Below are 55,606 nucleotides of genomic sequence, written 5' to 3' on the forward strand. Positions count from 1 at the left end.
CGCCGCAAGGAAGGACAGCGTCAGCCCCGCTTCACCCACCCCATGGTGATGATCAGCGACCGGCCCGCCGAGATCGAGGACCGAGCCGTCCCCGGACACTGGGAAGGAGACCTGATCATCGGCGGCGACCAGAAATCCGCGATCGGCACCCTGGTCGAACGCACCACCCGGTACGTCCTGCTCGTCCACCTCGGCCGCAGACGCACCGCCGAACACGTCGCCGAGGCCCTCATCGCCACCATGAACACCCTGCCCGGCCCACCTCAAACGCTCCCTCACCTGGGACCAAGGCTCGGAGATGGGCCTGCACCACGAGTTCACCATGGCCGCCGACATGCCCGTCTACTTCTGCGACCCCCACTCACCCTGGCAGCGCGGCAGCAACGAAAACACCAACGGCCTGCTGCGCCAGTACTTCCCCAAAGGCAGCAACCTGGCCGTCCACACCCCCGATGACCTCGCGGCAGTCGCCGCCGAACTCAACGGCCGCCCACGCAAAACGCTCGGCTGGGACACCCCAGCCGAGCGTCTCGCTAAGCTCCTGACCGAAGCCAGCTGACAAGCCGTGTTGCAACGACCCCTGGAATCCGCCCTCTCCTCCGGCGGGCCTTTCGCTGTGCGGTCCGGCGCGGGGAGAAGATAGGGTAAACTCTTACATGGTTGTGTCAGGACGCCTGGCACGCGTTTCGCGTTTTGGGCCCAGGTGTCGTACACTCCTTAGTCGGCTCACTATGACTATCACGCGTCGGTGACCGTTGCCGGTCGCCGCTCTCTCCGAAGCGTGAGGTCGCGGCTGCTAGTGACCCGAGCCTCAGACGATCGATCAGTGAAACGCGAGGAATTTTGGCCAAGAAAGACGGCGCCATCGAGATCGAGGGCACTGTGGTCGAGTCGCTCCCGAACGCGATGTTCCGGGTGCAGCTCGACAACGGCCATAAGGTCCTGGCCCACATCAGCGGCCGGATGCGGATGCACTACATCCGGATCCTGCCTGACGACCGGGTAGTCGTTGAACTGAGCCCCTACGACCTGAGTCGTGGGCGGATCGTCTACCGATACAAGTAAGACGTCTGAGGAATCAAGGACAATGAAGGTAAAGCCGAGCGTCAAGAAGATCTGCGACAAGTGCAAGGTGATCCGCCGGCACGGTCGCGTCATGGTGATCTGCGACAACCTGCGCCACAAGCAGCGCCAGGGCTAGTCGCCGCAAGGCTTCTCCGAGTCCGCCCCGACATCAGGGAGCGGGCTCGACGCATGAGGAGCCTGAGTCAGTAATCGCGTTGCACACCTGAACAGGCGGGCCTTTTCAGAAGGCCCGAACCATTCGGGAGACCCCCGGTCGGAGGCCGGGGCCCTCACCCCGGGCATTGGGGAGGGGTAGTGCGGCGCAAGACCTCCGCCACAAAGAAGGAGAATGCCCGACCATGGCTCGCCTGGTTGGCGTCGACCTCCCCCGCGAGAAGCGGCTGGAGATCGCTCTCACCTACATCTACGGAATCGGCCGCACCCGCGCCCAGGAGATCCTCCAGGCCACCGGTGTCAGCGGCGACCTCCGCGTGCACCAGCTCAGCGACACCGAGCTCGTCCCGATGCGTGACTACATCGAGGCGAACTTCAAGATCGAGGGTGACCTGCGCCGCGAGGTCCAGGCCGACATTCGTCGCAAGATCGAAATCGGTTGTTACCAGGGCATCCGGCACCGCAAGGGCCTGCCCGTCCACGGTCAGCGCACGCAGACCAACGCGCGCACCCGCAAGGGCAAGAAGAAGACCGTGGCCGGTAAGAAGAAGCCCGGTAAGAAGTAGTCCACAGCCGCGGACCGAAGACCTCAGGAGTAATGGCAAGCAATGCCTCCTAAGAGCCGTCAGGGCGCCCCGAAGAAGGTGCGCCGCAAGGAGAAGAAGAACGTCGCTCACGGGCACGCCCACATCAAGAGCACGTTCAACAACACGATCGTCTCGATCACCGACCCGAACGGGAACGTGATCTCCTGGGCCAGCGCCGGCCACGTGGGTTTCAAGGGCTCCCGTAAGTCCACCCCGTTCGCCGCGCAGATGGCCGCGGAAAACGCCGCACGCCGCGCCATGGAGCACGGCATGCGCAAGGTCGACGTCTTCGTCAAGGGTCCCGGCTCCGGCCGTGAGACCGCGATCCGCTCGCTGCAGGCCACCGGCCTCGAAGTGGGCTCGATCCAGGACGTCACCCCGGTTCCGCACAACGGCTGCCGCCCGCCGAAGCGCCGCCGCGTCTGAATTAGCCCAGGAGATACAGAGAAATGGCTCGTTACACGGGCGCGGACTGCAAGCTCTGCCGTCGCGAGAAGACCAAGCTCTTCCTCAAGGGCAGCAAGTGCGAATCCGCCAAGTGCCCCATCGAGATCCGTCCTTACCCGCCGGGTGAGCACGGCCGCGGACGCCCCAAGGAGTCCGAGTACCAGCTTCAGCTTCGCGAGAAGCAGAAGACCCGCCGCATCTACGGCGTCCTCGAGAAGCAGTTCCACAACTACTACGAGGAGGCCGCGAGCAAGACCGGCAAGTCGGGTGAGGTGCTGCTCCAGATCCTGGAGAGCCGGCTCGACAACGTGGTCTACCGCGCCGGTTTCGCTCAGTCGCGCGACGCCGCCCGCCAGCAGGTCCGTCACGGGCACTTCCTGGTGAACGGCAAGAAGGTCGACATCCCGTCCTACCGCGTGCGCGAGCACGACATCATCGAGGTCCGCGAGACCAAGCGCAACCTGATGCCCTACGAGGTCGCCAGGGCGACCGCGGGTGAGCGCACTGTTCCCGCGTGGCTCGGCGTCGTGCCGGACAAGCTCCGCGTCCTGGTTCACCAGCTGCCGGTTCGCCAGCAGATCGACACCCAGGTCCAGGAGCAGCTCATCGTCGAGTACTACTCGAAGTGAGCCTTGGCTGAGGTGCGGATTTCCGCACCTCAGCTACGCTGTTTATCGGAGTGGCGTCATATAGCGGGCGTCACACGAAACAAGGGGAGACCCGCACATGCTGATCGCTCAGCGCCCGACTCTTCTCGAAGAGTCGATCGACGACACCCGGTCCCGGTTCGTCATCGAGCCGCTGGAGCCGGGCTTCGGCTACACCATCGGCAACTCGCTCCGTCGCACGCTGCTGTCGTCCATCCCGGGCGCGGCCGTGACGAGCATCCGGATCGAGGGCGTCCTGCACGAGTTCTCGACCGTTCCCGGGGTCAAGGAAGATGTCACCGACATCATCCTCAACCTCAAGGAGCTGGTCGTCTCCTCCGAGCACGACGAGCCGGTCGTGATGTACCTGCGCAAGCAGGGCCCGGGTGAGGTCACCGCCGCCGACATCGCGCCGCCGGCCGGTGTCGAGGTGCACAACCCCGAGCTCCGCATCGCCACGCTCAACGGCAAGGCGAAGCTGGAGATGGAGCTGACCGTCGAGCGCGGTCGCGGCTACGTCTCCGCCGCCCAGAACAAGCAGCCGGGCCAGGAGATCGGGCGCATCCCGATCGACTCGATCTACTCCCCGGTGCTCAAGGTCACCTACAAGGTCGAGGCGACCCGAGTCGAGCAGCGCACCGACTTCGACCGCCTGATCCTCGACGTCGAGACCAAGCCGGCCATGAAGCCCCGCGACGCGGTGGCCTCCGCCGGTAAGACCCTCGTCGAGCTCTTCGGCCTGGCCCGCGAGCTCAACGTCGAGGCCGAGGGCATCGACATCGGCCCGTCGCCGACCGACGCCGCCCTGGCCGCCGACCTGGCGCTGCCGATCGAGGAGCTCAACCTCACGGTTCGCTCCTACAACTGCCTCAAGCGCGAGGGCATCCACACCGTGGGCGAGCTCGTCGCCCGCAGCGAGCAGGACCTGCTGGACATCCGCAACTTCGGCGCCAAGTCGATCGAAGAGGTCAAGCAGAAGCTGCACGAGATGTCGCTGGCGCTCAAGGACTCCCCGCCCGGGTTCGACCCGAGCGCGGTGGCCGGTGGCGGTTACGACGACGACGACAGCGCGTACGTCGAGACCGAGCAGTACTGATCCCGCTTTTCGAGGGCCCCGCGCAGTGTCATGGCGCGGGGCCACAGTAACGGATCGCACACAAAGCGACAGCGATCCGGCCCGACTCCGGTACCTGGTACGGCCGGGGCGGGTTAATCCAAGAGGAGAAAGACCATGCCCAAGCCCACCAAGGGTGCACGTCTTGGCGGCAGCCCGGCGCACGAGCGGCTGATCCTGGCCAACCTGGCCACCGATCTGTTCCGCCACGGCAAGATCCGCACGACGGTCACGAAGGCCAAGCGCCTGCGTCCGCTGGCGGAGCGCCTGATCACCAAGGCGAAGAAGGGCGACATCCACAACCGTCGCCAGGTCCTGACCGTCGTCAAGGACAAGGGCGTCGTTCACCACCTCTTCACCGAGATCGCGACGACGTTCGCCGAGCGTCCCGGTGGCTACACCCGGATCACCAAGGTCGGTCCGCGTAAGGGCGACAACGCCCCGATGGCGGTCATCGAGCTGGTGACCGAGCCGCTGAACGCCGTCACGACCCGCCGCACCGAGGCCCCGGCCGCCGCCACGGCCCCGGCGCCCGCCGCGGAGGAGACCGAGGCCCCCAAGGCCGAGGAGGCCGCTGAGGCTCCCGAGGCCGCCGCCGAGGAGGCCCCCGCTGCGGAGGCCGCCGCCGAGGAGGCTCCGGCCGCCGAGGCCGAGGCGAAGAAGGACGAGGCCTGATCTCTCAGGCCGCATGAGACGGGCCCGGACCCCTGCGGGGGTGCGGGCCCGTTTTTCAGTTGAAGGAGGATCATCGTGGTACGGCTCCGCCTCGACCTCGCGTACGACGGGACCGATTTCTCCGGCTGGGCCAGGCAGCCGGGGCGCCGTACGGTCCAGGGCGAGATCGAGCAGGCGCTGGGCCGGATCCTGCGCCTCGAAGGGCCCGCCATGCTGACCGTGGCCGGCCGTACCGACGCGGGGGTGCACGCGCGCGGCCAGGTGGCCCACGTGGACGTGCCGGACGGGTCCCTGGCCGAGCTCGACGGCAACCGCGGGCCGCTGGGCGTCGATGAGCGGCTCTCTGCGCTCGTCCGGCGGCTGGGTGGGGTCTTGCCCCCGGATGTACGTGTTTCTCGCGTCTCCGTGGCTCCTGAGGGCTTTGACGCGCGTTTCTCGGCGATGTTCCGGCGGTACGCGTACCGGGTGAGCGATGCGGTGGGCGGCGTCGACCCGCTGCGGCGTCGTGAGGTGGTCTGGCACAACCGGTCCCTGGACGTCGGCGCCCTGAACGCGGCGGCGGCGCGGCTGCTCGGGGAGCACGACTTCGCGGCGTTCTGCAAGAAGCGCGAAGGGGCCACCACGATCAGGGAACTGCAGCGGCTGGAGTGGGCACGCGAGCCGGACGGGGTGCTGGTGGCGACCGTCGTGGCGGACGCGTTCTGCCACTCGATGGTGCGGGCGCTGGTCGGGTCGCTGCTGGCGGCGGGCGACGGCAGCCGTCCCGTGGAGTGGCCGGGCGAGGTGCTGACGCGGGCCGTACGCGACTCTGGGGTGCACGTCGCGCCCGCGCACGGATTGTGCCTGGAGGAGGTCGGCTATCCGGGGGAGGCGCAGCTCGCCGCGCGGGCCTCGGCCACGCGGCGAGTACGGACTGCGTCTGATCGCCGAGCCGCTCCGCCGGTAGGCTCAACCCTTGGTGACCCGGCGTTCCAGGACGAGTGAGGTCTGGTCGCGCAGCGCCCCGCTGACCTTGGGGAGCGTCTTGTCCTTCGGGTCGGGCGTGTGGCCGTCGGCGTACGTGGCGTAGCTGAAGACCATGTAGCGCCCCCACACCAGACCGGACGCGTAGCCGCCGGCGATGTGCACGCGCTCGCCGCCCGAGCCCGCGGCACCGGGGAGCGGGCGGAACCAGATATTGCGTGACAGGTTCTTGGCCTTGTCGGCGGCGGCGGCCGCGTCCTTGTCGGGGAGGACCGCTATGCCCGTGGTGACGGCGTAGCGGCGCTTGCTGTCGACGTACGTGGCCCTGAGCACGCGGCCGCACTTCCGCTCGCGCAGCGCGTCGGCGAAGGCACCCACGGCGGCCTTGTCGCAGCTCGTCTCCATGTCGGCCTTGATCCTGGTGAACGTCGTGCCCGCCGCGCTCACCTTCTTCTTCGGGAACGCCTCGGACAGCGACAGCTTCTGCGGGTCGGTCTGCTCGGAGTTGAGGATCGACGTGCCGCCCGGCGCGTCCGAGGGCTGGGCGTCTGACGGCTCGGCGGACGGCGGCTGCTCGGAGCTCGCCTGCCCCGACGCGCTGGGCCGGGCGGCGGTCGTGGTGGGGGCGGGGGGGCTCACCGCCTGGTAGGCGAAGAAGCCGCCGGTGGCCACCCCGGCCAGGGCGAGGGCACCCAACGTGACGAACAGGGCACGCCTGCTCTTTCCGGGCGGTGCCGGCGGCGGGGGCGGGGTCTGGAACGGGGGCTGTTTGAACGCTCCGCTCGGGAACGCGGGGCCGCCGCCCGGGGGGAGGGGCTTCTGGCCCCAGGTGTCCCTGGGGAACGGCAGGTCGGGCAGCTTGGTCTCGGTCGGGGGAGTGGGCGGCCAGACGGGTACGTCGCCGGGCTCCGCCGGGTGGACCGGCACGTTGGCGGGGTCGGAGAGCGAGACGGGCGGGTGGTCGCGCCTGGCGGCCTTGGGGTCGAAGTAGTGGGCCGGTTGCTTGGTGCCGTGGGGTGGTTCCGCGGCGCCCTCCTGGTCGGGCGGCCGGGTCTCCTCCTGCGGCGGGGCGACGGGGGCCGACAGTGGAACGCTCCTCTGCCTGGCTGGAGGGGCGCTCGCCTGCTTGGACGGAGGGGCGTCGTCCGCCTCGGCGGGGTGCTGCGCGTCCTCCTGCTGCCGCGGTGCGCCGGCTCCCGCCTGGGCTCGTTGGGACGCTTCCCTACGCGCTGCCTCCGGGTCGAAGTAGTGGGCCGGGCGGGTGAAGCCCTCCGGGTTGGTGGCGTTCGGGTCGAAGGGGGTGCTCGGCTCGTCGTTGTCGGGCTCGGCCACCAGCTCGCCCGTGGCGGCGGGCCAGGGCGGCACGGCGTGCGGGTCGCTGAGGGGCGCGGGCCACGCCGGCATGCCCGCCGCGGCGGCGGTGAACGCCGGCGGGGGCTCCCAGGGCGGCGCGCCGGGCACGACGGGGCCGGCCGGCGGAAGGGGCGGCCGGGCCGGGCGAGTCGGGTCGGAGAGCGGGATGTACGGCCGTAGCTCGCCCGGCCGGGTGGGCTCTACGTCGTCGTCGGCGAACCAGTCGTACTCCGCGGCGTCGTCTCCCGCGACCTCCCACGGCTGCGTGCCGGGCGGCTCGTCGGGGTCGGGCAGGTTCGGTGGCGGGCCCTGGAAGACGGGGATGGCAGGGTGCTCGCCGGCGCCTGCGGCTCCGCCTGAGGGGGCGGACTCCGATCGGCCGGGTGACGCGTGCGCCGCGTCGTGGGCGGACGCGGACGCCGCGTCATCGCCGGAGCCACGCACCCCGCCATCGCCGGAGCCACGTCCTGCGCTTTCGGCGGAGCCACGTGCCGCATGGTCGGCGGGGTCGCGCATCCCGCCATCGGCGGAGCCACGTGCCGCGCTGCCGGCGGAGCCGCGTACGGCGCCGTCGGCGGGGCCACGTGGCACGCCGTCGGTGGGGCCGTGTACGGCGCCCTCGGCGGCATCACGTGTCATGCCCTCGGCGGAGTCGTGTGCTGCCTCGTCGGCAGGCGTGAACGCCGATGGCATGTCTCGCCCGCCGATCTGCCCGAAGCTCGGCGGTGGCGTCGCCGGTGCGGACGAGCCGTCGGCTTCCCTGCGATCGGGCTCGGACCCGGGTTCCTGGCCACGCATAAGGGGGAGCCTAGCGAGAGCAGCGAGATCGTTATGTCGGTATGAGCGTTCCCAGAGGGATCCGGCATCCCGTTTGGCTGCCTAACGCGCACGAAGCCCGTTTCGCTACTGGGGGGCGCCGGTCAGTGAGCGGTTGTCCAGAGCCTTGAAGACCGTCGCCTTGGTGATGTCGTTGATCGCGGAGAAGAGCTGCTTGGAGCCCTTCTTGTCCGGCTTCGTGCCGTCCTTGTTCTGGAACCAGACCATGATCGCGTAGTGGCCGTGCGTCCAGATCTTGGCCCCGCCTGCGCCCGAACCGAGCTGTTTGGTGACACTGTCCTTGCCTGCCAGCGGCTTCACGTAGTTGCTCGTGCTGCCGACCTTGGCCACCTTGCTGGCGGACTTGCTGCTCTTGAGGTTGGCCACGCCGATCGTGCCGATCACCTTGCCGGCCTTGTCGCGGAAGCTCGCGCGTACGAGCTGGGTGCAACTGCCGGCCTTGAGGGCCTTCTTCAGCGCGTCGCCCAGGGCGCCGTCACTGCACTTCTTGTCCTTGCTGGTGATCGTCATCTCGTACGACCGGCCAGAGACAGTGATCTTCTTCTGCTTGCCGAAGATCTCTTTCACCGTGATCGGCTCGGGGTCCGAGGAGCGCTCGGCCGCGAAGCCGTACTTGCCGGGCGGGGCCGACGGGAGCGGCGCCGAGGTCCGGGCCGGTACGGAGGCCTGGGTGGTGGCGGGGTCGTCGGCGTTGAACATCAGCGCGAGGCCGCCGCCGAGCAGGCCGAGCACCGCGATGCCGCCGAGGGCGAACCAGAGCGGGGCGCGCGAGCGCGGACCCTCGTCGTACGGGCTCCAGCCGACACGGCTCTGCGGTGCCCTCTCGGACTTGCCCTTCGACGCCTTGTCGGCTTTATCAGGCTTGTCAGCTTTGTCTGGCTTGCCCGGCACGTCAGGCTGGTCGAAGTCGTCGGCGGCGCGCCCCCTGCGGGAGCGGCGGGAACCTCTCGGAGCGTCGGCGTCGGCGGCCCCAGGAGCGTCAGGACCGTCAGGCGCGCCAGGACCACCGGGCGCGCCGGGACCACCCGGGCCACCGGGACCACCGGGACCACCCGGACCACCGGGACCGCCTGGACCGTCGGGACCACCGGGGAAGCCCGGACCGCCAGGACCTCCGGGGAAGCCCGGGAAGCCCGGACCGTCGGGGCCGCCGGGGAAGCCGGGACCGCCCTGAGCAGGGGGGCCACCCGGATCGCCCGGCGCGCGGCGACGGCCCTGACCACCCTGACCGTTGCCCGCAGGCTGGAACATGCTCCCCATCCCGTAGGGGGCGCCGTTTTCACGTCCTTCGGGAAAACCCATGCGGCGACATTACCGTGATGTTCGTCATCGGGTTCCGAAGTCCTGGGTCCACCATGGCCCGTCCGGGCCTGATGCGACGCCCACGCCGATGGCTTTCAGGTCGCAGTCGAGGATGTTCTTGCGGTGGTCGGGGCTGCCGAGCCAGCCGCTCACCGCCTCTTCGGGTGTGCTGTATCCGGCGCCGATGTTCTCGGCGGCGCCCCAGTGGTACCCGGCGCGCTCCATCCGGTCCCACGGTGACGAGCCGTCGGGAGAGTTGTGGGAGAGCTGCCTGGTGGTCGCCATCTCCAGCGAGTGCGTACGCGCGGAGCGGGTGAGCCCTCCGTCCACCCTGAGGGCCCCGCAGCCGTGCCTGGACCTGGCCGAGTTGGTGAGCGAGACGACCCTGGCCGCCAGGCCGGGCATGGCCTGCACGCCGGTGCTGCCGTCGCTGAGCAATGCCGGATTGTCCTGGCTGTTGAACCCGGGGATCTGGCCCTCGGGCGTCTTGGTGGACCTGGGGGTGGTCCTGCTGCGCGGCACGGTCTTGGTGGTGAGCTTCCTGGGGATCATCTCGGCGTGCTGCTGCGCCTTCTTGGCCGAGGTCGGCGCGGGATTGGCAGTGGCGGCGGCCGGCGGGGCGCTCTCGTTCAGGTAGACGTGGCGGGCCGGATCGGTGTCGTCGCTCAGCCGGCCGATCAGTACGCCCGTGAACAGCACGGCCATGAGGCAGGCGAGCAACCCCAGGTGATTCCGGCGCCGAGCGCCCTGCTGGGTTTGCCGGGGGTGAGAGTTCTGCCACATACCGCCGCTAACGATAGGGATGTCTGGTCCTGGGAAAGAAGAGGTCCCAGGGAAACGAAACCGAACCGTTCTGCGATCAGGTAGACTCACACACCGGGTTACCGTCATTTTGACCTGCGCGCCTATGGGCGGGTAGCTTAGGTTCGTTGTGTGCATAGGTCCGTGAGACCAATGCGCGGCGCGTCCGGCGTCATCTCCCGTGTTGAGGAGACGGAAGGTCCGGGCCGTCGTGTGCCCGCACCGACCGACCAATGTTAGCTGTCACTTCCGACAGCGCCGAAGACGCGAGCATAAAGAAGGCTACGACCGTGCGCACGTACTCACCGAAGCCCGCCGACGTCCAGCGTCAGTGGTACGTCATCGACGCGACCGATGTCGTGCTGGGCCGGCTGGCCAGCCACGTCGCGACCCTGCTCCGCGGCAAGCACAAGCCGATCTTCGCTCCGCACGTCGACACCGGTGACTTCGTCATCGTGATCAACGCGGACAAGGTCGCGCTCAGCGGCAACAAGCTTGAGCAGAAGAAGGCGTACCGCCACTCGGGCTACCCGGGCGGTCTGCGTTCCGTCACGTACGGCGAGCTCATGGAGAAGCGGCCGGACAAGGCCGTCGAGAAGGCCGTCAAGGGCATGCTTCCCAAGAACTCCCTCGGCCGGAAGATGGCGAAGAAGCTGAAGGTCTACGCGGGTTCCGAGCACCCGCACCAGGCCCAGCAGCCGGTGCAGTTCCAGATCACCCAGATCGCCCAGTAGTAGTTCGAAAGATTTAGAGGAGAACCGTGGCTGAGCCCACTGGTGTCGAGACGGCCGTCGTCGAGGCCGAGCTGGAGGAACTCTCCGGCGAGGACTTCCCGTCCGAGTACACCACCGAGTCCGCCGCCAGCGCCGACGCGCCCGTCCGCAAGCCCGTCACCACGGGCAACTCGTACGGCACCGGCCGCCGCAAGGAGGCGATCGCCCGCGTGCGCATCGTCCCCGGCACCGGCAAGTGGACGATCAACGGTCGTTCGCTGGACGTCTACTTCCCCAACAAGGTCCACCAGCAGATCGTCAACGAGCCCTTCGTGGTGCTCGGCGCCGAGGAGGCGTTCGACGTCATCGCGCGCATCGACGGCGGCGGCGTGACCGGCCAGGCCGGTGCGCTGCGCATGGGTCTGTCCCGCGCCCTGGCGATCCTGGACGTCGAGGTCAACCGCCCGCCGCTGAAGAAGGCCGGCTTCCTCACCCGTGACGCCCGCGCCACGGAGCGGAAGAAGTACGGCCTCAAGAAGGCCCGCAAGGCTCCGCAGTACAGCAAGCGCTAAATTGGCGCGCCTCTTCGGCACCGACGGGGTCCGTGGGGTCGCCGGCCGCGACCTCACGGCGCAGCTCGCCATGGACCTCGCGGTCGCGGCGGCTCACGTCCTCGGCGATGCAGGCGCGTTCGCAGCCACCGGGCGCCGACCGGTGGCTGTCGTAGGCCGGGACCCGCGTGCCTCGGGAGAATTTCTCGAGGCCGCCGTGGTCGCCGGCCTTGCGGCGTCTGGTGTGGACGTGCTGCGCCTCGGCGTGCTGCCCACCCCTGCCGTCGCCCACCTCACCGCAGCGCTCGGCGCCGATCTCGGCGTCATGCTGTCGGCCTCGCACAATCCGGCGCCTGACAACGGCATCAAGTTCCTGGCGCGTGGCGGCTTCAAGCTGTCCGACGCGGTCGAGGACGAGATCGAGCGGCGCCTGGGCGATGAGTGGACCTTTCCCGTCGGCTCCGGCGTGGGCCGGGTGCGGGACGCGTACGGTGAGGCCAACCGGTACATCTCTCACGTGCTGACCACGATGAACGCGGCCCTCGACGGGCTCGACATCGTGGTCGACTGCGCCCATGGGGCCGCCCACATGGTGGCTCCCGAGGCGCTGGTCCGCGCGGGCGCCAGGGTCGAGGCCATCGGCGCGAGGCCCGACGGCCTCAACATCAACGCCGGCCACGGCTCCACCCATCTGGAGAAGCTCCAGCAGGTGGTCGTGTCGCGCGGGGCCGACCTCGGCGTGGCCTACGACGGCGACGCCGACCGCTGCCTGGCGATCGACCACACGGGCGCGATCATCGACGGTGACCGCATCATGGCCATCCTCGCCGCCGCCATGCACGGCGAGGGCCTGCTGGCCAAGGACACCGTGGTGGCGACCGTGATGTCCAACCTGGGCTTCAAGCTGGCCATGCGCGATGCGGGCATCACCGTGGTGGAGACCGCGGTGGGCGACCGTTACGTGCTGGAGCGCATGAAGTCCGACGGCTTCAACCTCGGCGGCGAGCAGTCGGGCCACGTCATCATGCTCGACCACGCGACCACCGGCGACGGCCTGCTCACCTCGCTCCACCTGCTGGGCGTGATGGCCAAGTCGGGCCTGCCGCTGAAGGAGCTGGCCGCGGTGATGACGCCGCTGCCGCAGATCCTGATCAACGTCAAGGGCGTGGACAAGGGTAAGGCCTCGGCGTCCGAGCTGCTGGCCGCCGTCGCGGAGGCGGAGGCCGAGCTGGGCGAGACGGGCCGGGTCCTGATCAGGCCGAGCGGCACGGAGCCGATGATCCGCGTCATGGTGGAGGCCGCGTCGGAGGAGCACGCCACCCAGGTGGCGGATCGCCTCGCCGACGTCGTACGCAAGGTCTGCGCCTGAGCGTCTCTTCGTGACGGCCCGCGGGATGATCCCGCGGGCCGTTCGCCTATTCGTCCCCGGTGAGCGAGAAGACCCGCAGCCGCCGGCCCGCCCAGAACACGCCGACGACCGTGACGACGATGAGGGCGGGTACGGCGAAGCTCAGCGCGACGTCCGCCCGGAGGAAGCCCGAGTCGGAGATCTGGTCGGCGATCGACTCCGCCCACCGCTGGATCGAGAACTTGTGGGCGCCCGGCATGAAGCCGCCCACCACGCTCTCCCAGACGAGGGCGTAGATGATGCCGATCGTGACGGCGTGCCGGGTGACGACGCCCAGCAGGAGGAAGACGGCCGCGTAGGCGACGCCAGCCACCAGGGCTCCCAGCGCGAAACCCGGGGCGATGCCGTCCTCGTTGCCGATCAGCAGCCAGGCCGCGAAGTAGGTCGGCACGGCGCCGAACAGGGCCATCAGCGAGACCGCCACCAGGAACTTGGTCTGGGCGATGACCGGGCGGGAGATCGGCTTGGACATCAGGTGGATGATCGTGCCGTCGTCGATCTCCGGGGCGATGACGCCCGTGCCGGTGATCACGCCCAGCAGGGGCAGCATGGTGCCGATGGCGAAGTTCTGCATCAGGTCGACGGCCATCTTCTGGTCGTTTCCGCCGAGCACACGGAACAGCACGGCCAGGCCGATCAGCGCCAAGGGCAGCAGGAGCAGCAGGATGATCCGGCGGCGACCGAGCAACGCCCGGTAGGTGATACCGGCGACAACTGGGTTCATCAGGTGCTCCTGGTGATCAGGTAGGCGAAGACGCTCTCCAGGTCCTCGTCCGCGGGGGAGACCTGGTGCAGGTGTACGCCCTCCGCCTGCGCCACCCGGGGGAGCAGCCAGGCGAAGCGGCGGAACTCGGTGGCCTGGACCTCGAGACCGTCGGGACGCAGGGTGATGCCGCCCGTCGACTGGTCGCGCATGAGGGCGGCGGCGAGCTTCCTGTCGTCGCTCGAACGGATCATGAACAGGTGGGGCCTGTCGGTCATCAGCCGCCTGATCTCGCGGAAGTTGCCCGAAGCCGCGTGCCGCCCCGCCACCAGGACCTCGATGTGCTGCGCGACCCGTTCGACCTCCTCCAGGATGTGGGAGCTGAACAGGATCGTCTTGCCCGCCGTGCCCATGGCGCGGATCAGGTCCATGAGGTGGAGGCGCTGGCGGGGGTCCATGCCGTTGAACGGCTCGTCGAGCAGGAGCACCGGCGGGTCGTGAACGAGCGCGGCGGCCACCTTGACGCGCTGGCGCATGCCCTTCGAGTACGTCTCCACGCGGCGGTCCTTGGGCTCCTCCATCTCGACCGTGGCCAGGGCCTTGCGAGCGGCCTCGACCGGGTCGCTCAGCCCGTGGAGGCGGGCGGCGGAGAGGACGAACTGCCAACCGGTGAGGAAGCCATACACGCCCTCCCGCTCCGGGACCAGGCCGATGTTCCGGTAGATGTGGTGGTTTTTCCAGACCTGATGCCCGTCCAGCGTGACCGAGCCGCCGGACGGGGCCAGGAAGCCGGCCATCATGTGGAGGAGCGTGGACTTGCCCGCCCCGTTGGGGCCGAGCAGGCCCGTGACGCCGGGGCCGATCGTCATGGTGACGTCGTTGACCGCCACCACGTTGCCGTACCAGCGGGAAACCTGAGACAGCTCGATCTTCACCGCGAGGCCGCCTTCCTGTAGCGCAGCGCGAGAGCGGCCAGGGCGAGAGCCACCAGCACCACGAGGATCGCCGCCGAGGCCGGGCCACTCGGGTAGGCGGCGCTCTCGATGGAGTGCGGCGGAGTGTGGAACAGCCAGGACTGTACGGAGTCCACCAACCAGAACGGGTTGGCCAGCCAGGCCCAGGCGGCCGCGGACCTGTAGCCAGAGGAAGCGAGCGTCCCGTAGATCATCGGCACGGACGCCGTCGACAGCAGGTAGACGACGATCACCGAGGCCACCCCGAGCCCGCGCCGCGGCGTGAACGAGGCCAGCGCCAGCCCGAACGCCGACAGCAGCAGCGCCAGCACCAGCGCCATGACCACCGCGCCCAGGAACTCGCCGGTGGCCGGCGGCCCCGGCATGTCCACCACCAGCTCGCCGACGTAGACCAACGTCAGGGGCACCGCCACCAGCAGGAAGAGCGCCAGGGTCATCGCCGCCACCTTGGCGCCCACGTACTCGGCGATCGAGACCGGACGCGAGAGGTAGAGCGGCAGCACGCGGTGGCGCAGGTCGGGCGCGACCACGGTGGGCGCCTGGGAGGCCAGGAAGACCGCCACCACGGCCTGCATGAGGACGGCGAAGCCGCTGTAGGGGAGGATGCGCTGCTGGGCCAGGGCCATCGTCGCGATGGCCACGACGGCCGGCAGCAGCATGATGACGAAGAGGGAGAACGGCATGATCTTGCTGCGGGCCGTGCGCCCGAGGCCGAAGATGCCGCGCAGGCTGTGCACGGTGAGCGCCCTGGTCACGTAGGCGCGGCCGAGCCGGGGACCGTCGTAGTGGCGGTAGCCGATGTCGTAGATCTCAGACACCCGCGACCTCCTCCCTGAAGACGTCCTCGATGCGGTGGCGTCCCTGTTCGAGGCGGATGAGGCAGAGGTCCAGCTCGACGGCGGCGTCCCTGATCGCGTCGAACGTCTCCTGGCCGAGCACCTTGACGACCAGCAGGCGGCCCTGGCGCGAGACGGTCTGCCCGACCTCGGTGAGGCGGGCGGCCAGCGGCTCCAGCCCGTCCTCGACCTCGACCGTGACGGTCTGCGTGGCCTGGGTGAACTCGCCGATCGCGGACGAGCGCAGCAGCCGCCCGGCGTCGATGACGATCACGTGGTCGCAGATCCGTTCCAGCTCGCCCAGCAGGTGGGAGGTGACCAGCACGCTGATGCCGAACTCGGTGCCGATGCGCCTGATCAGCGTCAGCATCTCGTCGCGGCCGCGGGGGTCGAGGCCGTTGGTGGGCTCGTCGAGGAAGATCAGCTTGGGGTCGTGCACCAGAGCCTGGGCCAGCTTGACGCGCTGCTTCATGCCCGTGGAGTAGCCCCCGACGGCGCGGTAGCGCTCTTCTGCCAGGCCGACGTGGCGGAGCACGTCGGCCGCGCGCTCGCGGGCGGCCGTGCGCGGCAGGCCGGACATCTGTGCGAGGTGGACGACCAGTTCGGTGGCGGAGACGTCGGGCGGGAGACACTCATGCTCGGGCATGTAGCCGACGAGCCTGCGGATCTCGGCGCCCTGGGCGGTCACGTCCAGATCGAGCACCTTGGCGCTGCCCCCGGTGGGCGGCAGCAGGCCGAGCAGGATCTTGATCAGTGTCGACTTGCCCGCGCCGTTCGCCCCCACCAGACCGGTGACCCCGGGCCCGACGGTGACCGTGAGCTGATCGACCGCGGTGACGGTGGGGAAGCGTTTGGTAAGCCCCTCGGTGGCGAGGATGTGCATGTGCCCGACCGTACCGCCGGGCCGGGGCCGCCGCCTCGTTCAGACGGATGAACGCCGTCCTACTTGAGGCCAGAATTTCCGCTGCACCAGCAGCGTGCCGGTGCCCGCGATGACCATGCCGAGGATGTTGACCGCGAGCTGCGACACCGAACCGGAGACCTCCTTCCAGTCGCCCAGCGCCAGCGCGACGGCCACGTAGCCGGCCGCGGGCACCGTGGTGACCGAGATGAAGACGCCGACCAGGGCCGACGACTTGCCCGCCGTGATCGACAGCACTCCGGCCGCGCCGGCCAGCAGCGCCACGATGAACGACCACCGGTCCGGCTTGACGATGAACTGGACCTCCTCGTTCCGTACGAGGTGGCCGAGGTCGATCCAGCCGAGCCAGTTCGAGACCAGCGCGCAGGCGAACGTGATCGCGATCGCCACCGTGAACCCGACGACCAGCGTCCTGAACGAGGTGACGACCAGGTGCCACCTGCGGTGCAGCAGGCCGAAGCAGATGGCCGCGACCGCGCCGAACTCCGGCCCGAGCACCATCGCGCCGACGATCAGAATAGGCGAGTCCTGCAGCACGCCGATGCCCGCGAGCTGGGTGGCGATGGCCAGGAACGTGAGGTACGCCCACGTGATGCGCGAGTCGGCGTGTACCTTGTGCGCCAGCTCCTCCCACACCACGGCGTCGTCGGGATCGCCGGGCGCCTCGTCCACCGCGTGGTCCGCCGCTCTGGACAGCGAGAAGTCGACCTGCTCGATGGCGATGGAGCCCTCGGTCTCGACCCACTTGAGTCTGCCCAGCACCTCGTTCGCCGACTCGCGCGCGGCGTCGCACAGGATCACGTCACCGGCCGGCTCGCGGGCCGCGCCGGGCAGGACGACGATGTTGGTGACGCCTGGGCAGTCCTCCAACACCGCCGTCGCCTCTTCTGTGCGGGTGGCGGGGCTGATCAGTCGGAGATGCAACACAGACCACATTGTGGTCCATGCGGCGTTGACACCGGTCAGGTCTGGCGGAGGCGTACCCGTCTGACCGAGTGGTCGGCGCCTTTCTGGAGCACGAGGTCGGCGCGGCCCCGGGTGGGGGCGATGTTCTCGACCAGGTTGCGCTCGTTGATGTCGCGCCAGACGTTGACCGCGAAGTCGGTGGCCTCCTCGTACGAAAGCTCCGCGATGTACCGGAAGTACGACTTGGGGTCCTCGAAGGCGGTGCGGCGGAGCTTGTGGAAGCGGTCGACGTACCAGGTGCGTACGTCCTCGACCTTGGCGTCCACGTAGATCGAGAAGTCGAAGTAGTCGTTGACCGCGAGGGAGGTGGGCGGGGCGGGTTGGAGGACGTTGAGCCCCTCGATGATCAAGATATCCGGATTTTTCACGGCTTGGGTGGCGCCGGGCACGATGTCGTACTCCAGGTGGCTGTAGACCGGCGCGCGGACCTCCGCCGACCCCGCCTTCACCTCGGCCACGAACCTGACCAGCGCCCTGCGGTCATAGCTCTCCGGGAAGCCCTTGCGGTGCATGATGCCCTTGGACTCCAGCACCGCGTTCGGATAGAGGAAGCTGTCGGTGGTGACCAGCTCCACGTGCGGGTGCTCGGGCCAGCGGGCCAGCAGCGTGTGCAGCAGCCGCGCCGTCGTCGACTTGCCCACCGCGACGCTGCCCGCGATGCCGAGGACGTACGGCACGCGCTGCTCGGGATGCCCGAGAAACGCGCTCAGCACGCTGCTGCGCTGCTTGGACCCGGTGAAGTGCAGGTTGAGCAGCCGGGTGAGGGGGAGGTAGATGTCGGTGACCTCGGTGAGATCGATGGGATCATCGAGGCCGCGAAGCTCTTCCAGCTCATCTGCGGTGAGAGTCAAGGGCGTGTTCTTGCGGAGCTCGCTCCACTGCTCCCTGCTCAGTTCCACGTAGCCGTTGTTCACCTAGGCAGCGTAGCGATGAGGGACAAACGGGATCATGGTCGGGGCGGCCCCCGCGTGATCCACAGCCTGTGGATAAAGACGTGGGATTACCGAGACTCTGTTCGGGGAAGGAAGAGTGGCTTCGGCGAATGACGTATATGAGGATGCGCCGGCGGCTACTGTTCGAGGCTGGGAGGTCTCATGGACCGTCGTCGCTTCATCGCCAATGTGATCGCCGTCGCCGGGCCTTTCGCCGGGGTGGCCTGCGCGGGAGCGAAGGGCGGCGTCAAGCCGGTGCCGGGGTACGGACGGCTGAGGCCCGTGGCAGACCTACGTGACGGGAAGGTGCGGCTGCACCTGCCCGACGGGTTCAAGTACCGCTCGTTCAGCGCCGCCGGCGAGAGGTTCAGCGACGGCTCGGCCGTGCCGGGCAGGCACGACGGCATGGCGGCGTTCTCCGGGCCTGACGGCAGCGCCATCCTCATCCGCAACCACGAGGTCAACGGCCCCGTCGGCGCGTTCGGCGACAAGGCCAAGGCGTACGACCCGATGGCCGGGGGCGGCACCTCGACGCTGCGCGTCAGCCGTTTCGGCGAGGTGATCCAGAGCGCTCCCTCGCTGAACGGCACCATGATGAACTGCTCGGGCGGCCCCATGGCGTGGCGGGCCTGGGTGAGCTGCGAGGAGACGGTCAACGGCCCCGACGTGGCCGACGACTTCTCCGGCGGCGACAACGCCAAGCTCACGCGGAAGCACGGCTACATCTTCGAGGTGCCGGTCGGCCGCGCCGCGACCGCCAAGCCGATCAAGGCAGCCGGCCGGTTCGCGCACGAGTCCGTGGCGTTCGACCCCTCGACGGGCGCGCTCTACATGACCGAGGACAACTTCTCCTTCGCCTCCGGGTTCTACCGTTACCTGCCGCCGAAGCACCCCGTGCAGGCCGGGCGGCTGCTCGACGGCGGCAGGCTGCAGATGCTGGCCGTCAAGGGCGCCAAGCGCAAGGACCTGTCCGTGGGCCAGCGGGCGGGGACGACGTACGAGACCGTCTGGGTGGACATCGACGAACCCGACCCGGCCTTCACCGGCAGGCCGGCCTACGACGAGGCCGTACAGGCCGTGGGCCGGCAGGGGCGCGAGCAGGGTGCGGCCATCTTCTCCAGGCTGGAGGGGGCCGTCTTCCACCAGGGCGTCGTCTACTTCGTCTCCACCCAGGGCGGTGACACCGCGCCGGGCGACACGCCGCCGTCCGGATTCGGGAAGGGGCGGGGGCAGGTCTGGGCGTACGAGACGTGGAGCGGGCGGCTGAAACTCGTCTACGAGTCGCCGCGCTCGGCCACGCTCGACCTGCCGGACAACGTGACCGCCAGCAAGCGGGGCACGCTCGTGCTGTGCGAGGACGGCGACGGCGACAACTACCTGCGCGGGCTCACGAAGTCGGCGGAGATCTTCGACTTCTGCCGCCTGGAGCCGATCTCCGGCGATCCCGGGGCGGAGTTCGCGGGCTCGACGTTCGGGCCCGACGGCCACACGCTGTACGTCAACGTGCAGGCCAAGCAGGGCAGGTCGTTCGCCATCTGGGGTCCGTGGGAGCGCGGCCTGTTCTGAGTACGCTGGGGTGATGATCCTGGGCATCGGTGTGGACGTCGTGGACATCGCCCGCTTCGAGGCGACGCTGGAGCGCACGCCGAAGCTCAGGGAGCGGCTGTTCACCGAGGGCGAGCGGGACCTGCCGGTGCAGTCGCTGGCCGCCAGGTTCGCCGCCAAGGAGGCCGTGGCCAAGGCGCTCGGCGCGCCGGCGGGGCTGGACCACCGGGAGGCCGAGGTGCGCCGCGGCGAGAACGGCAGGCCGGAGCTGCGGATCACCGGCCGTGCCGCGGAGGTCGCCTACGACCTCAGGGTGAAACGGTGGCACATCTCGCTCAGCCACGACGCGGGCGTGGCCGTGGCCTATGTGATCGCGGAGGGATAGCTTCGGATCATGAAGACCGCCTACACCGCCGACCAGATCCGGGGCGCCGAGCACGAGCTGATGGCGCGGCTGCCCGAGGGCACGCTCATGCAGCGGGCCGCCGCCGGGCTCGCCGCCGTCTGCGCCGACCTCTTGGGCAGGGTGTACGGCAAACGCGTCGTGCTCCTCGTCGGCAGCGGCGACAACGGCGGTGACGCGCTCTACGCGGGCGAGCGCCTGGCCAGGCGCGGTGCCTGGGTGGGGGCGATCCTCGCCGGGTCCAAGACGCACGAGGCCGGGCTGGCCGCGTTCCGCCAGGCCGGTGGACGGGTCGTCGAGCGGGGCTCGCTGGAAGGGGCGGACCTGATCGTCGACGGGCTCGTCGGGATCGGGGTCTCGGGGGCGCTGCGGGAGCCGTACAAGGAGCTGGTGGAGGAGGCGAACGCGGCCCGCGGCCCGATCGTGGCGGTGGACGTGCCCAGCGGCTTGGACGCGAGCAGCGGGCGGGTGGAGGGCGCGGCGGTGCGGGCCCGGGTGACCGTGACCATGGGGGCGTACAAGTCGGGCCTGCTCGTCGATCCGGGCGCTGACTACGCGGGGCGGGTCGAGCTGGTGGACATCGGGCTCGGGGCGTACCTGCCCGATCCCGACGTCGCGGCGCTGGCCCCCGCCGACGTGAACGTTCTGCTGCCGCGGCCGGGCAACGAGTCGGACAAGTACCGCAGGGGCGTGCTGGGCGTCGCGGCGGGCAGCGACCTGTTCACCGGCGCCGCCGTGCTGGCCGTGGGGGGCGCGCTGCGGGCCGGGGCGGGCATGGTGCGGTACGTCGGGCCGAGCGAGCCGGTCACGCAGGTGCGTTCGCACTGGCCCGAGGCGGTGATCACCGAGCTGGACCGGCCTTCGATCGACGACGTGGGGCGGGTGCAGGCCTGGGTGCTCGGCCCCGGGCTGGGCACCGGGGAGTGGGCGCACGAGCTGGCCGCCGCCGTGCTCGCCTCCGACGTGCCCGTGCTGATCGACGCCGACGGGCTGACTCTGGTGTCCCGGGACCGGGCCCTGCTGCGGCGGTCCGCACCTGTCCTGATCACGCCGCACGCCGGGGAGCTGGCCCGGCTGCTCCGCGCCGACCGCGACGCCATCGAGTCGGCCCGGCTGGAGCACGTTCGGCGGGCCGCCGGCGAGCTCGGGGTGACCGTGCTGCTCAAGGGGTCCACGACGGTGGTGGCCGAGGACTCCCGGCCGGTGCGGGTGAACCCCACAGGGACGTCCTGGCTGGCCACCGGGGGGACCGGGGACGTGCTGTCGGGGGTGGCGGGGGCGCTGCTCGCCCAGGGGTTGAGCTGTTACGACGCGGGGTCGTGCGGGGCGTTCCTGCACGGGCTCGCGGGCCGCCTCGCCGCCGACGGCGCCCCGCTGACCGCCGCCGACGTGGCCTCCGCCGTTCCCGCGGCTATTCGCGCGGTGAGCGCTGCCGGCGCGTGAACACGGCCCGCCCACTGGACGGCCGGGCGTCGCGCACCATTGCGCCGGGTTCCGTCATGCGGCGTTCCACCGACGCGGCGCGTCGAGGGGATGGGCTCGGTCCGCGTCGCGTCGGGTCCCGTCGTGCGGCGTCTCGCCCACGCGGCACGCCGGAGGGGCCGGAGAAAGGAAGTCGTCCGTCAAGGGGTGCGTCAGGGGCGCGAATCGCGCTCGACCACGTGTGTGAGCTGCCACACTAGAAGGATGTACTCCCCGATGGCCACCCCCGCCGAGGCGCGGGTCGACCTGGACGCGATCAGGCACAACGTGGCCCTGCTCAGAGCACGGGCCGGCGGCGCGGAGTTGATGGGCGCCGTCAAGGCCGACGCGTACGGGCACGGCCTGGTGCCGGCGTCCGAGGCCGTGCTCGAGGGAGGGGCGAGCCGGCTGGGCACCGCGTTCGTCAGGGAGGCGCTCGCGCTGAGAGAGGGCGGCGTGACCGCGCCGATCCTGGCGTGGCTCATCACGCCGGGCGAGCCGCTGGACGAGGCGCTCGGCCACGACATCGAGCTGTCGGCCTCCGACGAGAGCCTGCTCGATGAGATCGCCGCGGCGGCCCGGCGCACGGGACGCGTCGCCCGGCTGCACCTGGAGGCCGACACCGGCATGAGCAGGGGCGGCGCCCCGCTGGCCGGCTGGCCGGGGCTGCTGGACCGGGCGATGCGGCTGCGGGCCGAGGGCGTCATCGAGATCGTCGGGCTCTGGTCCCACTTCGCCTGCGCCGACATCCCCGGCCACCCGTCGATCGGGCAGCAGCTGGAGGCGTACAGGACGGCGCTGAAGCTGGCCGAGCAGGCGGGCGCCGCGGGTTCCCACGTGATCAGGCACCTCGCCAACTCCGCCGCCACCGTGACCCTCCCCGAGGCGCACTACGACCTGGTCAGGCCGGGCATCGCGATGTACGGCCTGAGCCCCATCCCCGAGCTGGGCGACTTCGGCCTCCGGCAGGCGATGACGCTCGTCGCGCGGATCGGGCTGGTCAAGCGGGTGCCGGAGGGTTCGGGGGTCTCATACGCTCACCTCTACGTCACCGAGCGCGAGACCACGCTCGGCCTCGTGCCGCTCGGATACGCGGACGGCATTCTCCGGCACGCGACGGGGCGGGCCGAGGTGCTGGCGGGCGGCCGGCGCAGGTTGATCGCCGGCCGGGTCTGCATGGACCAGTTCATGATCGACATGGGTGACGACCCGCTGTCGGCAGGCGACGAGGTCGTGCTGTTCGGGCCAGGCGACGGGGGCGAGCCGACCGCTCAGGAGTGGGCGGATACTCTCGGCACGATCACGCATGAGATCGTGACGAGGATCGGCTCGCGCGTGCCGCGGGTCTACGAGCACAGGCGTTCGGAGTGACGACAGGCACTTCCCGGCGGGCATGAGCGGAGAAGGATCGGGGACATGACGACGACGACAACACGGCGCAGGGTGGGAATCGCCGGCGCGCTCGTCGGTGCGGCTTCGGCCGGGGTCGCGGCGGCGGCGCTGGCCAAGCGTTACGCGGTCGGCCGGATCAGGCTGCGCCCCGACACCGAGGCGAGCGAGCCGTTCGGTGAGCTGCGGGGCAGGGAGCGCACGCTCATCACCTCCGACGGCAAGGCGCTCCACGTGGAGATCGACGGGCCCGAGGATGCGGCGGTGACCGTCGTGCTCTGCCACGGCTACTGCCTCAGCCTGGAGTCCTGGCACTACCAGCGCAAGGACCTGCGGGAAAACTACCGCGTCGTGCTGTGGGACCAGCGCTCCCACGGGCGCTCGCAGCGCGCGGGCGCCGACGACAGCACGATCGATCGGCTCGGCGCGGATCTGGCCGAGGTGATCGAGCGGTTCGTGCCGGGCCCGTGCGTGCTGGTCGGCCACTCGATGGGCGGCATGACGATCATGGCGCTGGCGGACCGCCACCCCGAGCTGTTCGAGGAGAAGATCCGCGGCGTGGCGCTCATCTCGACCTCGGCGGGCAAGCTGGCCGAGCTCACGCTGGGCCTGCCCGCGATGCTGTCCAAGGCGGTACACAAGATCGCGCCCACCACGGTCTCGATGCTGGGCAAGCGCGGCGCGCTGGTCGACCGCACCCGCAGCGTGGGCAGCGACATCGCGTTCCTGATCACCCGCTACATGGGCTTCGGCGACTCCAAGAACGTCAGCCCGACCGTGGTCGACTTCGCCGAGTCCATGATCAGGGCGACCCCGACCGAGGTGGTCGCCGACTTCTATCCCGCGCTGATGAACCACGACAAGCTCTCCGCGCTCCACGTCCTCGACCCGGTGCCCACCGCGATCCTGGTGGGCGACCGCGACTGGCTGACCCCGCCCGACCACAGCAGGGCCATCGCGGCCGCGCTGCCGAAGGCGCAGCTCACCGAGGTGCCCGACACGTCGCATCTGATCCAGCTGGAGCGGCCGGGCGTGGTCAACGACGCGCTGCGCGACCTGGTGAAGAGGGTGGAACTGCAGTGAGGCTCCCGACCACAGAGGACATGCGTGCGTACGGCGCCCGGCTGGCCGCGCGGCTGCGCGCGGGAGACCTGGTCATCCTGTCGGGCCCGCTCGGTGCGGGCAAGACCACGCTCGTGCAGGGCATCGCCGAAGGGCTCAAGGTACGCGGCCCGATCACGTCGCCCACGTTCGTGATCGCCAGGGTGCATCCTTCGCTGTGCCAGGGGCCGCCGCTCGTGCACGCGGACGCGTACCGGCTGGGCGGCGACCTCGAGGTGGACGACCTCGACCTGGACGCCTCCCTCGACGAGTCCGTCACCGTCGTCGAGTGGGGCGAGGGGCTGGTCGAGGGCCTGGCCGAGGACCGGCTGGAGATCCACATCGACCGCGAGGCAGGCGAGGAGGTCCGCATCGTGACCCTGCGCGGTGTGGGCTCCAGGTGGGCCGACACGCCGTCTGAGCCGCCGGAAGAGTAAAATTCCCGTCAACTCTCGGCGATCCTGGCACCCTTGACGTACCAGGCTGGCGACATAAAACATGATCGTTGGTCAGGGATTGGCCCAGAATTTCTGGGTATCAGGAGGGCGACATCCATAGTTCTGGTGGATGCTGGTAGCAGGACGGCAAAGTGGGGTGCGGCCGGTGCTCGGGATCAGGCGATTCGCGTACGCGGGAGCCATCGTCATGGTCGGTCTGACCGGCTGCGCGGCCTCCGCCGAGACCAATCCGACAAGCACGCCCACCCCCACGGCCAGCGGGACAGGCACGCCGACCGGCACCGTGACGAGCAGCCCCAGCCCGACCGCCACCGTCACCAGGCAGACCATCTCGGTCCAGCTCAACCCCGACCGCGTCACCGCCGGCGAGACGTCCAAGGTCTGGATCCTGGCCAACTGCCCCGTCCCGACCGGCGGCCCCGCGCACACCGGCACCGCGACGTCCAAGGCGTTCATCAACGGCGTCGTGCTCAACCCGGTCCCCGCGGCGTCGGCCACCCCCACCGCCACGGGCGCGTCCTCCGGCGGCTCGCCCTGGGTCCGTGGCGAGGCGCAGGTCTCGGGAACGGTCCGGCGCGGCTCCTACCGGGTCGACGTCAAGTGCGACGGCACCAACGACATGGGCCGGGCCACGCTCAGGGTCGGCGCGGCCGAGCCCGAGTCGTCCACCGTGCCGAGCAAGGCGCCCAAGGCGGGCGGCGGCGGCACGTACGGCATGGACCTCAGCGACGACTCCTCGGTCCCGATCGGGCCGGCGGGCGTGCTCATCGGCCTGGCGCTGGCCGTGGGCATCGGCGTGGCGGTCAAGCGTCGCAGCCGGGCGTAGCCGATGGCCCGCCCTGGACGGGTGGTGCTCGCGGGTGCCGTCACGGGCCTGGTGCTGGTCGCGTTCGGCAAGAGCATGCAGACGAACACCACCCCTGCCGCCGCTGTCGTACCCGAGAGCATCGACATCCCCGCGATCGACCTCGAGGCGCCGCTGATGAAGCTCGGCCTGTCCAAGGACGGCGAGGTCGAGCTGCCGCCGTACGAGAAGCCGAAGGTGGCCGGGTGGTACTCCGGCAGCGCCGTGCCCGGCGAGAAGGGCGCCTCGGTGATCATCGGGCACGTCGACACCAAGACGGCTCCCGCCGTGTTCTACCGGCTCAGGCAGCTACGCAAGGGCGAGACCGTCAAGGTCGAGCGCAGTGACGGCAAGGTCGTGAGCTTCAAGGTCGAAGCGATCGAGCAGGTGCACAAGGACAGCTTCCCCACCAGGCGCGTGTACGTCGAGGACGGGCTCAAGCTGGTCACCTGCGGCGGCAAGTTCGACTATGCCAAGGGCGAGTATCTGGACAACATCATCGTGTACGCCTCCCGCGCCTGAAAAACACTTGTGCCTGCCGAGACCATGGAGGCATGAGCGCAGACACGAACCCGCCCGCGGCCGGCGTACGGGTGCCCTGGCACGAGGTGCACCCGCTGGTGCGCGCGGCCGTGGAGGAGTTCCTCGGAGGGCGCGTGGCCGAGGCGGTCACCCAGTCGGGAGGCTTCTCCCCGGCGGCCGCGGTACGGCTCCGCACGGAGGACGGCAGGCGCGCCTTCGTCAAGGCCGTCGGCCCGGAGCCGAACCCCGACTCCGTCCGCCTCTACCGCGCAGAGCTCGAGATCGCCGCCGCCCTGCCGGAGTCCGCGCCCGCGCCGAGGCTGCTGACCGGTTTTGAGCTGGAGGGCTGGGTCGTGCTGGTCTTCGAGGACGTCGAGGGTACGCATCCCGCGCTGCCGTGGCGTCGTGACCAGCTCGACCGGGTGCTGGAGGCCATCGACGAGATGTCGGCCGTGCTCACCCCCTCGCCGATCGACGTGCCGCCTATCGGCAAGCTTTTCGGCTCGTCGTTCAGCGGATGGCACCGCCTCATGGAGGAGGACACCGACGGGCTCGATCCATGGGTGGTGCGCCACCTCGACGAGCTCGCCGAGCTGGAGTCCGGCTGGGTCGCCGCGGCGGCAGGTGACACGCTGGTCCACGCCGACCTGCGGGCGGACAACATCCTGCTCGCTGCGGACCGCGTCTACTTCGTGGACTGGCCGTGGGCCTGCCTCGGGGCACCGTGGGTCGACCTGGTGGCCATGCTGCCGTCGGTCGGCATGCAGGGTGGGCCCATGCCGCACGAGCTGTTCACCGACCCCGATCCGGCGGTGACCGCCGTGATCGCCGCGTTCGCCGGCTACCTCGTTCGGCACGGCCGCCTGCCCGATCCGCCAGGGCTTCCGACGGTCAGGGCGTTCCAGCGTGCTCAGGGAGTGGTCGCGCTCGACTGGCTGAAACTCCGTACGGGCTGGGTCTGACCCGTTCGGCGGGTAGGCTAGACAGCCGTGCTGGTCCTGGCCTTTGATACCGCGACACCCGCCGTCACCGCCGCGCTCCACGACGGCGATCGAGTGCTCTCCGAGCACACGACGATCGACGCCCGGCGACACGGCGAGCTGCTCGTGCCCACCGTCGAGCGCGTCGTGCGCGAGGCGGGCGCGGCGCTGCGTGACGTGACCGCCATCGTGGCCGGCAGCGGCCCCGGCCCCTACACCGGGCTGCGCGTCGGACTGATGACCGCGCAGGGGCTCGCCACCACGCTGGGCGTTCCCGCTTACGGCATCTGCACGCTCGACGCGGTCGCGTACGGCAGCGGGCTGTCCGAGCCGTTCCTGGTGGCCACCGACGCTCGGCGCAAGGAGGTGTTCTGGGCACGATACGCGGACATGCGCACCAGACTCGACGGGCCCTTCGTCGACCGGCCCGCCGACGTGCCGGTGGAGGGGCTGCCGGTGGTGGGCGCGGGCGCCGCGCTCTACGCCGAGGTCCTCGGGAAGAACGACGCCCCGCCATACCCCTACGCGGGAGCCCTGGCCGCGCTGGCGGCCGAGCGCCTCGCTGAGGGCACGCCGCTCGGCCCGCCGCGCCCGATCTATCTGCGCAGGCCCGACGCCGTGGTGCCCGGGGCGCCCAAGAGGGTGACGGCGTGAGAATCAGGCAGATGACCGAGGCGGACCTGCCGGCGGTCATGGCGATCGAACGGGCCACGTTCCCGCTCGACGCGTGGAGCGAGGGCATGATGCGCGGCGAGCTGGCCGACGTGCCGCGCTCGCGCCACTACGTGGTGGTGCTCGTGGACGGCGAGATCGTCGCGTACGCCGGGCTCGCCGCCGCGGCCGACCAGGCCGACGTGCAGACCATCGCGGTGCTGGAGCAGCACCGCGGCACGGGCATCGGCGGCGCGATGCTGACCGAGCTGCTGGCCGAGGCGGGCCGCAGGGGGGCCCGCGAGGTCTTCCTGGAGGTACGCGCCGACAACCCGCAGGCGCAGGCGGTCTACCGGCATTACGGGTTCGAGGAGATCGGCACCCGCCGCCGCTACTACGACGACGGCACCGACGCGATCATGATGAGAAGGAAGCTTGGTGACTGACGCACCCCTGGTCCTGGGCATCGAGACCTCCTGCGACGAGACCGGCATCGGCATCGTCAGAGGCCACACCCTGCTGGCCAACACCATCGCCTCCAGCATGGAGGAGCACGCCCGCTTCGGCGGCGTGGTGCCCGAGGTGGCCTCGCGCGCCCACCTGGAGGCCATGACGCCGACCGTCGAGGCCGCGCTGGCCGCGGCGGGCCTGAGGTTCTCCGACATCGACGCCATCGCCGTCACCGCCGGCCCAGGGCTGGCGGGCGCACTGCTGGTGGGGGTGGCCGCGGCCAAGTCGTACGCGCTCGGCCTCGGCGTCCCGCTCTACGGCGTCAACCACCTGGCCGCCCACGTCGCTGTCGACCAGCTCGAGCACGGGCCGCTGCCCAAGCCGTGCATCGCCCTGCTGGTGTCGGGCGGCCACTCGTCGCTGCTGCTCGTGCCCGACGTGGCCCAGGACGTGATCTCGCTCGGCTCGACGGTCGACGACGCGGCCGGTGAGGCGTTCGACAAGGTGGCCCGAGTGCTGGGGCTGCCGTTCCCCGGCGGCCCGCACATCGACAGGTCCGCCCGCGACGGCTCGGGCACAGCCATCACGTTCCCGCGCGGCAAGATCGACGACGGCACGCTCGACTTCTCCTTCTCCGGCCTGAAGACGGCCGTGGCCCGCTGGGTCGAGGCCCGGGAGGCGTCAGGGCAGTCCGTCCACGTGCCCGACGTGGCCGCCTCGTTCCAGGAGGCCGTGGTCGACGTGCTGACCCGCAAGGCGCTGCAGGCGTGCCGGAAGTACGACGTGCACGACCTGCTGATCGGGGGCGGCGTGGCGGCCAACTCGCGGCTGCGCGCGCTGGCCCAGGAGCGGTGCGACGCGGCCGGCGCACGTCTGCGGGTGCCCCGTCCGGGGCTGTGCACCGACAACGGCGCCATGGTCGCCGCCCTGGGCTCCAACCTGGTCGCGGCCGGGATCTCGCCTTCGACCCTGGAGATCCCCGCCGACTCGTCGCTGCCGATCACGACGGTCCACGTCTGAGTCCCTTCCGCGCACTCGGACTCGGGTAGGCGGGGGTCCGGGCGAGCTCGCGCTGGGCGCTGCCGCTGTCCAGCCGGAGCTGGGTGCGGGACGGCCGGTGCCCTCGCTCGAGCGCGGCCACGGCGGCGGAGACCGCCTCGTGCAGCCCCCGCAGTAGGCAGAGCGCCGGCGCCATTATCCGAACGCGCCGGTGGAGCGTCGGCGTTGTTCTCCGGGTGCTCCGCTGGCGCGTCAGCGTCGTTCTGCGGGCACGCCGGCGGAGCGCCGACACCGTTGCCGAGGGCGGCAGCGGCGGGCGCGTAGCGGGGGCGCCCCACGAGGCGGAGCGCCGCGCGCCCCGCCTCGTCTCAGTGTGCCTGCCTCAGTCCTTGGACCGGCTTGGGCGTAGGAGGGCCTCGGCCAGGGCCAGCATGGTCTCCTCCAGGGCGCCCAGGCGCTTGGTGAGGTCGTCGGTCGCCGGCTGGACGATGCCGGTGACCGTCTCGGCGAGCTGGTCGCGGTCGGGGCGGGAGGTGACGAGCTCCGTGAGGGCGTCCGTGGCGGCGGCGAGGCGCTCCGCCTGGTCTCCCGCGTGCGTCTGGAGCAGCTCGCCCTGACTGGCCAGGGTGGCCGGAAGCTGTCCCACGCGCTCGCTGACGGCCTCGATGCGGTCGTCGAAGGTCTCCAGATGCGCGCCGGTCTGCTCGGCACGGGCGGCCAGGCCGTTCATGCGGGTGTCGATGCCGTCGAATCGGCTGCTCAGGTGCTCCTCGGCCTCGATCAGGCGCTCGTCGATGGCGTCGATCTGGGTGTCGAGCTTGTTGAAGCGGCCCTCGTTGCGGGTGGCCGTCTCGTTGAGCCGCTGGTCGGCCGTCACCAGACGGTCGTCGAGCGCGGTGAAGCGGGCGTCGATGCGTACGTCGAGGGCGTCGAACCTGTCGTCGTGGCGGCCCAGATGGCCGTCCACCGTGCCCAGCCGCTTGTCGACCCCGCCGAGCTGGCTGTCCACGGACGTGAGCCGTTTGTCGACCCCGACCATCCTGCCGTCGATCCCGTCGAGCCTCGTGTCGATGTCGGCCAGGCACTCGTCGGCGGACTCCAACCGGCTGTCGAACCCGGTGAGCCTGGAGTCGAGGCCCATGAGCTTGCCCTCCACCCGGTCGAGCCGGGAGTCCACGCCGCTGAGCCTGGCGCTCAGGCGCTGCTCGCTCTCGCCCAGCTGGACCGCGAGATGCTGGTCGGCCTCGTCGAGCCTGGTGGCGAGGCGCAGCTCGACGTCGGACAGGATGCTGGAGAGGTGGTCGTCGGACTCCTTGAGGCGGCCGGCGAGCCGCTCGTCCGCCTCGACCAGGCTGGTGGCGAAGCGCTGGTCGGTCTCGTCCATCCGGGCGGTGAGCTGCTGGTCGGTCTGGTCGAGCCGGGCAGTGAGCTGCTGGTTGGTCTGGTCGAGTCGGGCTGTCAGGTGCTGGTCCGTCTCGTCGAGTCTCGTGCTCAGGCGCCGATCGGTTTCGTCCAGGCGCGTGGTGAGATGCTCGTCCTGCTCGTTCAGCCGGACCGTCAGCTGCTCGGACAGATCGCCGACCACGACCTCGACCCGGTCAGTACGGGTGGTCAGCTCGGCCATCGACTTGTCGAGCCTGGTGAAGCGGCTGGCGGCGGCCTCCATGTTGGAATTGAGGGTGGCCAGCTTGGTGGCGAAGTCGGACATCCCCCTCGTAATGCCATCGGTGGTGTCGAGCACCGATTGCAGGCGGTTGAGGGCTTCCTCCACGCTGTCGCCCACCGTGCCCAGATCGGCCCGGAGGTTCGGCAGCTCGGCCACGGGGGCGACGTGGGCGTCCACGTGGCCCACCTTCTCCCCGACGGCGTCCACGTGGTCGCGCACCGCCTCCACGTGCTGGGCCAGCCCCTCCGCCCACATCGGCGGCTTGGCGGCGAGGTCGTCGAGCCGCCCGCTGACCGCATGCAGCGTGCCGCTGAGGCCGCCGAGCTCGCGCTCGCGCACCTCCCGCAGCAGCCACTCCATGCCTTCGAGTCGCTGGCGGATCTCGTCCAGCACTGCCCCCTGTGTGCGCTGCTCGTACACGTGATCCTGCGCGGCACGCGCGAGCAGATCCCGCATCCTCTCCGAGATGCCGGATTGGCCTCCTGCCTGGAGAAGGGTGGTGTGGTTGGAATGGTCCACCGAAAGCTCCTTTGGCTCGCCGACGGTCTGCCGCGCAGCGGTGGGGATAGGTCCGATTTGCAGATGGAAGCGAGAACACGGGTAACCGCATCAGGGGGAGAACTCCCGCCCGCCCACCTTAGTCCTTCGATCAAGGTCAGGAAGCGGCGAATTGAAAGATCGTGGGTAACGGAAAAATGTACGGTTTATGCAGGTGGGGTGGCATTGCAGATGATGACTGATGGCTTATCAATGATCCTGGTAAGGATGATTACCGCGGACTTTTCGCCATTCAGCCGTAGGTCCGATCTGAGGCGTTCGATGTCGACGGCGGAGCCACGCTTCTTTATGGTGACATTCCCGATTTGCCGCTCGCGGAGCAGCGCTCGCAGCTTTTTCAGTGAGAACGGGATGATGTCCGAGATTTCATATCTGGCCGCCCATGGGGTGTCGATCGGTTCGTCCCCGGTGATGTAGGCGATCAACGGGTCGAGCAGGCGTCCGCCCAAGATTTCGGACACCTCGCCCACGAGGTGCGCCCGGATGGCCGCGCCGTCCGGCTCGTAGACGTACCTGCCGGCCGGGCCGACCTGGGCCTCGACTCCTGTGGCCGTCAGCGTGTGCCCGCCGGGCAGCAGGGTGGCGCGCCGCATCGCCTCCTGGAGGCCGGTCCAGAGCGCGGCCTCCTTGACCTCGCCCTTGTACGACACCCACTCGGCCTCGGCGCCGTCCGGGATGAACTCGTACGGGATGCCCGGGGCGACCTTGACGCACGCGAGGGAGGCCCTGGAGACCAGGTCGAGCACCACCGGCCAGGGCGGGGAGTAGGCCATGGGGTCGAATGTCCTGCCCCTGCTAGTCCGCCTGGCCGGGTCGGCGAAGAGCACGTCGTACTCCTCCGGCCTGACCTCGGCCGCGTCCGCCACGGACACCGTCACCCTGTCGCCCAGCCCGAGCGCCTCGGCGTTGGCCCTGGCCACGGCGGCGGTCAGCGGGTCGGTGTCCACGGCGGTCACGGCGCAGCCGGCGCGGGCCAGCGCGAGGAAGTCGCCGCCGATGCCGCAACAGGCGTCTACGACGCTGGGCGTACCCGGCAGTGACCCGGTCAGGGACCCGGTCAGGCGGCGGGCGCGGTGCTCGGCGACCTCCGCCCGGGTGGACTGCTCCAGGCCGTGCGGCGTGAAGTACATCCGCGCGGCGTCCTCGCCGAACTTGGCCCTGGCGCGCTCCCTCAGCCCGGCCTGGGTCAGCGCGGCGGAGGTGAGGGCGGCGTCGTACGTCTTGCGAAGCTTTGTGGCGGCGGCGACCGGATCGGCTCCCGTCAGCTCCCCGGCCTCCGCGAGGGCCCGCTGTCCGCGCGGGGTCAGCAGCTCGGTGAAGGCGTCGAGGTCCACATCACCCGACGTTAGTGCCATGCCCGAGCAGGTTGGCCCGCGGGCGTACTGTGGGAAAGAGCAGTTGGGGTGCTGATCGCTCTCAGCAGACGCGTTCGTGTTGACTGTCAAGCCCCTCTTGCATATGTTTCCTGTTGGCACTCTCCCCTTGAGAGTGCCAACGTGCGACGAGGCAGGTCTGACACCCGCGACGGCAGGCCCAGCTGGTCGCCTCTTCTAGATCATTCAAATCTGAAGGGGAGGTCCGATCGTGACGACCGCCACTAAGGTTCCCGTTAAGCCGCTCGGCGACCGCATCGTGGTCCAGCCGCTTGAGGCTGAGCAGACCACCGCTTCCGGCCTGGTCATCCCGGACACCGCCAAGGAGAAGCCGCAAGAGGGCAAGGTCCTCGCGGTGGGCCCGGGCAACTGGGATGAGGACGGCGACAAGCGGATTCCGCTCGACGTCTCTGAGGGCGACATCGTCCTCTACAGCAAGTACGGCGGCACCGAGGTCAAGTACGGCGGCGAGGAGTACCTCGTGCTCTCCGCCCGCGACGTTCTCGCGATCATCGAGAAGTAAGCCGGTGTGTCGGGCCCCGGGCGCTCTTCAGGGCGGCCGGGGCTTTCCGACGCTAGGAGAGGACTTTCAGCAATGGCGAAGATCCTGGAGTTCGACGAGGCTGCCCGCCGCGCGCTTGAGCGCGGTGTCAACGCCCTCGCGGACGCCGTGAAGGTAACCCTCGGCCCGCGCGGCCGCAACGTCGTCATCGACAAGAAGTTCGGTGCACCGACGATCACGAACGACGGCGTCACCATCGCTCGTGAGATCGAGCTGGAGGAGCGCTACGAGAACCTCGGCGCCCAGCTCGCCAAGGAAGTTGCCACCAAGACCAACGACATCGCGGGTGACGGCACCACCACCGCGACCGTCCTGGCCCAGGCCATGGTCCGCGAGGGCCTGCGCAACGTGGCGGCCGGCGCCTCGCCCCTGTCGCTCAAGCGCGGCATCGACAAGGCCGCCAAGGAGATCAGCGACAAGCTGCTCGCCAGCGCCCGCGCGGTCGAGGACAAGAAGGAGATCGCCAACGTTGCGACGATCTCCGCTCAGGACGCGCAGATCGGCGACCTGATCGCCGAGGCGTTCGACAAGGTGGGCAAGGACGGTGTCCTCACCGTCGAAGAGTCCAACGCCATGGGCATGGAGCTCGAGTTCACCGAGGGCATGCAGTTCGACAAGGGCTACGTGTCGCAGTACATGGTGACCGACCCCGAGCGGATGGAGTCCGTCCTCGAGGACGCCTACATCCTGCTCACCCAGGGCAAGATCTCCTCCATCGCGGACTTCCTGCCGCTGCTGGAGAAGATCGCCCAGACGAAGAAGCCGCTGCTCGTGGTCGCCGAGGACGTCGAGGGCGAGGCCCTGGCCGTCCTGGTCACCAACAAGATCCGCGGCACGTTCACCTCCGTGGCGGTCAAGGCCCCCGGCTTCGGCGACCGCCGCAAGGCGATGCTGCAGGACATGGCCATCCTCACCGGCGGCCAGGTCGTCAGCGAGGAGGTCGGCCTCAAGCTGGAGCACGTCGGTCTCGAGGTGCTCGGCCAGGCCCGCCGCGTCGTCGTGACGAAGGACAACACCACCATCGTCGACGGCGCCGGTGACGCGCAGGCCATCGAGGACCGCGTCAAGGAGATCAGGCTCGCCATCGAGCAGTCCGACTCCGACTGGGACCGCGAGAAGCTGCAGGAGCGCCTGGCCAAGCTCGCCGGCGGTGTGTGCGTGCTGCGCGTCGGCGCCGCCACCGAGGTGGAGCTGAAGGAGAAGAAGCACCGCCTCGAGGACGCGATCTCCGCGACCCGCGCCGCGATCGAGGAGGGCATCGTCTCCGGCGGTGGCTCCGCGCTGATCCACGTCTCCAAGGAGCTCGACGACCTCGGCCTGTCGGGCGACGAGGCCACGGGTGTCGGCGTCGTCCGCCGCGCCCTGGTCGAGCCGGCCCGCTGGATCGCCGAGAACGCCGGTCTCGAGGGCTACGTGGTCACCCACAAGGTCGCCGAGCTGGAGGCCGGCCACGGCCTCAACGCCGCGACCGGCGAGTACGGCGACCTGATCGCGCAGGGTGTCATCGACCCGGTGAAGGTCACGCGCTCCGCCGTGCAGAACGCGGCGTCGATCGCGGGCATGCTGCTCACGACCGAGGCGCTCGTGGTGGACAAGCCCGAGGAGGAGGCCCCGGCCGCCGGCCAGGGCCACGGTCACGGCCACGGCCACTGACCCGTCCCCTTCCGCTCGTCACGGCCCGCACCCTTCACGGGGTGCGGGCCGTGCGGCTTTTACGGGTCTGTACGAGGTCGGACACGGGGCCGGCGGCACTCGGCTCCCGGCAAGGGGATCAACCCCCGATCGCTACGACCAGCTGATCTGGCAAAGAGCCAGAATATTCTGGCTCTTTGCCAGTAAGTTGCACGGCCTGATGGAGGGGCCAGCAAAGGTGGACGGTGTAGGGAAGGCCGTTGCATTCGGGCTCGTGAGCTCTCGGAAGACCGTCTGCGTGTAGGCGGCGGATGGTGGGAGACTCCCAGGCGGGAGGCGGATCAGGAATCAGCAGCGGAACGGGGTGGGTGGCTCGTACGGTGAAGACATGGTTCACCACCTCGATCAGCCCCTGATCGGCCGGGAGACCGTCCTCGATCAACAAGACCAGATCGACGAGATCTTTCACCCGCGTGTTGGGCCGGGAGTCGTAGTCCCGGGCGAGGGCGTGCAGCTTCTCGGCGAAGTGCTGACGCCGGTCGACTGAATCGATCATGCGTGGCGGGATGTCGGCGAAGGCGAGCACACCCGGCAACATGATCCGCTCGGTCGCCGCCAGCTCTTCGCCACGCAGTACGACGTCCAGCCGGATCTGGGCAAACGTCTTGCCGCCCAGCGCACAGTCCACGGAGAAACGCCAACCAGGGCGACCAGCTGTATCTACGTCCAAGGCGACGGGCTTTCCGACGGAGAACACGAACCCGTCTAGGTCTACATCGATCGCCAGCGTTTCGATCAGTTCCTCTCGCAGGGCCTCACAGTTAGGAAAGCCCTCCCAGAGCGCTAGATCGAGATCCTTTGTGGCTCGCGCCCGGCCGACCAGGCGAAATTCAAGAGACGTGCCGCCCTTGAGCACCCAGCGATGATCCACGACGGACAATCGTGCCGATATCCGATCGAACGCCGCGATCCTTCGCAGGCGGCCGAGATCGGTTCCGGTTTCGTCGGCCTGGCTCTTGAGTCGGGCTTCCAGGGCGCGTCGGAGATCCACCGGGTGGGCGTAGCGTCTCATGTGGGCTCCGCGCGAACAGCCCGCTCCACCGCGAGTTCGGCTCGTGAGCCGACACGCTGTGCGGCCCTCAACAGCTGGCCCTTGGTCGCGGCACCGCGATCGAGCAGCTCGGCGACAGCGGAGTCGATCACATCCTGATCGCCGGCGTCTTCGGCCGACTCCGCAATGGCTCGTGCGGGTTTCGTCACCTGAAATCCCTCGTGCTCTTCCACCTCGTCGCTTGTCAGCTCCGCTCGGTGGAGGACCACTGAGGGATGTCGCCCGCGGAATCCAGGTGGGACCGTCAGATGGATCTGGGCGGGGTTGGCGATTCCCAGGTCGTGGACACTGAGTGCGGTGGTGTGTGACACGACCGCGCGACCCCGGCTCCAGAGTGTCCAGCGAACCAGATAGTCGTGCTCTCCGGCAGGCAGATCGTTGAATTCGCGGAAGCGGTAGACGCCGCGATCGACGCGTGTCCAGTGACCGCGCTGGAGCTGGTAGTACTGCGACTGGTAGGAGTAGCCCTCGTCGAGGGCCTGGGCCGCCGTGAAATAACCACGCTGACGAGCCGCCCTCCGCCACAGCCGCACACGAGGCGTGTCTGCACCTGAGCCCATGTTGTGAGTGTAGATCCTGAGATTGTTTTTTAGTTCGATGCGTTGCTGGACTTCAAACTAAAAATTTTGTGTAGTTGAGCCCTGTGCTGCCTGAAGGTCAGGGCTGACCGTAGAGCCAAGCGGGTGCACTCGTGGCGGTAGCTGCGGTATCGGGGTTGCGTCCGAGGGGTGCGGGGACCGGCAGGTCCCGCCCTGTGGGGGCCTGCCCCCACAGGGCGCTGCCTGAGCTCCCGTCGCGCGAAGCGCGCCTCAGGCGAGGACCTTGCCTTTGGGGGATCGAAAGGGGCGTGCCCCCTTGGGAGGCGCTGTCTGGAGCCCACCCGCATCCCGTGCGGAGGGCCGTGCGTTTCCGCCCGGGGCGCTCCTGGGGTGTCCGGACGGCTGGGGATTGGTTCTGGGGTTTGGGGAGAAGTGGGGGAAAAGGTGGAATATTGGAGTAAACCGGGAGTGGGGGATAAGCGTCTGCGGTCTGACAATTGTCGTACATTCCGGGTTATGGGATGAAACATTATGTCAGCAGTTAAGGCTTAGTGTGGTCAATTGATTACTGTTGGTTATCGTCGCTTCAATGTGACCAATCCGTAGCCGTTCGCCATGACGACAGGCCGGATCAGTGCGGGCATCATGCCTATCGTGAGCGAGGGAAGCGTCGCCGACGCCAAAATTGGGGTAAGGCTCGCGTCGAGACTTCCGGCACGGACGGATGACTCCGACCTTAGGGAACTGACGAGCCTCGCCGTGCAGGGGGATCGCAGTGCGATCGAATCCCTGCTCGGTGAGTTGCGTCCGATGGTGGTGCGGTATTGCCGCGCCCGGCTGGGCAGGGTTTCAGGGCAATATCACATTGCCGATGACGTAGCCCAGGAGGTGTGCATCGCGGTCCTGTCCGCGCTGCCGCGATACCGGGACATGGGGCGGCCGTTCGCCTCCTTCGTGTTCGGGATCGCCTCGCACAAAGTGGCTGACGCGCTGCGGAGTTCGGTGCGCTCGGCCGTACCTACTCAGGATCTGCCCGACGGCCCGGACGACGGGCCGGGGCCCGAGGAGACGGTGGTCCGCTACATCGAGGTCGAGCACGCGCGGCGGCTGCTGGCCCGGCTGCCCCAGAATCAGCGCGAGTTGCTGCTGTTGCGGGTGGTGTCGGGGTTGTCTGCCGAGGAGACCGGTAATGTACTCGGTATGTCACCGGGTGCGGTCCGCGTCGCCCAGCATCGGGCGCTGGCCAGGTTGCGGCAGATGGCCGAGCTGGAGTCGGCTTGACGCCAGAGGAAGAGACCGACGCGCTGCTCGATGCGCTCGGTCGTGGAGAGATGCCTGACTCAGGCGATCCAGCGGCGCGGCTGCTGGCCGCGCTGCTCGATGATGTCGGTCAGCGGCGCTCCTCCGTGTCGATGACGCCGTCGACATAGCCTCTGGCGTACTCCCAGCTGACGTAGTCGGCCGGGTCCGGGTGAAAGGCCGGCTCGTGGACCTGCGGCTGGCCCTTTTCGATCATTTGTCGTAGGTTGCCGCGCAGCAGCTCCCAGTCGAAGAAGTGCTGCTCGCCGCATTCAGGGCAGTCGAGTACGAGACCCAGCACTCCCTGCGGTTCGAGCAGGGAGCGAAAGACCTCGACGTCAGCGAGGTCCGTGATGGCCTCGTCACGCTCGGCCGCGGTGAGTGGCTCGGCGTCGTCGAGCGCGCCCATCGCCGAGGAAGGGTCGTTCGGGTCGTCCGCGAACGGGTCGCGGGGGACGTCTTCCAGCACCTTCCCACCATATGACCGAAGCGGCCCGAGCGGTGGACATTACCTCAGCCATCCGCGTCTGGCGGCTTCCACGCCTGCGTGGAAGCGGGATTGAGCGCCCAATTCCGTCATGGCGTCCGCGAATCTCGCCCTGACCGTACGGACCGAAACACCTAGCTGGCGGGCTATGGAGTCGTCGCACATGCCCTGGGCTGCCAGGCGGAGAACCTGGACCATCCCCTCGCTCCTGCGGCCGCCCCACGGCAGCGGCACGGCCCTGGCCCACAGCTCCCTGAACAGGGTTCGCAGCAGGCCCACGACGACGGGCGTGCGTACAAGATAGAAGTTGTACGCATGATCGGGCAGGTTGCCGCCCCAGAACGGGGGCAGCCCGGCGACCTCCGACCCGGCCGTCATGAACCAGCTCGGCACCCGGTCCAGCGTGCGTACCTTGCCGCCGGCGTCGAGCAGGCGGGTGAGCTGATCGCGTACGCCGGGCAGCACCAGGGTGGACACCGGCACGATCGCATGGACCGCCAGAAGCTCTCGTTTCTGCGCATCAATCCACGTATCCGCAAATTTCCGGGCAAAGTCGGTCATGGTGCGCTCGTCCGGAAGTGCGGTCATCAATTCCGTCGGCGGGGACTGTACGGCAAGGCCGACCACGCTCTCGTACAGCACGTCCGCCCCGTTCACCATCTCCACCGTGAAGGTGCCGCTCTGGTAGTCGCGCCCGGCGTCGTAGTCGCGGATCAGCGACCGGATCGAGCCGAACGCGGTGTCGATCCTGCGGCTCTCCTCCGCCAGCCGGTCGAGCCGCTCGGCGATCACCCGGCCCAGGGCCGCCGCGGGGTGTCTGGCCAGGTATTCCCCCGACTGCTCGTCGATCACGCCCAGCTTGACGAGGTCGTCGAGCTGGCGGCCGACCTTCTCGACGGGACCGTCCATGGCCAGGGCGAGATCGGTGATGGTCGCTCGATGCAGGCGCAGCACCGCGGAGTACAGCGCGGTCTGTGCCGGGTCTAGGCCCAGTGTCTCGAAGGGATCAGACACTGGAGGCGACTGGTTGCGCATGTGGGGCGGCTCCGTCGGGGGGACACGGGCGTGCCGTGAGAATAACCCCGCAATACGCTCGTGTCCCCCCGTTGCCCTGACTGGCGGGGGCGAAGTGCAACTTCATGAACTTGCACGTTTTCGCATTGCGCTGTTCCGTTCCGTAACGCACCCTTTACCTAGCGTCGGCATCCTGCGAGGGCTGCGGTGGCACCGGCCATCAGGACGCGGAGGGGGGTTCGGTGGCGTGAGCGCCGCCACACCCGGATGCCGGTGGCCGGGGGATGGGACGGATCACCGACCGGCCCATCCCCCGGCACTTTTCATGCCGGGGGTACGACGGACCGTGGGGGTCATCGTGCCCCCGGCATCCTCATGTCCATACGTGGGAAGCAACCGAGGTAGGTGGGGCCATGGGTGCTGCGACGCGGTTTGGAGGCAGGGCCTAGACTTGGCTCAATCAGCGCAACGGCAGGAGGGGGCCGCAGCATGTCCAAGTTCACCGAAACAGGTTTGACCTTCGATGACGTGCTGCTGGTGCCCGCGTATTCAGACTTGCAGCCGGGTGAGGCCGACACCAGCTCGCGCCTGTCCCGCAACATCACGCTCTCCATCCCGCTGGTCTCCGCGGCCATGGACACCGTCACCGAGGCCCGCATGGCGGTCGCCATGGCCCGCCAGGGCGGCATCGGCGTCCTCCACCGCAACCTGTCGGTCGACGAGCAGGCCCAGCAGGTCGACCTGGTCAAGCGGTCCGAGGCCGGCATGGTCACCAACCCGGTGACCTGCAGCCCGGACGACACGCTGGCCGACGTCGAGCGGCTCTGCGCCACGTACCGGATCTCGGGTGTGCCCGTGACGGACGTGGACGGCACGCTGCTGGGCATTGTGACAAACCGCGACATGCGCTTCGAGACGGACCACTCGCGCCTCGTACACGAGGTCATGACCAAGATGCCGCTCGTCACCGCCCCGGTGGGCGTGTCGCGTGATGAGGCGTTCGCCCTGCTCCGGCAGAACAAGATCGAGAAGCTGCCCCTGGTCGACTCCGACGGCAGGCTGCGCGGCCTGATCACGGTCAAGGACTTCACCAAGAGCGAGCAGTACCCGCTCTCCACCAAGGACGCCGATGGCCGGTTGATCGTGGGGGCGGCCATCGGCGTCGGCGGCGACGCCGAGCTGCGGGCCAAGGCGCTGATCGAGGCCGGGGTCGATGTGGTGGTCATCGACGTGGCCCACGGTCACTCCAAGGGCCTGGCCGACATGGTCGGCAAGATCAAGGCCAACAGCAGGGTCGAGGTCGTCGCGGGCAACATCGCGACCAGGGCCGGGGCGCAGATGCTGGTCGACGCGGGCGCCGACGCGGTCAAGGTGGGCGTCGGGCCCGGCTCGATCTGCACCACGCGGGTGGTGGCCGGGGTCGGCGCGCCGCAGGTCACGGCCATCTACGAGGCCTCCAGGGCGTGTGGCCCCGCGGGCGTGCCGGTCATCGGCGACGGCGGCCTGCAGTACTCCGGCGACATCGTCAAGGCCATCGCCGCCGGCGCGGACACGGTCATGCTCGGCTCGCTGCTCGCCGGGTGCGAGGAGTCGCCGGGTGAGCTGATCTTCATCAACGGCAAGCAGTTCAAGTCGTACCGCGGCATGGGCTCGCTCGGCGCGGTGCGCAACCGCGAGCGCGGTGGCACCTCCTACAGCAAGGACCGCTACGCCCAGGCCGACGTCGGCGGCGACGACAGGTACATCCCCGAGGGCATCGAGGGCCAGGTGCCCTACCGCGGCCCGGTCGCGGCCGTCGCCCACCAGCTCGTCGGGGGCCTGCGCCAGGGCATGTGGTACGCCGGCTGCCGCACGATCGAGCAGATGCACACCGACTGCGAGCTCATGCCGATCACGGCGGCGGGCCTCAAGGAGAGCCACCCCCACGACATCCAGATGACCGTGGAAGCTCCGAACTATCACAGAAGGTAAGTTCATGACTCAGCAGGTGGAGATCGGCCGGGGTAAGGCCGGGCGGCGGGCGTACTCGCTTGACGAGATCGGCCTGGTTCCCTCGCGGCGCACCCGGGACCCGGAGGAGGTCTCGATCGCCTGGCAGATCGACGCCTACCGCTTCGAGCTGCCGGTGGTGGTCGCCCCCATGGACAGCGTGGTGTCCCCGGCGACCGCGATCGAGATCGGCCGGCTCGGCGGTCTCGCGCCGCTCGACCTCGAAGGGCTCTGGACGCGGTACGAGGACCCGTCTCCGCTGCTGGAGGAGTGTGCCGCACTCGACGCGGCGGCGGCCACCAAGCGGCTCCAGGAGATCTACGCGGCGCCCATCCAGGAGGAGCTGATCGGCCGCCGGATCGAGGAGATCCGGGCGTCCGGCGTCACCGCCGCTGTGCGGCTGTCCCCGCAGCGCACGGTCCAGTACCACAAGGCCGTGATCGACGCGGGCGTCGACATCTTCGTCATCCGCGGCACCACCGTATCGGCCGAGCACGTGTCGGGCCGGGCCGAGCCGCTCAATCTCAAGCAGTTCATCTACGAGCTCGACGTGCCGGTCATCGTGGGCGGCTGCGCGACGTACACGGCGGCCCTGCACCTCATGCGCACGGGCGCGGCGGGCGTGCTGGTGGGCTTCGGCGGCGGCGCCTCGCACACGACCCGCAACGTGCTCGGCGTGGCCGTGCCGATGGCCACCGCGATCTCCGACGTGGCGGCGGCGCGCCGCGACTACATGGACGAGTCGGGCGGGCGCTACGTGCACGTGATCGCCGACGGCGGCATGGGCACCTCCGGTGACATCGCCAAGGCCATCGCGTGCGGGGCCGACGCCGTGATGGTGGGCTCGCCGCTGGCGCGGGCGGTCGAGGCCCCCGGCCACGGGTTCCACTGGGGGTCGGAGGCGCACCACCCGGACCTGCCGCGGGGCCGGCGGGTGGAGTTCGGCACGGTCGGCACGCTCGAGCAGATCCTGCACGGGCCGTCGAGCGTGGCGGACGGCTCGATGAACCTGATGGGCGCCCTGAAGCGGACCATGGCCTCCACCGGCTACTCGGACATCAAGGAGTTCCAGCGGGTCGAGGTCGTGGTGGCCCCCATCCAGCGCTGACGCTCATGCCGGAGGGCGCGGTCGAGCGGGTGTTCCGCGAGGAGTACGGCCGGGCGGTCGCCGTGCTCGTGCGGGTCTTCGGCGACATCGACATCGCCGAGGAGGCGGTGCAGGAGGCGTTCAGCGTGGCGGTGCGGCAGTGGCCGTCCGCCGGGGTACCGCCCAGCCCGGCCGGGTGGATCATCACGACCGCGCGCAACCGGGCCATCGACCGGCTGCGCAGGGAGTCGGCGCGGCCCGGCAAACACGCCCAGGCCGCGCTGCTGCAGGCCGTCGACGGGCCCCAGGACGTGGGGCCCGTACACGACGACCGGCTGCGGCTGATCTTCACCTGCTGTCACCCCGCGCTCGCCATGCACGCGCGGGTCGCTCTGACGCTTCGGCTGCTCGGCGGGCTGACGACGGCGGAGATCGCCCGCGCGTTCCTGGTGCCGGAGCCGACCATGGCGCAGCGCCTGGTGCGGGCGAAGAGCAAGATCCGTGCCGCCCGCATCCCGTACCGGGTCCCCGAGGAGGCCGACCTGCCCGAGCGGCTGCGGGCGGTGCTGGCCGTGGTCTACCTGGTCTTCAACGAGGGCTATACGGCCAGCTCCGGCGATCGGCTGGTCCGGGAGCACCTGTGTGCCGAGGCCATCCGGCTCGGCCGGCTGCTGGCCGAGCTCATGCCGGACGAACCCGAGATCATGGGGCTGCTCGCGCTCATGCTGCTGACCGAGTCGCGGCGCGCCGCCCGTACCTCCGAGGGAGGCGAGTTGGTGCCGCTCGCCGAGCAGGACCGGGGGCTGTGGGATCGCGCGCTCGTCGAAGAGGGGCAGGAGCTCGTACGGCGGTGCCTGCGGCGCAACGAGCCCGGCCCCTACCAGATCCAGGCCGCGATCAACGCCGTGCACAGCGACGCGGCGGCGGCGCGGGACACGGACTGGCGGCAGATCATGCGACTGTACGACCTGCTGGCGGCCTTCGACCCCGGGCCGGTCGTGGCCGTGCACCGGGCGGTGGCCGTGGCCGAGGTGGAGGGGCCGGAAGCGGCGCTGGGACTGCTCGACGGGCCCGATGATTACTACCTGTTCCATGCGGTACGAGCCGATCTGCTGCGGCGGCTCGGGCGCGAGGCGGAGGCCGTGGCGGCGTACGAGGCGGCGATCGCGCTGGCAGGCAACGAGGTCGAGCGGACTTTCCTGCGGAAACGGGCGGAGACATGACGAGGGTGTGCGTGGTCACCGGGGCCAATCGGGGGATCGGGCTGGAGGTGGCGCGGCAGCTCGCGCTGGCCGGCGACACCGTGGTGCTGACGGCCAGGGACGTGCGCAAGGCCGAGAAGGCCGCCGCCGGGCTGGGCGGGGCGGTGGAGGCGAGGCGGCTCGACGTGTCCGATGCCGGGTCCGTCGAGAGGTTCGCCCGGGAGCTGGGCCATGAGCGGGTCGACGTGCTGGTCAACAACGCGGCCATTCACTACGACACCTGGCAGCGGGCCACCGGCGCGGATCTGGGCGTCGTCCAGGAGGCGCTGGAGACGAATCTGCTCGGGGCGTGGCGGGTGACGCAGGCGCTGCTGCCGCTGCTGCGGGCGAGCAGGCACGGCCGGGTGGTGAACGTCTCCAGCGAGGCCGGGTCGCTGGCCTCCATGGGAGCGGGGACGCCGGCCTACGCGGTGTCCAAGGTCGCGCTCAACGCGCTCACCAAGATGCTCGCCGCCGAGCTGCGCGGCGAGAGGATCCTGGTCAACGCGGTCTGCCCCGGGTGGGTCGCCACCGACATGGGCGGCCCCGGCGGGCGGCCGGTCACGGAGGGCGCGAGGAGCGTGCTGTGGGCGGTCGATCTGCCGGACGGCGGGCCGACCGGCGGGTTCTTCCGCGACGGGCGCGCGCTGCCCTGGTGATCACCGGGGCTGTCGAGAGGCCGGTGCCCTAGCATGCGGGCATGGCCGACCTTCGCCACACGCACGAGCTCGCCTTCGCCGGCGACGTGGTCATCAAGCGCTACATGGACAGCAAGCCCGGCGCGGCCGAGCGCGAGTGGCGCGCGCTGAACCTGCTGGCCGAGTACGCCCCCGGCCTGGCCCCCGAGCCGATCGGCTACGAGGCGGGCGTGGTGACGATGTCCCGGATCGACGGGGTGCCGCTGCGCGGGCTGTTCGCGACGGCCGTACACGTCACGGCGCTGGTCGAGGCGCTCACCGAGCTGCACACGGCGGTGCCGTCCGACGTGCTCAGGGCCGTCCCGCTGCGCCCGTGGCAGCTCGAGGCGGTCGCCGACTGGGTGCGGCGGCGCGGCGCGAGCTGGGAGCCGCGCGACCCGCCGGCGGACCGGGCGGTCAGGGAGGGCCTGCGGTGGCTGGAGAGCTGGTCGCCGGGCGATTCGGGGGTCATGCCCGTGTTCGGGGCGGGCGACGGCAATCTGGCGAACTTCCTGTGGGACGGCGTACGCGTCCGCATCGTCGACTACGAGGACTCCGGGCGCAGCGACCTGGCCTTCGAGCTGGCGGAGATGGCCGAGCACGTGTCGATGTGGGTGGACGGCGAGGTGGAGATCGCGCACCGGTTCGAGCTGAGCCCGCCGGTGGAGCGGCGGCTGCGCGAGTGCCGCAAGGTGCACGCCCTGGTCTGGCTGTTCCTGCTCTCGCGCGAGCACCCGCGCAATCCGCCGGGCACCTTCGGGCGACAGGTCGAACGCGTGCTGGCAACATTGGGCGCATGAGACGGGCAGGAGCAGCGGACAAGGCCGCCGTCGAGCGCCTGGTGCACGACGCCTACGCGCCGTGGATCGAGGTCGTCGGTATGCGACCGCTGCCGATGGAGGCCGACTACGCGGCGCTCATCGACGCGGGCCGGGTGCACGTCACGGACGAGCTCGACGGGCTCATCGTGCTCGTCCCCGAAGACGGCGTCCTGCTGGTGGAGAACGTCGCCGTGCGCCCCGGCCGGCAGGGGGTCGAGGGCCGCTCCGCCGTGATGATGCGCAAGCGGCTCAGCCCGTGAGGACCCCCAGGAGGTGGCTGACCTCCCTGGCCACCGCGTCGCGCCCGGCCTTGAGGTATTTCCGGGAGTCGACGACGCGCTCGTCGTGGGTCAGGTAGTCGCGCACGGCGCCGGTGAACGCCTTGTTCAGGTGCGTCGCGATGTTGATCTTCTTCATGCCGTTCCGCACGGCCTCGCGCAGCACGTCGTCGGGCACCCCTGACGAGCCGTGCAGCACCAGCGGCACCGGCACCGCGGCCCGCAGCTCGGCGATGAGCTCCAGGTCCAGCACCGCGTCCTTGGTGGTCATCGCGTGGGAGGTGCCCACGGCCACGGCCAGCGCGTCGACGCCGGTCCTGGCCACGTAGTCGACCGCCTCGTGCGGCTTGGTGCGCGCGCCGGGGGCGTGCACGCCGTCCTTGCCCCCGACCTCGCCCAGCTCTGCCTCGACCCACACGCCCCGCTCGTGGCACCAGGCGGCGACCTCGGCGGTCGTGCGGACGTTCTCCTCGTCGGGCAGCGCCGAGGCGTCGTACATGACCGAGCCCAGACCCAGCCCTACCGCCTCCTCCACGAGCGCCCGGTCGGTGGCGTGGTCGAGGTGGACCGCGACCGGCACCTCGGCGCGCCTGGCGACCGCCAGGGCGGCCAGCGCGACGGGCTCGAGCGCGCCGTGGTAGCGGACGCAGTTCTCGCTGATCTGCAGCACGACCGGCAGGCTCAGGGCCTCGGCGCCGGTCACGATGGCGGTGGCGTGCTCGAGCTGGATCACGTTGAACGCGCCCACCCCGGCGGGCGACTGGCTGACGATGTCGCCGATGGCGGCGAGGGGCATGCCGGGCTCCTTACGTGACGATGATCTGGGGGTGGATGTCGGCGTACACGTCGGGGTCGAAGTCGCCCGCCACGGGCGCGGCCACGGCCGCCGCGCCGAGGGCCGCGGCCCGCCGGAGGCTGTCGGGCCAGGGCGCCGACTCCACCAGACCCAGCGCCAGCCCGGCGACGAGCGAGTCGCCCGCCCCCGTCGGGTTGCCGCGCACGGTGTACGGCATGCGCGCCGTGAACGTCCCCTCCCCGGTGACCGCCAGCAGCCCGTCGGCGCCCATGGAGACCACCACGGCCTCGGCGCCCTGGCTGCGCAGCGCCTGGGCGCCCTCGGCCGGGGTGCCGCCGGGCACGGCCCTGGCCAGCTCCTCCCGGTTGGGCTTGACCACGGAAGGACGGCCCTTGGGGGCGTGGCGGAGCGGGTCGCCGTCGGCGTCCACGATCGCCGGGACTCCGCGGTCCGCGGCGATGGAGGCCAGCGTGGCGTAGGTGTCGGCGGGGACGCCGCGGGGGAGGCTGCCCGAGATGACGACCGCGCCGGCGGTGGCGAGCAGCGACGCGTAGTGCCGTACGAAGCCCGCCAGCTCGGCGGGGGTGACCTCGGGCCCCGGCTCGTTGAAGAGCGCGGTGCGCGTCCCGGCCTGCTCCGAGACGGCCAGCGTGGTGCGGGAGTCGGCGGCGATGGCGCACAGCGCGCCGGGCAGGCCAGCCGCCCGCAGGTCGTCCTCGATCGCCTGCCCCGTGGGCCCGCCCGCCAGCCCGGTGACCAGCACGTCCTGGCCGAGCGCGGCCAGCACGCGGGCCACGTTGACGCCCTTGCCGCCCGCCCGTCTGTGGACCGCGCCGACCCGGTTGACCCCGTCCCAGTCGACCTCCGGGACCTGGTAGGTCACGTCGAGCGCGGCGTTGAGCGTCACGGTGAGGATCATCGGGGCTCCGTGACCCAGGCGCCGTCCTTCATCACCCCGGCCACCTCCAGCGAGTCGGACAGCACCACCAGGTCGGCCGCCTTGCCCACGGCGATCGAGCCGATCCTGTCTGCCAGCCCCAGCACCCGCGCGGGCGTCAGGGACGCCACCTGGACCGCGTCGGGCAGCGACATCCCGACCTCCTGGACGCTGCGCCGGAACGCGACGTCCATGGTCAGCGTGGACCCCGCGATCGAGCCGCCCTCTACCAGCCTGGCCACGCCGCCGTCCACGCGCACCCGCATGGGGCCGAGCACGTAGTCGCCGTCGCCGAGGCCGGCGGCCGACATCGCGTCCGTGATCAGCGCCGTCCTGCCGGGGCCCGCCACCTCGTACGCCAGGCGCAGCATGGCCGGGTGCACGTGCACGCCGTCGTTGATCAGCTCGACCGTCACCCGCTCGTCGTCGAGCAGCGCGGCCACCGGGCCGGGCGCGCGGTGGCCGAGCGGCGGCATCGCGTTGTAAAGGTGGGTGGCCACGCTCGCGCCCGCCTCGATGCCCGCGATCGTCGTGTCGTAGTCGGCGTCGCTGTGGCCGAGCGCCGCGATCACGCCTTCGGCGGCGGCCATGCGGATCGTGTCGAGCGCGCCGGGCAGCTCGGCCGCGATGGTCACCATGCGTACGTGCCCGCGCCCCGCCTTGACCAGCGTCGCGAACTCCCGCGGCGACGGCTCCCGCAGCAGGGTCGGGTCGTGCGCGCCGCAGCGCGCCTTGGAGATGTACGGGCCCTCGAAGTGGATGCCGGCCAGCAGCCCTTCCTCGCAGAGCTCGGCCAGCGCCGACGCGGCCCGGATCAGGCCGTCGGGCGAGTCGGTGACGAGGCTCGCCATCGTCGTGGTGGTGCCGTGGCGGCGGTGCAGCTCGACGGCCTCACGTGCCTTGTCCTGCTCGCCGGTCGGGAACGAGCCGCCCGCGCCGCCGTGGTTGTGGATGTCCACGAACCCCGGGATGACGTGCCGCCCGCCCACGCTCAGGCCCTGACCCGGTGCGGATCCGCGGCCGACATGCGTGATGCGGCCGTCTTCGATGGTCAGCCACCCCTGGTGAACTCCCTCGGGCGTCACGATCCTGGCGTCGGCAAGAGTAAGGCTCATGAAGAAAGGATCACAGATCGCGTGAGGTGCATGGGCTCGTCGGGGTTCAGCCCCTGGGCGAACGCCCGGGCGACGGCCACCCGCTGGGCCCTGATCAGCTCGGCCATCGGGTCGAGCGCGGTCTCGAAGAACGTCCCGCCGGTCTCCTCGACCTGCGCGCGCAGGCCCTCGGGCGCGGTGCCGAGCATCCAGGTCACGCGCCCCGGGGCGGCGATGCTGATCGGGCCGTGCCGGTACTCCATCGCCGGGTACGCCTCCGTCCACGAGCGGGACGCCTCGCGCATCTTCAGCGCGGCCTCCTGCGCCAGCCCGACCGACCAGCCGGTGCCGAGGAAGCTGAACTGCTCGGCCCCCACCAGCTCGTCCGGCAGCGGCGCGGCCAGGGCCTCCTCGGCGTCCTCCACGGCCTGCGTGAGGTCCTCGCCGAGGCTGGCACGCAGCAGGGCGAGCTGCGTGGTGGCGAACCTGGTCTGCACGACCGACCGCTCGTCGGCGTAGTCGAGCACGACGACCTTGTCGGCGGCCTTCATGATCGGCGTGTTGGGGTCGGCGGTGATGGCCGTGGTCCGCGTGGCCGTCCTGGAGAGCAGCTCCAGCACCTCGGTCGTGGTGCCGGAGCGGCTCAGGGCGAGCACGCGGTCGTACGAGCGGTCGATCGGGGCCTCGGAGGCGGCGAAGGCGTCGGTCTCGCCGTGGCCGGCCCGCTCGCGCAGCACGGCGTACGCCATCGCGATGAACCACGACGTGCCGCAGCCGACGACGGCGACCCGCTCGCCATGGCGCGGCAGCGCGTCGGCGGGGACGCTCGCGACGGCGCGGCGCCAGCACGACGGCTGGGACGCGATCTCGGCCTCGGTGTGGGTGGTCACCACTTGCCTCCCCGGAGATTGATTGTTTCTGCTGGATTTATATCAGGAAGGAGCATTAATGGACACCGGTGGCTCTGTCCTGTGCCGTTGTGCCACGCTTGCCCTTGTCGCCACCTGCCCCTGTCGCCATCGCCTAGGAGGCCTCGTGTCCCGCTATGACCGCTGGAACGCCATCCTCGAGCTGCTGGCCCAGGAGGGCAGGCTGTCGGTGGAGGAGGCCGCCCGGGCGCTCGACGTCTCCACCGCGACGATCCGGCGGGATTTCGACCAGCTCGCGCAGCAGCAGATGCTCATGCGCACGCGAGGCGGCGCGGTCGCGCAGAGCGTGAGCTACGATCTGCCGCTGCGGTACAAGACGGCCAGGCACGCCGACGAGAAACACCGCATCGCCGCCGCGGCGGCCGAGCTGGTGACGCCCGGGGCCGTGGTGGGGCTCAACGGCGGCACCACCACGTCGGAGCTGGCGCGCACGCTCGCGACGACGCCGACGCTGGAGAGCGGGTTCACGATCGTCACGAACGCGCTGAACATCGCGGCCGAGCTGACCGTGCGGCAGCACGTCAAGATCGTGGTGACGGGTGGGGTGGCCAGGCAGCAGTCGTACGAGCTCATCGGGCCGCTGGCGACCGGGGTGCTCGAGCAGGTGACGCTGGACGTGGCGTTCCTGGGGGTGGACGCGCTGGACGTCGAGGTGGGGGCCTCGGCGCACCACGAAGGGGAGGCCAGCGTCAACCACCTGCTGATCAGCCGGGCGGCGCAGGTCGTCGTGGTGGCCGACTCCTCCAAGATCGGCAAGCGGGCGTTCTCGCGGATCTGCCCGATCGGCCAGATCGACACGCTGGTCACGGATGATCAGCTCTCCGACGCGCTGGCCGGGGAGCTGACGGACGCCGGGGTGAAGGTCGTCCGCGCCTGACCCGGCGGCCGTCCCTTGGGGCCAGGGCTGGACGCGTGCGGGGGGCCGCACTTGGGCGGTGGCGTTACAGGGCGAGGGGCCCGAGGGTAGGTATGGAGCGCAGGCGACAAAGCCGTACCAGGGGGAGATATGACGCCGGGAAGGTGTGTGGCTCGGCTCGGGCCCGCGGAGCGGACCGAGGCGCTGGAGCGCATGGCCGCGCAGGACTTCGACGTGGTCGTGGTGGGCGGCGGCGTCGTGGGGGCGGGGATCGCGCTCGACGCCGCCACCCGGGGGCTCGACGTGGCGCTGGTCGAGGCCAGGGACTTCGCCTCCGGCACGTCCTCCCGCTCGTCCAAGCTCATCCACGGCGGCCTGCGCTACCTGGAGCAGCTCAACTTCGAGCTGGTGCGCGAGGCCCTGCAGGAGCGCGCGCTGCTGCTGCAGCGGATCGCGCCGCACCTGGTCAGGCCGGTGCCGTTCCTCTTCCCGCTGACCCACTTCGCGTGGGAGCGGCCGTACGTCGGCGCGGGCGTGGCGCTCTATGACACGCTCGGCCTGGCGACCGGGATCGCCCGCGGCGTGCCGGGCCACCGGCACCTGTCCAGGTCGCGGGCGCTGCGGCTGGCCCCGGCGCTCAAGAAGACCGCCTTCACCGGCGCCGTCCAGTACTGGGACGCGCAGGTGGACGACGCCCGTTACGTGACGACCCTGCTGCGCACCGCCGCGACCTACGGCGCCCTCGTCGCGCCGCGGGCACAGGTGGTGGGGTTCCTGCGGGAGGGCGAGCGGGTCACCGGTGTGCGCGTGCGCGACCTGGAGCTCGGCGACGAGCTGGAGGTACGCGCCCAGCAGGTGGTGAACGCCACCGGCGTCTGGACCGACGACATCCAGCAGCTCGTCGGCGGCCGCGGCCAGATCCACGTACGCGCCTCCAAGGGCATCCACCTCGTGGTGCCCAGGGACCGGATCCACTCGCTGACCGGGATCATCCTGCGTACGGAGAAGTCGGTGCTCTTCGTGATCCCCTGGGGCCGCCACTGGATCATCGGCACCACCGACACGGACTGGACGCTCGACAAGGTTCACCCGGCCGCCTCCCGCACGGACATCGACTACCTGCTCGACCACGTGAACGCCGTCCTGTCCGTCCCCCTGACCCGTGACGACGTCGAAGGCGTCTACGCGGGGCTGCGGCCGCTGCTGTCGGGCGAGTCCGACGAGACGTCCAAGCTGTCCAGGGAGCACGTGGTGACGCACCCGGTGCCGGGCCTGGTGATGATCGCCGGTGGGAAGTACACGACGTACCGGGTCATGGCCAAGGACGCGGTGGACACGGTGGTGCACGGGCTCGGCCAGCGGGTGCCGGGCTCGTGCACCGACCGCATCCCGCTCGCGGGCGCCGAGGGCTACCAGGCGCTGTGGAACTCCAGGCACCGCCTGGCCCACACCTCCGGTCTGCACGTGGCCAGGATCGAGCACCTGCTGCAGCGCTACGGCTCGCTGATCGACGAGGTGCTGGAGCTGATCGAGCGCGATCCGTCACTGGGCAGGCCACTGTCGGGGGCTGACGACTATCTGCGCGCCGAGATCGTCTACGCCGCCACCCACGAGGGGGCCAGGCACCTCAACGACGTGCTGACCCGGCGTACGCGGATCTCCATCGAGACCTTCCACCGCGGCCTGGCCGTGGCGCAGGAGGCGGCCGAGCTGCTGGCCGGGCCGCTGGACTGGGACGGCGAGCAGGTGAAGAGGGAGGTGGAATACTACGCCAAGCGGGTCGAGGCCGAGCGGCGCTCGCAGGAGCAGGACTCCGACCAGGAGGCCGACGCGATCAGGCTCGGCGCGCCGGAGATCGTCCCTGTCGTTCTGCCGGAGCATTCACCATGAGTGAGCGTAGCGAGCGAATAATTAGACACGCGAACGGTTCGCTCATGCGACCGACGAAGGAGGGCGCATGAGTGAACCCTCGAAGCAGTTGTCCGATCCCCGCCGGTTGCTGGAGGGATATCTCGATCACTACCGCGAGGAGATCCTGCGCAAGCTGGACGGCTTCCCCGAGCCTGAGGTGAGCCGGGTGCCGTCGGGGTGGACGCCGGTGGCGATGCTCAAGCACCTGGCGTACGTCGAGCGGCGCTGGTTCCAGTGGGACTTCGCAGGCGAGCAGGTGGCAGATCACATGGGTGACCGCGACGAGGAGGGCGCGCTCGTCGCGGGCGAGTCGCTGGAGGAGCTCAAGGAGGTCTACCTGGCGGCGTGCGAGCGGTCCAGGCAGATCGCGGCGGCGGCGCAGCTTTCCGACGTGGCCTCGCAGATCGGCAGGTTCCAGCCGCCCAAGGAGCCTCCGACACTGGGGTGGATCATGTTCCACGTCCTGGAGGAGTACATGCGGCACGCCGGGCACCTCGACATCGCCCGGGAGCTGGCCGAAAGCTGAAAAGAGGGGCGGGCGGCACGCGGCGCTGCGGGATCCGCGTACCGCCCTTCCAGGATGGCCTCTAGTACTGCGTGGAGTCGTGCACGTCGAGCAGCGGCTCCTTGACGCCGTCGCCCGAGTCGTCGGTCCAGTTGGAGTTGCCGGTGGAGATCAGCTTGGCGCGTACGGCCAGCGCGCCCGCCCTGGTCGTCGGCTTGCGGCTGCCCGAGGTGAGGATGCCGGCCGCGCCCGCCACGTGGGGGCTGGCCATCGAGGTGCCGCTGATCGTGTTGTAGCCGCCGTTCATCCACGTCGAGTAGATGCAGGTGCCGGGCGCGGTGATCTCGACGGTGGAGCCGAAGTTGGAGTAGAACGCCGAGGTGTCGTCCTGGTCGGTCTCGCTGCGGCAGGAGAGCGTGCTGCCGCCCGCGCCGCCGGGCAGGCCGTCGTTGTCGGTCAGCGCCGAGACCGTGACCACGTCCGGGTGGTTGGCGGGGAAGAACGCGGACGTGTTCGCGTGGCTGTTGCCCGCGGCCACGACGACCACGATGCCGGCGTTGGTGGCGTTCGTGATCGCGGTGCTGATGGCGCTGCTCGAGCAGCCGTTGCAGCCCAGGCTCAGGTTGATGACCTCGATGGTGGAGGCGCGTGCCACGACCCAGTCGAGCCCGGCCGCGATGGCGGACAGGGTGCCGGAGCCGGCCGAGTTGAGCACCTTGACGCCGTGGATGCGGGCGCCGGGCGCGACGCCGACCGAGCCGACGGTGTTGTCCTTGGCGCCGATGATGCCCGCTACGTGTGAGCCGTGGCCGTTGTCGTCGGTGCCGGTGTTGTTGAGGCAGATGCCGGTCACGCAGTTGGCGCGGGCGACCACGTTCAGGTCGGGATGGGTGTAGTCCACGCCGGTGTCGACGACCGCGACGTCCACGTCGACGCGCACGTCATCGACGCCGTCGATGTCCAGGTTGGGGTTGTTGGGGGCGAAGATGCGCTTGACGCCCGTGGGCGTGGTCTGGGCGAATGTCGTGACCACGGCGTCGGGCTCGACGCTGAGCACGTTCGGGTTCTGCTTGAGCCGCTCGGCGGCGGTCGCGCTGAGGCGGGCGGTGTAGCCCTTGAACGCGTGCTCGTAGACGCCGACGAGCTCGCCGCCGTACTGCGACACCTGGTCCTGGGCGGCGGAGCGGGGGGCCGCCCGCAGCGTCGGCTTGAGCTGGACGATGTACGTCTCCTGCGCGTCCTGCGTGGCGGCGGAGACGGCCGGCGGCGTCAGGGGTAACGCCAACGCGCTGACGAGCAATGCGAGCAGGGGGGTGCGTGATCGCATGGCACGTGGGCCCTTCCTGTGATGGGACTGGAGAGGCCTGTGGGATGACAGGCCCCACCAATCCGACATTACATGGTTAGTAAAGTTTTCATCACGTGTCGAGGGGCTGTCCATGGATAAAGGTGCCAATTTCGTACGAAATCGGCACCTTTCTTGCTTAGCGCAGTGGGATCCACGCCTGCTGGGCCAGTGTGGCGGCGTCGTTGACCTGGACACCGTCGTACGAGACCGTCCAGATCGAGTCGCCGATGACCATCGCGCGGTCGATCCCGGCCTCGTTCGCCGGGTGCTTGATCATGCCGAGCTTCGACACGCCGGAGTCGTCGATCTTCAGCACGAGCGCGCCCGACTCGGTCTGCTGGAACAGCGGGATCACCGCCAGGCCGGTCTTCGGCCAGTACAGGAACGCGTGCGGGTCCCACTCGGCCGCCGAGCCCGAGTCCTTCTGGAACAGCTGCGACAGCCTGCGCGGACTGGCCGGGTCGCTGACGTCGAACAGCGAGATCTGCGTGCCCAGCGTCCTGCCCTTCTCGCTGGCCTCTTGGCCGATGCCGATCAGGCGGCCCTCGGCGCCGGGGTGCAGGTACGCCGAGTAGCCGGTGATCTTCAGCTCGCCCGTCACCTTGGGCGCCGCCGGGTCGCGCAGGTCCAGCGTGTAGAGCGGGTCTACCTGCTTGAACGTGACGCAGTAGCCCACCGGGCCGATGAACCTGACCGAGTAGATGCGCTCGCCCCGGCCGAGGCCGCCGACCTCGCCCGTCTTGGCCAGGGTGTCGGCCTTGAGCACGTACACGGCGCTGGAGCTGTTCTCGCCGTCCTGGGAGGTGAGCGTGGTCGCGACGCGGAGGTGGCCGTCGTACTCCGACAGCGAGTACTGGTTGAGCAGCCGTCCGGGGACCTTGCCCGAGGCCACGTAGGAGGGGGCACCGGGCGAGGAGATGTCGAACCGGTGGACCTCCGTCTCCTCCGGCGGGATGGTGGGTGTGGGGGTGGGCGTGGGTTCGGAGCTGCCCGTTGGTTGCGGGTCCGTGGGTGTGGGCTCCTCGGCCGGGGCGACCCCTGCCGAGGTCTGCGCGGCCGGGGTTTCGGGGGTGGCCGGGGTGTCCTCCACCGGCTGGGGCATCCACCAGCGCGGGTTGCTGGCCACGTAGAGGCTGCTGCCGGTGCCGTACACGATGTCGCCGTCGGCCGCCAGGCTGATCGGGTCGGTGCCGGCCGCGGTGACGCCCTGCGCGAGGTCGATGGTGTGCACGGTGAGCAGCGACGTGCCGGTGTAGTCGGCCGGGTGGCTGATCCGCTCGCACTTCACGGAGTCCTTCTTGACCGTCCCCGACGCGTCCGTGATCTCGGTCTTGGGGAGCCAGGCCTCGGCGGGGGCCTTGCGTACCGCCGCCTGGTTGCGCTTGACGCGCTCGGCCTCCGAGACCTCCCCGTTGATCACGGGGAACGTGATCTCCGGCTGGCTGCGGGTGACCAGCCTGACCGTGGAGCCGACCATCCTGGCGTCCACGTACGAGCCCTGGGTCTTGATCGTGCTCAGCACCTTGGGCTGCCCTGAGAGATCGACCAGCACGTATTTCGTCTCACCTGGCCGGACGAAGTCCCTCATCTTGTACATGATGTCGCCGCCGCGCATGAGCACCAGTGCGCGGTCGCCGGAGACCAGCAGGTCGCCGGAGCCGCCGGGCCGGCCCTTCTCCGTCAGCTTGAGTGAGGCGGTGACCTTCCTGGTGGCGGTGTCGATGATCCGCAGGGTGCCGTCGTTGACGGTGATGACCCGGTTGCCGTCGGTCTTGACCGCGTCGGGCTCGTCCACGCCGGCCTCGTGCACGTTCGTCGTGGAGTGCTCGGGGGTGTCCGCCTTCTCGGAGGCCACGCGGGCGTCCTTCGCCAGGGCCGCGTAGGGCAGGATGCCGCCGTCGAAGCCGTACGCGCTGACGTTCTGGGCGGCGTGCTCGCGCAGCCCGGACAGCAGGTCGTCGCAGCTGGTGTAGGCCACCAGGCGGATCGCGCCGAGCGGGCTCGTCCTCGGCTTCGGCGGCGGCTCCGCGGCCGTGGAGGTGCAGGCGACTGTTACCGTCGCGAGCGCCGCGGCGGTCGCGGCCGCACGGATCAGCGTCTTCATGCCCTCATTGACGGCTCTC

General features: G+C 70.1%; 56 protein-coding genes and 1 pseudogene. 36 read left to right on the forward strand and 21 right to left on the reverse strand.

Translation table 11 applies throughout. The annotated features are described in order from the left end of the window. From AB0J64_RS24005 to truA, 9 genes and pseudogenes are all read left to right on the forward strand, one after another. Positions 1–559: pseudogene (locus AB0J64_RS24005) on the forward strand (IS30 family transposase); the annotation flags it as partial. Positions 560–843: 284 nt separating this feature from the next. Next, positions 844–1,065: a translation initiation factor IF-1 gene (infA, locus tag AB0J64_RS24010; protein WP_012887858.1), complete on the forward strand. Its 222-nt coding sequence runs from the start codon at positions 844–846 to the stop codon at positions 1,063–1,065. A gap of 22 nt (positions 1,066–1,087) precedes the next feature. Further along, positions 1,088–1,201 carry a 50S ribosomal protein L36 gene (gene rpmJ / locus AB0J64_RS24015; RefSeq protein ID WP_003956441.1) on the forward strand — a complete coding sequence of 38 codons (114 nt, stop codon included), beginning with the start codon at positions 1,088–1,090 and terminating at the stop codon, positions 1,199–1,201. 223 nt (positions 1,202–1,424) lie between these two features. Beyond that, a complete protein-coding gene (rpsM, locus tag AB0J64_RS24020) occupies positions 1,425–1,805 on the forward strand; it encodes a 30S ribosomal protein S13 (protein WP_125644650.1) in 381 nt (126 codons plus the stop codon). A 42-nt stretch (positions 1,806–1,847) separates the two neighbouring features. After that, a complete protein-coding gene (gene rpsK / locus AB0J64_RS24025) occupies positions 1,848–2,252 on the forward strand; it encodes a 30S ribosomal protein S11 (RefSeq protein ID WP_020542285.1) in 405 nt (134 codons plus the stop codon). Positions 2,253–2,275: 23 nt separating this feature from the next. Further along, complete coding sequence (gene rpsD / locus AB0J64_RS24030) at positions 2,276–2,902, forward strand: 30S ribosomal protein S4 (protein ID WP_344997560.1); 627 nt, start codon at positions 2,276–2,278, stop codon at positions 2,900–2,902. Positions 2,903–2,999: 97 nt separating this feature from the next. Further along, positions 3,000–4,016, forward strand: coding sequence for a DNA-directed RNA polymerase subunit alpha (locus tag AB0J64_RS24035; protein WP_103960866.1), 1,017 nt, complete (start codon positions 3,000–3,002; stop codon positions 4,014–4,016). 135 nt (positions 4,017–4,151) lie between these two features. Beyond that, positions 4,152–4,709 carry a 50S ribosomal protein L17 gene (rplQ, locus tag AB0J64_RS24040; RefSeq protein ID WP_364030590.1) on the forward strand — a complete coding sequence of 186 codons (558 nt, stop codon included), beginning with the start codon at positions 4,152–4,154 and terminating at the stop codon, positions 4,707–4,709. A 75-nt stretch (positions 4,710–4,784) separates the two neighbouring features. Beyond that, positions 4,785–5,693: a tRNA pseudouridine(38-40) synthase TruA gene (gene truA / locus AB0J64_RS24045; RefSeq protein ID WP_364030593.1), complete on the forward strand. Its 909-nt coding sequence runs from the start codon at positions 4,785–4,787 to the stop codon at positions 5,691–5,693. Here the strand turns inward: truA and AB0J64_RS24050 are convergent. The 3 genes from AB0J64_RS24050 to AB0J64_RS24060 form a co-directional block, all read right to left on the reverse strand. Further along, entirely contained in the window at positions 5,658–7,823 is a 2,166-nt protein-coding gene (locus AB0J64_RS24050) for a hypothetical protein (RefSeq protein ID WP_364030596.1), read from the reverse strand. The genes truA and AB0J64_RS24050 overlap by 36 nt on opposite strands. A gap of 105 nt (positions 7,824–7,928) precedes the next feature. Beyond that, on the reverse strand, positions 7,929–8,753 hold the full coding sequence (locus tag AB0J64_RS24055) for a hypothetical protein (protein WP_364030599.1): 825 nt from the start codon (positions 8,751–8,753) through the stop codon (positions 7,929–7,931). A 435-nt stretch (positions 8,754–9,188) separates the two neighbouring features. Then, positions 9,189–9,869, reverse strand: a complete 681-nt coding sequence (locus AB0J64_RS24060) for a CAP domain-containing protein (RefSeq protein ID WP_364030602.1) — start codon at positions 9,867–9,869, stop codon at positions 9,189–9,191. Between the two features lie 386 nt (positions 9,870–10,255). Here AB0J64_RS24060 and rplM point away from each other — a divergent pair, with 386 nt between their 5' ends. From rplM to glmM, 3 genes are read left to right on the forward strand one after another with little or no spacing between them, the layout of a single operon-like run. Then, complete coding sequence (rplM, locus tag AB0J64_RS24065; RefSeq protein WP_364030605.1) at positions 10,256–10,699, forward strand: 50S ribosomal protein L13; 444 nt, start codon at positions 10,256–10,258, stop codon at positions 10,697–10,699. Positions 10,700–10,725: 26 nt separating this feature from the next. Beyond that, a complete protein-coding gene (rpsI, locus tag AB0J64_RS24070) occupies positions 10,726–11,250 on the forward strand; it encodes a 30S ribosomal protein S9 (RefSeq protein WP_364030608.1) in 525 nt (174 codons plus the stop codon). A 1-nt stretch (position 11,251) separates the two neighbouring features. Beyond that, on the forward strand, positions 11,252–12,598 hold the full coding sequence (glmM, locus tag AB0J64_RS24075) for a phosphoglucosamine mutase (RefSeq protein WP_364030611.1): 1,347 nt from the start codon (positions 11,252–11,254) through the stop codon (positions 12,596–12,598). A 46-nt stretch (positions 12,599–12,644) separates the two neighbouring features. Here the strand turns inward: glmM and AB0J64_RS24080 are convergent, their stop codons facing one another. From AB0J64_RS24080 to coaA, 6 genes are read right to left on the reverse strand one after another with little or no spacing between them, the layout of a single operon-like run. Next, complete coding sequence (locus tag AB0J64_RS24080; protein ID WP_364030614.1) at positions 12,645–13,361, reverse strand: ABC transporter permease subunit; 717 nt, start codon at positions 13,359–13,361, stop codon at positions 12,645–12,647. Beyond that, a complete protein-coding gene (locus AB0J64_RS24085) occupies positions 13,361–14,275 on the reverse strand; it encodes an ABC transporter ATP-binding protein (RefSeq protein ID WP_364030617.1) in 915 nt (304 codons plus the stop codon). The genes AB0J64_RS24080 and AB0J64_RS24085 overlap by 1 nt, the downstream gene beginning before the upstream one ends. After that, a complete protein-coding gene (locus tag AB0J64_RS24090; protein ID WP_364030620.1) occupies positions 14,272–15,132 on the reverse strand; it encodes an ABC transporter permease in 861 nt (286 codons plus the stop codon). The genes AB0J64_RS24085 and AB0J64_RS24090 overlap by 4 nt, the downstream gene beginning before the upstream one ends. Beyond that, positions 15,125–16,033: an ABC transporter ATP-binding protein gene (locus AB0J64_RS24095; RefSeq protein WP_364030623.1), complete on the reverse strand. Its 909-nt coding sequence runs from the start codon at positions 16,031–16,033 to the stop codon at positions 15,125–15,127. The genes AB0J64_RS24090 and AB0J64_RS24095 overlap by 8 nt, the downstream gene beginning before the upstream one ends. A gap of 39 nt (positions 16,034–16,072) precedes the next feature. Beyond that, positions 16,073–16,999, reverse strand: a complete 927-nt coding sequence (locus tag AB0J64_RS24100; protein ID WP_364030626.1) for a DUF389 domain-containing protein — start codon at positions 16,997–16,999, stop codon at positions 16,073–16,075. Positions 17,000–17,034: 35 nt separating this feature from the next. Continuing rightward, positions 17,035–17,937 carry a type I pantothenate kinase gene (gene coaA, locus AB0J64_RS24105; protein ID WP_364030888.1) on the reverse strand — a complete coding sequence of 301 codons (903 nt, stop codon included), beginning with the start codon at positions 17,935–17,937 and terminating at the stop codon, positions 17,035–17,037. Between the two features lie 195 nt (positions 17,938–18,132). On the opposite strand from coaA, the gene AB0J64_RS24110 reads away from it, so the two are divergent. The 12 genes from AB0J64_RS24110 to tsaD all read left to right on the forward strand — a co-directional run bounded on the left by AB0J64_RS24110 (position 18,133) and on the right by tsaD (position 28,794). Then, complete coding sequence (locus tag AB0J64_RS24110; protein WP_364030629.1) at positions 18,133–19,536, forward strand: alkaline phosphatase PhoX; 1,404 nt, start codon at positions 18,133–18,135, stop codon at positions 19,534–19,536. Between the two features lie 13 nt (positions 19,537–19,549). Then, the gene (locus tag AB0J64_RS24115) at positions 19,550–19,900 is read left to right on the forward strand and encodes a holo-ACP synthase (RefSeq protein WP_364030632.1); all 351 of its coding nucleotides are present in this window, start codon (positions 19,550–19,552) and stop codon (positions 19,898–19,900) included. Between the two features lie 9 nt (positions 19,901–19,909). Further along, complete coding sequence (locus tag AB0J64_RS24120) at positions 19,910–21,361, forward strand: NAD(P)H-hydrate dehydratase (RefSeq protein ID WP_364030635.1); 1,452 nt, start codon at positions 19,910–19,912, stop codon at positions 21,359–21,361. A 255-nt stretch (positions 21,362–21,616) separates the two neighbouring features. Further along, entirely contained in the window at positions 21,617–22,750 is a 1,134-nt protein-coding gene (gene alr, locus AB0J64_RS24125) for an alanine racemase (RefSeq protein WP_364030891.1), read from the forward strand. A gap of 45 nt (positions 22,751–22,795) precedes the next feature. Next, complete coding sequence (locus AB0J64_RS24130) at positions 22,796–23,851, forward strand: alpha/beta hydrolase (protein ID WP_364030638.1); 1,056 nt, start codon at positions 22,796–22,798, stop codon at positions 23,849–23,851. Next, complete coding sequence (gene tsaE / locus AB0J64_RS24135; RefSeq protein WP_364030641.1) at positions 23,848–24,306, forward strand: tRNA (adenosine(37)-N6)-threonylcarbamoyltransferase complex ATPase subunit type 1 TsaE; 459 nt, start codon at positions 23,848–23,850, stop codon at positions 24,304–24,306. The genes AB0J64_RS24130 and tsaE overlap by 4 nt, the downstream gene beginning before the upstream one ends. Positions 24,307–24,436: 130 nt before the next feature. After that, positions 24,437–25,153 (forward strand): hypothetical protein, encoded by a 717-nt coding sequence (locus tag AB0J64_RS24140; RefSeq protein ID WP_364030644.1) that lies wholly within the window; start codon positions 24,437–24,439, stop codon positions 25,151–25,153. 3 nt (positions 25,154–25,156) lie between these two features. Continuing rightward, positions 25,157–25,693 carry a class F sortase gene (locus AB0J64_RS24145; protein ID WP_364030647.1) on the forward strand — a complete coding sequence of 179 codons (537 nt, stop codon included), beginning with the start codon at positions 25,157–25,159 and terminating at the stop codon, positions 25,691–25,693. Between the two features lie 32 nt (positions 25,694–25,725). Then, on the forward strand, positions 25,726–26,655 hold the full coding sequence (locus AB0J64_RS24150) for an aminoglycoside phosphotransferase family protein (RefSeq protein ID WP_364030650.1): 930 nt from the start codon (positions 25,726–25,728) through the stop codon (positions 26,653–26,655). Between the two features lie 27 nt (positions 26,656–26,682). Beyond that, the gene (gene tsaB, locus AB0J64_RS24155; RefSeq protein ID WP_364030653.1) at positions 26,683–27,327 is read left to right on the forward strand and encodes a tRNA (adenosine(37)-N6)-threonylcarbamoyltransferase complex dimerization subunit type 1 TsaB; all 645 of its coding nucleotides are present in this window, start codon (positions 26,683–26,685) and stop codon (positions 27,325–27,327) included. A gap of 11 nt (positions 27,328–27,338) precedes the next feature. Continuing rightward, positions 27,339–27,770, forward strand: a complete 432-nt coding sequence (gene rimI / locus AB0J64_RS24160) for a ribosomal protein S18-alanine N-acetyltransferase (RefSeq protein WP_364030894.1) — start codon at positions 27,339–27,341, stop codon at positions 27,768–27,770. Continuing rightward, positions 27,763–28,794, forward strand: a complete 1,032-nt coding sequence (gene tsaD, locus AB0J64_RS24165; RefSeq protein ID WP_364030656.1) for a tRNA (adenosine(37)-N6)-threonylcarbamoyltransferase complex transferase subunit TsaD — start codon at positions 27,763–27,765, stop codon at positions 28,792–28,794. Before rimI ends, tsaD begins: the two co-directional genes overlap by 8 nt. Before the next feature lie 361 nt (positions 28,795–29,155). Here the strand turns inward: tsaD and AB0J64_RS24170 are convergent, their stop codons facing one another. Beyond that, entirely contained in the window at positions 29,156–30,958 is a 1,803-nt protein-coding gene (locus AB0J64_RS24170; protein ID WP_364030659.1) for a hypothetical protein, read from the reverse strand. 185 nt (positions 30,959–31,143) lie between these two features. Then, on the reverse strand, positions 31,144–32,352 hold the full coding sequence (locus tag AB0J64_RS24175; RefSeq protein ID WP_364030662.1) for a class I SAM-dependent methyltransferase: 1,209 nt from the start codon (positions 32,350–32,352) through the stop codon (positions 31,144–31,146). Positions 32,353–32,578: 226 nt separating this feature from the next. Here AB0J64_RS24175 and groES point away from each other — a divergent pair, with 226 nt between their 5' ends. Together groES and groL are read left to right on the forward strand one after the other, a co-directional pair. Continuing rightward, positions 32,579–32,893, forward strand: a complete 315-nt coding sequence (groES, locus tag AB0J64_RS24180; protein WP_197093639.1) for a co-chaperone GroES — start codon at positions 32,579–32,581, stop codon at positions 32,891–32,893. 72 nt (positions 32,894–32,965) lie between these two features. After that, on the forward strand, positions 32,966–34,585 hold the full coding sequence (gene groL, locus AB0J64_RS24185; RefSeq protein ID WP_364030665.1) for a chaperonin GroEL: 1,620 nt from the start codon (positions 32,966–32,968) through the stop codon (positions 34,583–34,585). A 118-nt stretch (positions 34,586–34,703) separates the two neighbouring features. Here the strand turns inward: groL and AB0J64_RS24190 are convergent, their stop codons facing one another. Both AB0J64_RS24190 and AB0J64_RS24195 read right to left on the reverse strand, forming a co-directional pair. Continuing rightward, positions 34,704–35,636, reverse strand: coding sequence for a nucleotidyl transferase AbiEii/AbiGii toxin family protein (locus AB0J64_RS24190; protein ID WP_364030668.1), 933 nt, complete (start codon positions 35,634–35,636; stop codon positions 34,704–34,706). Then, entirely contained in the window at positions 35,633–36,235 is a 603-nt protein-coding gene (locus tag AB0J64_RS24195; RefSeq protein WP_364030671.1) for a type IV toxin-antitoxin system AbiEi family antitoxin domain-containing protein, read from the reverse strand. Before AB0J64_RS24195 ends, AB0J64_RS24190 begins: the two co-directional genes overlap by 4 nt. Positions 36,236–36,859: 624 nt before the next feature. Between AB0J64_RS24195 and AB0J64_RS24200 the strand changes: the two genes are divergently transcribed. Continuing rightward, a complete protein-coding gene (locus AB0J64_RS24200; RefSeq protein WP_364030897.1) occupies positions 36,860–37,495 on the forward strand; it encodes a sigma-70 family RNA polymerase sigma factor in 636 nt (211 codons plus the stop codon). A gap of 109 nt (positions 37,496–37,604) precedes the next feature. Here the strand turns inward: AB0J64_RS24200 and AB0J64_RS24205 are convergent, their stop codons facing one another. Beyond that, a complete protein-coding gene (locus AB0J64_RS24205; RefSeq protein ID WP_090930411.1) occupies positions 37,605–37,982 on the reverse strand; it encodes a DUF5319 domain-containing protein in 378 nt (125 codons plus the stop codon). Between the two features lie 39 nt (positions 37,983–38,021). Next, positions 38,022–39,014 (reverse strand): helix-turn-helix transcriptional regulator, encoded by a 993-nt coding sequence (locus AB0J64_RS24210; RefSeq protein ID WP_364030674.1) that lies wholly within the window; start codon positions 39,012–39,014, stop codon positions 38,022–38,024. Between the two features lie 489 nt (positions 39,015–39,503). Here AB0J64_RS24210 and guaB point away from each other — a divergent pair, with 489 nt between their 5' ends. Genes guaB through AB0J64_RS24240 form a run of 6 tightly spaced genes read left to right on the forward strand, consistent with a single transcriptional unit; the run spans position 39,504 to position 45,089 of the window. Then, positions 39,504–40,985, forward strand: a complete 1,482-nt coding sequence (guaB, locus tag AB0J64_RS24215; RefSeq protein WP_364030677.1) for an IMP dehydrogenase — start codon at positions 39,504–39,506, stop codon at positions 40,983–40,985. Between the two features lie 4 nt (positions 40,986–40,989). After that, entirely contained in the window at positions 40,990–42,111 is a 1,122-nt protein-coding gene (locus AB0J64_RS24220; RefSeq protein WP_344997490.1) for a GuaB3 family IMP dehydrogenase-related protein, read from the forward strand. Positions 42,112–42,116: 5 nt separating this feature from the next. Further along, positions 42,117–43,313 carry a sigma-70 family RNA polymerase sigma factor gene (locus tag AB0J64_RS24225; RefSeq protein WP_364030681.1) on the forward strand — a complete coding sequence of 399 codons (1,197 nt, stop codon included), beginning with the start codon at positions 42,117–42,119 and terminating at the stop codon, positions 43,311–43,313. Beyond that, positions 43,310–43,990 (forward strand): SDR family oxidoreductase, encoded by a 681-nt coding sequence (locus AB0J64_RS24230; protein WP_364030684.1) that lies wholly within the window; start codon positions 43,310–43,312, stop codon positions 43,988–43,990. The genes AB0J64_RS24225 and AB0J64_RS24230 overlap by 4 nt, the downstream gene beginning before the upstream one ends. Positions 43,991–44,031: 41 nt before the next feature. Then, positions 44,032–44,808, forward strand: a complete 777-nt coding sequence (locus tag AB0J64_RS24235) for a phosphotransferase (protein WP_364030687.1) — start codon at positions 44,032–44,034, stop codon at positions 44,806–44,808. Beyond that, on the forward strand, positions 44,805–45,089 hold the full coding sequence (locus AB0J64_RS24240) for a hypothetical protein (protein WP_364030690.1): 285 nt from the start codon (positions 44,805–44,807) through the stop codon (positions 45,087–45,089). Before AB0J64_RS24235 ends, AB0J64_RS24240 begins: the two co-directional genes overlap by 4 nt. Here the strand turns inward: AB0J64_RS24240 and AB0J64_RS24245 are convergent. The 4 genes from AB0J64_RS24245 to AB0J64_RS24260 are packed head-to-tail and all read right to left on the reverse strand — an operon-like array spanning position 45,079 to position 48,824. After that, positions 45,079–45,903, reverse strand: a complete 825-nt coding sequence (locus tag AB0J64_RS24245) for a class II fructose-bisphosphate aldolase (protein WP_364030693.1) — start codon at positions 45,901–45,903, stop codon at positions 45,079–45,081. The two genes, AB0J64_RS24240 and AB0J64_RS24245, sit on opposite strands and share 11 nt — an antisense overlap. Before the next feature lie 10 nt (positions 45,904–45,913). Next, complete coding sequence (locus tag AB0J64_RS24250; RefSeq protein ID WP_364030696.1) at positions 45,914–46,822, reverse strand: 1-phosphofructokinase family hexose kinase; 909 nt, start codon at positions 46,820–46,822, stop codon at positions 45,914–45,916. Continuing rightward, positions 46,819–47,955, reverse strand: coding sequence for an N-acetylglucosamine-6-phosphate deacetylase (gene nagA / locus AB0J64_RS24255; RefSeq protein WP_364030699.1), 1,137 nt, complete (start codon positions 47,953–47,955; stop codon positions 46,819–46,821). The genes AB0J64_RS24250 and nagA overlap by 4 nt, the downstream gene beginning before the upstream one ends. After that, complete coding sequence (locus AB0J64_RS24260; protein ID WP_364030702.1) at positions 47,952–48,824, reverse strand: sugar isomerase; 873 nt, start codon at positions 48,822–48,824, stop codon at positions 47,952–47,954. Before AB0J64_RS24260 ends, nagA begins: the two co-directional genes overlap by 4 nt. 145 nt (positions 48,825–48,969) lie before the next feature. Here AB0J64_RS24260 and AB0J64_RS24265 point away from each other — a divergent pair, with 145 nt between their 5' ends. The 3 genes from AB0J64_RS24265 (at position 48,970) to AB0J64_RS24275 (ending at position 52,156) form a co-directional block, all read left to right on the forward strand. Next, positions 48,970–49,740: a DeoR/GlpR family DNA-binding transcription regulator gene (locus AB0J64_RS24265; protein ID WP_364030705.1), complete on the forward strand. Its 771-nt coding sequence runs from the start codon at positions 48,970–48,972 to the stop codon at positions 49,738–49,740. Between the two features lie 192 nt (positions 49,741–49,932). Then, the gene (locus AB0J64_RS24270; RefSeq protein WP_364030900.1) at positions 49,933–51,609 is read left to right on the forward strand and encodes a glycerol-3-phosphate dehydrogenase/oxidase; all 1,677 of its coding nucleotides are present in this window, start codon (positions 49,933–49,935) and stop codon (positions 51,607–51,609) included. 67 nt (positions 51,610–51,676) lie between these two features. Further along, complete coding sequence (locus tag AB0J64_RS24275) at positions 51,677–52,156, forward strand: DinB family protein (protein WP_364030708.1); 480 nt, start codon at positions 51,677–51,679, stop codon at positions 52,154–52,156. 61 nt (positions 52,157–52,217) lie between these two features. On the opposite strand, the gene AB0J64_RS24280 is transcribed toward AB0J64_RS24275, so the two are convergent. Next, positions 52,218–53,462, reverse strand: coding sequence for a S8 family serine peptidase (locus AB0J64_RS24280; protein ID WP_364030711.1), 1,245 nt, complete (start codon positions 53,460–53,462; stop codon positions 52,218–52,220). A 157-nt stretch (positions 53,463–53,619) separates the two neighbouring features. Further along, complete coding sequence (locus tag AB0J64_RS24285; RefSeq protein ID WP_364030714.1) at positions 53,620–55,587, reverse strand: beta-propeller domain-containing protein; 1,968 nt, start codon at positions 55,585–55,587, stop codon at positions 53,620–53,622. Positions 55,588–55,606 lie beyond the last annotated feature (19 nt).

The sequence above is a fragment of the Nonomuraea sp. NPDC049695 genome (assembly GCF_040674955.1).
In the GTDB taxonomy this organism is placed as follows: domain Bacteria; phylum Actinomycetota; class Actinomycetes; order Streptosporangiales; family Streptosporangiaceae; genus Nonomuraea; species Nonomuraea helvata.

Excerpts from the sequence above, each read along its gene's own strand:
- rpsK (WP_020542285.1), top strand. The coding sequence starts at position 1,848 with ATGCCTCCTAAGAGCCGTCAGGGCGCCCCGAAGAAGGTGCGCCGCAAG.
- alr (WP_364030891.1), top strand. The coding sequence starts at position 21,617 with ATGGCCACCCCCGCCGAGGCGCGGGTCGACCTGGACGCGATCAGGCAC.
- AB0J64_RS24035 (WP_103960866.1), top strand. The coding sequence starts at position 3,000 with ATGCTGATCGCTCAGCGCCCGACTCTTCTCGAAGAGTCGATCGACGAC.
- AB0J64_RS24145 (WP_364030647.1), top strand. The coding sequence starts at position 25,157 with ATGGCCCGCCCTGGACGGGTGGTGCTCGCGGGTGCCGTCACGGGCCTG.
- AB0J64_RS24115 (WP_364030632.1), top strand. The coding sequence starts at position 19,550 with ATGATCCTGGGCATCGGTGTGGACGTCGTGGACATCGCCCGCTTCGAG.
- AB0J64_RS24270 (WP_364030900.1), top strand. The coding sequence starts at position 49,933 with ATGGCCGCGCAGGACTTCGACGTGGTCGTGGTGGGCGGCGGCGTCGTG.
- AB0J64_RS24245 (WP_364030693.1), bottom strand. The coding sequence starts at position 45,903 with ATGCCCCTCGCCGCCATCGGCGACATCGTCAGCCAGTCGCCCGCCGGG.
- rpsM (WP_125644650.1), top strand. The coding sequence starts at position 1,425 with ATGGCTCGCCTGGTTGGCGTCGACCTCCCCCGCGAGAAGCGGCTGGAG.
- AB0J64_RS24285 (WP_364030714.1), bottom strand. The coding sequence starts at position 55,587 with ATGAAGACGCTGATCCGTGCGGCCGCGACCGCCGCGGCGCTCGCGACG.
- AB0J64_RS24275 (WP_364030708.1), top strand. The coding sequence starts at position 51,677 with ATGAGTGAACCCTCGAAGCAGTTGTCCGATCCCCGCCGGTTGCTGGAG.
- AB0J64_RS24225 (WP_364030681.1), top strand. The coding sequence starts at position 42,117 with ATGCCGGAGGGCGCGGTCGAGCGGGTGTTCCGCGAGGAGTACGGCCGG.
- AB0J64_RS24140 (WP_364030644.1), top strand. The coding sequence starts at position 24,437 with ATGCTGGTAGCAGGACGGCAAAGTGGGGTGCGGCCGGTGCTCGGGATC.
- rplQ (WP_364030590.1), top strand. The coding sequence starts at position 4,152 with ATGCCCAAGCCCACCAAGGGTGCACGTCTTGGCGGCAGCCCGGCGCAC.
- AB0J64_RS24080 (WP_364030614.1), bottom strand. The coding sequence starts at position 13,361 with ATGAACCCAGTTGTCGCCGGTATCACCTACCGGGCGTTGCTCGGTCGC.
- AB0J64_RS24050 (WP_364030596.1), bottom strand. The coding sequence starts at position 7,823 with ATGCGTGGCCAGGAACCCGGGTCCGAGCCCGATCGCAGGGAAGCCGAC.
- AB0J64_RS24240 (WP_364030690.1), top strand. The coding sequence starts at position 44,805 with ATGAGACGGGCAGGAGCAGCGGACAAGGCCGCCGTCGAGCGCCTGGTG.
- AB0J64_RS24195 (WP_364030671.1), bottom strand. The coding sequence starts at position 36,235 with ATGGGCTCAGGTGCAGACACGCCTCGTGTGCGGCTGTGGCGGAGGGCG.
- rpmJ (WP_003956441.1), top strand. The coding sequence starts at position 1,088 with ATGAAGGTAAAGCCGAGCGTCAAGAAGATCTGCGACAAGTGCAAGGTG.
- nagA (WP_364030699.1), bottom strand. The coding sequence starts at position 47,955 with ATGAGCCTTACTCTTGCCGACGCCAGGATCGTGACGCCCGAGGGAGTT.
- AB0J64_RS24200 (WP_364030897.1), top strand. The coding sequence starts at position 36,860 with ATGCCTATCGTGAGCGAGGGAAGCGTCGCCGACGCCAAAATTGGGGTA.
- groL (WP_364030665.1), top strand. The coding sequence starts at position 32,966 with ATGGCGAAGATCCTGGAGTTCGACGAGGCTGCCCGCCGCGCGCTTGAG.
- AB0J64_RS24110 (WP_364030629.1), top strand. The coding sequence starts at position 18,133 with ATGGACCGTCGTCGCTTCATCGCCAATGTGATCGCCGTCGCCGGGCCT.
- rimI (WP_364030894.1), top strand. The coding sequence starts at position 27,339 with ATGACCGAGGCGGACCTGCCGGCGGTCATGGCGATCGAACGGGCCACG.
- guaB (WP_364030677.1), top strand. The coding sequence starts at position 39,504 with ATGTCCAAGTTCACCGAAACAGGTTTGACCTTCGATGACGTGCTGCTG.
- AB0J64_RS24130 (WP_364030638.1), top strand. The coding sequence starts at position 22,796 with ATGACGACGACGACAACACGGCGCAGGGTGGGAATCGCCGGCGCGCTC.
- AB0J64_RS24150 (WP_364030650.1), top strand. The coding sequence starts at position 25,726 with ATGAGCGCAGACACGAACCCGCCCGCGGCCGGCGTACGGGTGCCCTGG.
- AB0J64_RS24190 (WP_364030668.1), bottom strand. The coding sequence starts at position 35,636 with ATGAGACGCTACGCCCACCCGGTGGATCTCCGACGCGCCCTGGAAGCC.
- AB0J64_RS24250 (WP_364030696.1), bottom strand. The coding sequence starts at position 46,822 with ATGATCCTCACCGTGACGCTCAACGCCGCGCTCGACGTGACCTACCAG.
- rpsD (WP_344997560.1), top strand. The coding sequence starts at position 2,276 with ATGGCTCGTTACACGGGCGCGGACTGCAAGCTCTGCCGTCGCGAGAAG.
- AB0J64_RS24280 (WP_364030711.1), bottom strand. The coding sequence starts at position 53,462 with ATGCGATCACGCACCCCCCTGCTCGCATTGCTCGTCAGCGCGTTGGCG.
- AB0J64_RS24060 (WP_364030602.1), bottom strand. The coding sequence starts at position 9,869 with ATGGCCGTGCTGTTCACGGGCGTACTGATCGGCCGGCTGAGCGACGAC.
- AB0J64_RS24175 (WP_364030662.1), bottom strand. The coding sequence starts at position 32,352 with ATGGCACTAACGTCGGGTGATGTGGACCTCGACGCCTTCACCGAGCTG.
- AB0J64_RS24230 (WP_364030684.1), top strand. The coding sequence starts at position 43,310 with ATGACGAGGGTGTGCGTGGTCACCGGGGCCAATCGGGGGATCGGGCTG.
- AB0J64_RS24220 (WP_344997490.1), top strand. The coding sequence starts at position 40,990 with ATGACTCAGCAGGTGGAGATCGGCCGGGGTAAGGCCGGGCGGCGGGCG.
- AB0J64_RS24095 (WP_364030623.1), bottom strand. The coding sequence starts at position 16,033 with ATGCACATCCTCGCCACCGAGGGGCTTACCAAACGCTTCCCCACCGTC.
- AB0J64_RS24120 (WP_364030635.1), top strand. The coding sequence starts at position 19,910 with ATGAAGACCGCCTACACCGCCGACCAGATCCGGGGCGCCGAGCACGAG.
- AB0J64_RS24235 (WP_364030687.1), top strand. The coding sequence starts at position 44,032 with ATGGCCGACCTTCGCCACACGCACGAGCTCGCCTTCGCCGGCGACGTG.